At 64.8% G+C, this 55142-nt stretch carries 62 protein-coding genes (2 of these 62 cut by a window edge); 4 read left to right on the top strand and 58 right to left on the bottom strand.

Annotated elements, in window-relative coordinates; genetic code table 11:
- The 8 genes in view from NYR55_RS13780 to NYR55_RS13745 are tightly spaced (at most 56 nt apart) and all read right to left on the bottom strand, a layout consistent with a single transcriptional unit that may run on beyond the window.
- Positions 1–785 carry the 5' portion of an aldo/keto reductase gene (locus NYR55_RS13780; RefSeq protein WP_260022117.1) on the bottom strand. 238 nt of this gene lie to the left of the window's left edge, so only the first 785 of its 1023 coding nucleotides appear in the window; it begins with the start codon at positions 783–785; its stop codon lies off the left edge, out of view.
- Positions 786–804: 19 nt separating this feature from the next.
- Complete coding sequence (locus NYR55_RS13775; protein WP_260022115.1) at positions 805–1752, bottom strand: Gfo/Idh/MocA family oxidoreductase; 948 nt, start codon at positions 1750–1752, stop codon at positions 805–807.
- 51 nt (positions 1753–1803) lie between these two features.
- Positions 1804–2697, bottom strand: coding sequence for a class III extradiol dioxygenase subunit beta (locus NYR55_RS13770; protein ID WP_260022113.1), 894 nt, complete (start codon positions 2695–2697; stop codon positions 1804–1806).
- Positions 2698–3108, bottom strand: a complete 411-nt coding sequence (ligA, locus tag NYR55_RS13765) for a protocatechuate 4,5-dioxygenase subunit alpha (protein ID WP_260022111.1) — start codon at positions 3106–3108, stop codon at positions 2698–2700. It abuts the gene before it with no gap.
- Positions 3105–4136 (bottom strand): aromatic ring-hydroxylating dioxygenase subunit alpha, encoded by a 1032-nt coding sequence (locus NYR55_RS13760; protein ID WP_260022110.1) that lies wholly within the window; start codon positions 4134–4136, stop codon positions 3105–3107. Before NYR55_RS13760 ends, ligA begins: the two co-directional genes overlap by 4 nt.
- The gene (locus NYR55_RS13755) at positions 4133–5158 is read right to left on the bottom strand and encodes an amidohydrolase family protein (RefSeq protein WP_260022109.1); all 1026 of its coding nucleotides are present in this window, start codon (positions 5156–5158) and stop codon (positions 4133–4135) included. The genes NYR55_RS13760 and NYR55_RS13755 overlap by 4 nt, the downstream gene beginning before the upstream one ends.
- Positions 5155–6018, bottom strand: coding sequence for an NAD(P)-dependent oxidoreductase (locus tag NYR55_RS13750; protein WP_260022108.1), 864 nt, complete (start codon positions 6016–6018; stop codon positions 5155–5157). The genes NYR55_RS13755 and NYR55_RS13750 overlap by 4 nt, the downstream gene beginning before the upstream one ends.
- 56 nt (positions 6019–6074) lie before the next feature.
- On the bottom strand, positions 6075–7280 hold the full coding sequence (locus tag NYR55_RS13745) for a LysR family transcriptional regulator (RefSeq protein ID WP_260022107.1): 1206 nt from the start codon (positions 7278–7280) through the stop codon (positions 6075–6077).
- Positions 7281–7386: 106 nt separating this feature from the next.
- Here NYR55_RS13745 and ligK point away from each other — a divergent pair, with 106 nt between their 5' ends.
- From ligK to NYR55_RS13730, 3 genes are read left to right on the top strand one after another with little or no spacing between them, the layout of a single operon-like run.
- Positions 7387–8058 carry a 4-carboxy-4-hydroxy-2-oxoadipate aldolase/oxaloacetate decarboxylase gene (gene ligK / locus NYR55_RS13740; RefSeq protein WP_260022106.1) on the top strand — a complete coding sequence of 224 codons (672 nt, stop codon included), beginning with the start codon at positions 7387–7389 and terminating at the stop codon, positions 8056–8058.
- Positions 8051–9115, top strand: a complete 1065-nt coding sequence (locus NYR55_RS13735) for a 4-oxalomesaconate tautomerase (protein ID WP_260022105.1) — start codon at positions 8051–8053, stop codon at positions 9113–9115. The genes ligK and NYR55_RS13735 overlap by 8 nt, the downstream gene beginning before the upstream one ends.
- Positions 9112–10005 (top strand): amidohydrolase family protein, encoded by an 894-nt coding sequence (locus NYR55_RS13730; protein ID WP_260022104.1) that lies wholly within the window; start codon positions 9112–9114, stop codon positions 10003–10005. The genes NYR55_RS13735 and NYR55_RS13730 overlap by 4 nt, the downstream gene beginning before the upstream one ends.
- Before the next feature lie 91 nt (positions 10006–10096).
- Here the strand turns inward: NYR55_RS13730 and NYR55_RS13725 are convergent, their stop codons facing one another.
- The 12 genes from NYR55_RS13725 to NYR55_RS13670 form a co-directional block, all read right to left on the bottom strand.
- Positions 10097–10972: a shikimate dehydrogenase gene (locus tag NYR55_RS13725; RefSeq protein ID WP_260022103.1), complete on the bottom strand. Its 876-nt coding sequence runs from the start codon at positions 10970–10972 to the stop codon at positions 10097–10099.
- Positions 10973–11051: 79 nt separating this feature from the next.
- A complete protein-coding gene (locus NYR55_RS13720) occupies positions 11052–13979 on the bottom strand; it encodes a TonB-dependent receptor (RefSeq protein WP_260022101.1) in 2928 nt (975 codons plus the stop codon).
- An 81-nt stretch (positions 13980–14060) separates the two neighbouring features.
- The gene (locus tag NYR55_RS13715; RefSeq protein ID WP_260022099.1) at positions 14061–15350 is read right to left on the bottom strand and encodes an MFS transporter; all 1290 of its coding nucleotides are present in this window, start codon (positions 15348–15350) and stop codon (positions 14061–14063) included.
- A gap of 141 nt (positions 15351–15491) precedes the next feature.
- The gene (locus NYR55_RS13710; protein WP_260022097.1) at positions 15492–16604 is read right to left on the bottom strand and encodes a hypothetical protein; all 1113 of its coding nucleotides are present in this window, start codon (positions 16602–16604) and stop codon (positions 15492–15494) included.
- The gene (locus NYR55_RS13705; protein ID WP_260022096.1) at positions 16604–17146 is read right to left on the bottom strand and encodes a DUF3237 domain-containing protein; all 543 of its coding nucleotides are present in this window, start codon (positions 17144–17146) and stop codon (positions 16604–16606) included. The genes NYR55_RS13710 and NYR55_RS13705 overlap by 1 nt, the downstream gene beginning before the upstream one ends.
- Positions 17147–17148: 2 nt before the next feature.
- Positions 17149–18756, bottom strand: a complete 1608-nt coding sequence (locus NYR55_RS13700; RefSeq protein ID WP_260022095.1) for a carboxylesterase family protein — start codon at positions 18754–18756, stop codon at positions 17149–17151.
- Positions 18756–19757 carry an alpha/beta hydrolase gene (locus NYR55_RS13695; protein WP_260022094.1) on the bottom strand — a complete coding sequence of 334 codons (1002 nt, stop codon included), beginning with the start codon at positions 19755–19757 and terminating at the stop codon, positions 18756–18758. Before NYR55_RS13695 ends, NYR55_RS13700 begins: the two co-directional genes overlap by 1 nt.
- A gap of 123 nt (positions 19758–19880) precedes the next feature.
- Entirely contained in the window at positions 19881–20543 is a 663-nt protein-coding gene (locus NYR55_RS13690) for a TetR/AcrR family transcriptional regulator (protein ID WP_260022093.1), read from the bottom strand.
- An 18-nt stretch (positions 20544–20561) separates the two neighbouring features.
- Positions 20562–22412 (bottom strand): sugar phosphate isomerase/epimerase and 4-hydroxyphenylpyruvate domain-containing protein, encoded by a 1851-nt coding sequence (locus NYR55_RS13685; RefSeq protein ID WP_279338866.1) that lies wholly within the window; start codon positions 22410–22412, stop codon positions 20562–20564.
- Between the two features lie 147 nt (positions 22413–22559).
- A complete protein-coding gene (gene fucP / locus NYR55_RS13680) occupies positions 22560–23879 on the bottom strand; it encodes an L-fucose:H+ symporter permease (protein WP_260022091.1) in 1320 nt (439 codons plus the stop codon).
- Positions 23876–24652: an SDR family oxidoreductase gene (locus NYR55_RS13675; RefSeq protein ID WP_260022090.1), complete on the bottom strand. Its 777-nt coding sequence runs from the start codon at positions 24650–24652 to the stop codon at positions 23876–23878. The genes fucP and NYR55_RS13675 overlap by 4 nt, the downstream gene beginning before the upstream one ends.
- A gap of 4 nt (positions 24653–24656) precedes the next feature.
- A complete protein-coding gene (locus NYR55_RS13670) occupies positions 24657–25031 on the bottom strand; it encodes an L-rhamnose mutarotase (RefSeq protein ID WP_260022089.1) in 375 nt (124 codons plus the stop codon).
- 234 nt (positions 25032–25265) lie between these two features.
- On the opposite strand from NYR55_RS13670, the gene NYR55_RS13665 reads away from it, so the two are divergent.
- Positions 25266–26045, top strand: a complete 780-nt coding sequence (locus NYR55_RS13665; RefSeq protein ID WP_260022088.1) for an IclR family transcriptional regulator — start codon at positions 25266–25268, stop codon at positions 26043–26045.
- Positions 26046–26087: 42 nt separating this feature from the next.
- Here the strand turns inward: NYR55_RS13665 and NYR55_RS13660 are convergent, their stop codons facing one another.
- The 38 genes from NYR55_RS13660 to rpsL form a co-directional block, all read right to left on the bottom strand.
- Entirely contained in the window at positions 26088–26831 is a 744-nt protein-coding gene (locus tag NYR55_RS13660) for an SDR family oxidoreductase (RefSeq protein WP_260022087.1), read from the bottom strand.
- Positions 26828–28024, bottom strand: coding sequence for a UxaA family hydrolase (locus NYR55_RS13655; RefSeq protein WP_260022086.1), 1197 nt, complete (start codon positions 28022–28024; stop codon positions 26828–26830). Before NYR55_RS13655 ends, NYR55_RS13660 begins: the two co-directional genes overlap by 4 nt.
- Complete coding sequence (locus NYR55_RS13650) at positions 28021–29115, bottom strand: amidohydrolase family protein (protein ID WP_260022084.1); 1095 nt, start codon at positions 29113–29115, stop codon at positions 28021–28023. The genes NYR55_RS13655 and NYR55_RS13650 overlap by 4 nt, the downstream gene beginning before the upstream one ends.
- 93 nt (positions 29116–29208) lie before the next feature.
- Positions 29209–30495, bottom strand: coding sequence for a YceI family protein (locus tag NYR55_RS13645; RefSeq protein WP_260022082.1), 1287 nt, complete (start codon positions 30493–30495; stop codon positions 29209–29211).
- Positions 30496–30680: 185 nt separating this feature from the next.
- Positions 30681–32237 (bottom strand): glutamine-hydrolyzing GMP synthase, encoded by a 1557-nt coding sequence (guaA, locus tag NYR55_RS13640; RefSeq protein ID WP_260022081.1) that lies wholly within the window; start codon positions 32235–32237, stop codon positions 30681–30683.
- Positions 32238–32287: 50 nt separating this feature from the next.
- A complete protein-coding gene (locus tag NYR55_RS13635) occupies positions 32288–32890 on the bottom strand; it encodes a hypothetical protein (protein WP_260022080.1) in 603 nt (200 codons plus the stop codon).
- Positions 32891–32984: 94 nt separating this feature from the next.
- A complete protein-coding gene (locus NYR55_RS13630) occupies positions 32985–35144 on the bottom strand; it encodes a prolyl oligopeptidase family serine peptidase (protein ID WP_260022079.1) in 2160 nt (719 codons plus the stop codon).
- A gap of 388 nt (positions 35145–35532) precedes the next feature.
- Positions 35533–35955: a 50S ribosomal protein L17 gene (rplQ, locus tag NYR55_RS13625; protein WP_260022078.1), complete on the bottom strand. Its 423-nt coding sequence runs from the start codon at positions 35953–35955 to the stop codon at positions 35533–35535.
- 193 nt (positions 35956–36148) lie between these two features.
- Positions 36149–37213, bottom strand: coding sequence for a DNA-directed RNA polymerase subunit alpha (locus NYR55_RS13620; protein WP_260022077.1), 1065 nt, complete (start codon positions 37211–37213; stop codon positions 36149–36151).
- 106 nt (positions 37214–37319) lie between these two features.
- Complete coding sequence (rpsK, locus tag NYR55_RS13615) at positions 37320–37709, bottom strand: 30S ribosomal protein S11 (protein WP_260022076.1); 390 nt, start codon at positions 37707–37709, stop codon at positions 37320–37322.
- Positions 37710–37767: 58 nt separating this feature from the next.
- A complete protein-coding gene (gene rpsM, locus NYR55_RS13610) occupies positions 37768–38136 on the bottom strand; it encodes a 30S ribosomal protein S13 (protein WP_260022074.1) in 369 nt (122 codons plus the stop codon).
- Between the two features lie 324 nt (positions 38137–38460).
- Positions 38461–39117 carry an adenylate kinase gene (locus tag NYR55_RS13605; protein ID WP_260022072.1) on the bottom strand — a complete coding sequence of 219 codons (657 nt, stop codon included), beginning with the start codon at positions 39115–39117 and terminating at the stop codon, positions 38461–38463.
- A 46-nt stretch (positions 39118–39163) separates the two neighbouring features.
- The gene (gene secY, locus NYR55_RS13600; RefSeq protein WP_260022069.1) at positions 39164–40510 is read right to left on the bottom strand and encodes a preprotein translocase subunit SecY; all 1347 of its coding nucleotides are present in this window, start codon (positions 40508–40510) and stop codon (positions 39164–39166) included.
- Positions 40511–40676: 166 nt separating this feature from the next.
- On the bottom strand, positions 40677–41222 hold the full coding sequence (gene rplO, locus NYR55_RS13595; protein ID WP_260022390.1) for a 50S ribosomal protein L15: 546 nt from the start codon (positions 41220–41222) through the stop codon (positions 40677–40679).
- 115 nt (positions 41223–41337) lie between these two features.
- Positions 41338–41517 carry a 50S ribosomal protein L30 gene (gene rpmD / locus NYR55_RS13590; RefSeq protein ID WP_260022067.1) on the bottom strand — a complete coding sequence of 60 codons (180 nt, stop codon included), beginning with the start codon at positions 41515–41517 and terminating at the stop codon, positions 41338–41340.
- 5 nt (positions 41518–41522) lie between these two features.
- The gene (gene rpsE, locus NYR55_RS13585) at positions 41523–42227 is read right to left on the bottom strand and encodes a 30S ribosomal protein S5 (RefSeq protein WP_260022066.1); all 705 of its coding nucleotides are present in this window, start codon (positions 42225–42227) and stop codon (positions 41523–41525) included.
- 1 nt (position 42228) lies between these two features.
- Positions 42229–42585 (bottom strand): 50S ribosomal protein L18, encoded by a 357-nt coding sequence (gene rplR, locus NYR55_RS13580; RefSeq protein ID WP_260022064.1) that lies wholly within the window; start codon positions 42583–42585, stop codon positions 42229–42231.
- Positions 42585–43118 carry a 50S ribosomal protein L6 gene (gene rplF, locus NYR55_RS13575; protein ID WP_260022062.1) on the bottom strand — a complete coding sequence of 178 codons (534 nt, stop codon included), beginning with the start codon at positions 43116–43118 and terminating at the stop codon, positions 42585–42587. Before rplF ends, rplR begins: the two co-directional genes overlap by 1 nt.
- Entirely contained in the window at positions 43118–43513 is a 396-nt protein-coding gene (rpsH, locus tag NYR55_RS13570) for a 30S ribosomal protein S8 (RefSeq protein ID WP_260022060.1), read from the bottom strand. The genes rplF and rpsH overlap by 1 nt, the downstream gene beginning before the upstream one ends.
- Positions 43514–43524: 11 nt before the next feature.
- Positions 43525–43830, bottom strand: a complete 306-nt coding sequence (gene rpsN, locus NYR55_RS13565) for a 30S ribosomal protein S14 (RefSeq protein ID WP_260022059.1) — start codon at positions 43828–43830, stop codon at positions 43525–43527.
- A gap of 25 nt (positions 43831–43855) precedes the next feature.
- Positions 43856–44437 carry a 50S ribosomal protein L5 gene (gene rplE / locus NYR55_RS13560; protein WP_260022058.1) on the bottom strand — a complete coding sequence of 194 codons (582 nt, stop codon included), beginning with the start codon at positions 44435–44437 and terminating at the stop codon, positions 43856–43858.
- On the bottom strand, positions 44430–44747 hold the full coding sequence (gene rplX, locus NYR55_RS13555) for a 50S ribosomal protein L24 (protein ID WP_260022057.1): 318 nt from the start codon (positions 44745–44747) through the stop codon (positions 44430–44432). Before rplX ends, rplE begins: the two co-directional genes overlap by 8 nt.
- Positions 44747–45115 carry a 50S ribosomal protein L14 gene (gene rplN, locus NYR55_RS13550; protein ID WP_260022056.1) on the bottom strand — a complete coding sequence of 123 codons (369 nt, stop codon included), beginning with the start codon at positions 45113–45115 and terminating at the stop codon, positions 44747–44749. The genes rplX and rplN overlap by 1 nt, the downstream gene beginning before the upstream one ends.
- Before the next feature lie 56 nt (positions 45116–45171).
- Positions 45172–45426, bottom strand: a complete 255-nt coding sequence (gene rpsQ, locus NYR55_RS13545; protein ID WP_260022055.1) for a 30S ribosomal protein S17 — start codon at positions 45424–45426, stop codon at positions 45172–45174.
- An 11-nt stretch (positions 45427–45437) separates the two neighbouring features.
- A complete protein-coding gene (gene rpmC, locus NYR55_RS13540; RefSeq protein WP_260022054.1) occupies positions 45438–45641 on the bottom strand; it encodes a 50S ribosomal protein L29 in 204 nt (67 codons plus the stop codon).
- Positions 45642–45646: 5 nt separating this feature from the next.
- The gene (gene rplP, locus NYR55_RS13535) at positions 45647–46078 is read right to left on the bottom strand and encodes a 50S ribosomal protein L16 (protein ID WP_260022053.1); all 432 of its coding nucleotides are present in this window, start codon (positions 46076–46078) and stop codon (positions 45647–45649) included.
- A gap of 15 nt (positions 46079–46093) precedes the next feature.
- On the bottom strand, positions 46094–46801 hold the full coding sequence (rpsC, locus tag NYR55_RS13530; protein ID WP_260022051.1) for a 30S ribosomal protein S3: 708 nt from the start codon (positions 46799–46801) through the stop codon (positions 46094–46096).
- The gene (rplV, locus tag NYR55_RS13525; RefSeq protein WP_260022050.1) at positions 46801–47178 is read right to left on the bottom strand and encodes a 50S ribosomal protein L22; all 378 of its coding nucleotides are present in this window, start codon (positions 47176–47178) and stop codon (positions 46801–46803) included. Before rplV ends, rpsC begins: the two co-directional genes overlap by 1 nt.
- Positions 47178–47456: a 30S ribosomal protein S19 gene (gene rpsS / locus NYR55_RS13520; RefSeq protein ID WP_260022049.1), complete on the bottom strand. Its 279-nt coding sequence runs from the start codon at positions 47454–47456 to the stop codon at positions 47178–47180. The genes rplV and rpsS overlap by 1 nt, the downstream gene beginning before the upstream one ends.
- 5 nt (positions 47457–47461) lie before the next feature.
- The gene (rplB, locus tag NYR55_RS13515; RefSeq protein WP_260022048.1) at positions 47462–48313 is read right to left on the bottom strand and encodes a 50S ribosomal protein L2; all 852 of its coding nucleotides are present in this window, start codon (positions 48311–48313) and stop codon (positions 47462–47464) included.
- A 5-nt stretch (positions 48314–48318) separates the two neighbouring features.
- Entirely contained in the window at positions 48319–48636 is a 318-nt protein-coding gene (locus tag NYR55_RS13510) for a 50S ribosomal protein L23 (RefSeq protein ID WP_260022047.1), read from the bottom strand.
- Positions 48629–49252, bottom strand: a complete 624-nt coding sequence (rplD, locus tag NYR55_RS13505; RefSeq protein WP_260022046.1) for a 50S ribosomal protein L4 — start codon at positions 49250–49252, stop codon at positions 48629–48631. Before rplD ends, NYR55_RS13510 begins: the two co-directional genes overlap by 8 nt.
- A 3-nt stretch (positions 49253–49255) precedes the next feature.
- The gene (rplC, locus tag NYR55_RS13500) at positions 49256–50011 is read right to left on the bottom strand and encodes a 50S ribosomal protein L3 (protein ID WP_260022045.1); all 756 of its coding nucleotides are present in this window, start codon (positions 50009–50011) and stop codon (positions 49256–49258) included.
- 289 nt (positions 50012–50300) lie between these two features.
- Positions 50301–50612, bottom strand: coding sequence for a 30S ribosomal protein S10 (rpsJ, locus tag NYR55_RS13495; protein ID WP_260022044.1), 312 nt, complete (start codon positions 50610–50612; stop codon positions 50301–50303).
- A 321-nt stretch (positions 50613–50933) separates the two neighbouring features.
- Positions 50934–52130 carry an elongation factor Tu gene (gene tuf, locus NYR55_RS13490; protein WP_260022043.1) on the bottom strand — a complete coding sequence of 399 codons (1197 nt, stop codon included), beginning with the start codon at positions 52128–52130 and terminating at the stop codon, positions 50934–50936.
- Between the two features lie 101 nt (positions 52131–52231).
- Positions 52232–54325, bottom strand: a complete 2094-nt coding sequence (gene fusA / locus NYR55_RS13485) for an elongation factor G (protein ID WP_260022042.1) — start codon at positions 54323–54325, stop codon at positions 52232–52234.
- A gap of 95 nt (positions 54326–54420) precedes the next feature.
- Positions 54421–54891: a 30S ribosomal protein S7 gene (gene rpsG, locus NYR55_RS13480; RefSeq protein ID WP_260022040.1), complete on the bottom strand. Its 471-nt coding sequence runs from the start codon at positions 54889–54891 to the stop codon at positions 54421–54423.
- A 62-nt stretch (positions 54892–54953) separates the two neighbouring features.
- On the bottom strand, positions 54954–55142 hold the 3' portion of the coding sequence (gene rpsL / locus NYR55_RS13475) for a 30S ribosomal protein S12 (protein ID WP_133496204.1). Its footprint extends 183 nt past the window's final position; the window shows 189 of its 372 coding nt (coding positions 184–372); its start codon lies off the right edge, out of view; it ends in the stop codon at positions 54954–54956.

Below are 55142 nucleotides of genomic sequence, written 5' to 3'. Positions count from 1 at the left end.
TGACCCGGCGTGCAGTCGTGTTCGGCCGCCAGCCGGTCCCATGCCGCCACGGCCGCCAGGTTGTGACGCAGATTGTCGCCGGTAAAGCGCGGCAATGTCAGGCGAAGGTCGCCCGGCGCATAATCGTCGGAACGGACGGCCCCGGCCAGCAAGCCCCGGCACACCGGCGAAAAGGCGACGAAGCCGATGCCGAGTTCGGCACAGGCATCCAGGACCGCGACGTCGGGATTGCGGACGATGGGCGAATATTCGCTCTGAACAGCCGCGACTGGATGCACGGCATGAGCGCGGCGGATCGTCGCGGCGCTCATTTCGGAGAGGCCGATGCTGCCGATCTTGCCCGCCTCTACCGCCCGGACGAGCGCGCCTACCGAATCCTCGATCGGCACGCGCGCATCGAGGCGGTGGAGGTAATATAGGTCGATATGATCGGTGTTCAGCCGCCCGAGCGCCCGGTCCAGACAGGCGGTGATCGCCGCCGGCGAACCGTCCAGCCCCCGTTTGCCATCCACGCTGTCGAGCACGCATTTGCTGGCGAGCACATAGTCGGCCCGGCGGTGCCCGACCGCGCGGCCGATCAGTTCCTCATTCGCGCCAAAGCCGTACAGCGCGGCAGTATCCAGCAGGGTGATACCGCGATCCAGCGCATGGTTGAGCAGGCGCACCGCCGCCGCCTCGTCCGGTTTTTCGCCATAGGCGTGGCTGAGGTTCATGCAGCCAAGGCCGATTGCCGAAACGGCAAGCGGACCGAGGGCGCGGGCGGGCAGCGGGGGTGCGGGGATCATGACGACCTGATGCCCCGATTCAGCGCATCGCCTCAAGCTGTTGTTCCAGCTGATGCAGCACGCGGTAACAGGGCATGACCTGCGCCACGCTGGCATTGGGTTCGCGCCCCTCGCGGATCGCGGCGACGAATTCGCGGTCCTGAAGCTCGATCCCGTTGGTCGAAACCGTGACGCCGGTCAGGTCGATCGGCTCTTCCTTGCCGGTGACCAGATCGTCGTAGCGGGCGATATAGGTGCCGGTATCGCCGATATAGCGGAAGAAGGTGCCGAGCGGCCCGTCATTGTTGAAGCTGAGCGACAGGGTGCAGATCGCACCGCTTTCGCTTTTCAGCTGGATCGACATGTCCATGGCGATGCCCAGTTCGGGATGATGCGGCCCTTCAATCGCGTTGGCCGCCACGATCGGCCCGGCCTGATAGGCGAACAGATCCACGGTATGCGCGGCATGATGCCACAGCAGATGGTCGGTCCAGCTGCGCGGTTCCCCCTTGGCATTCATGTTCTTGCGGCGGAAGAAATAGGTCTGCACGTCCATCTGCTGGATGTTCAGTTCGCCCGCGACGATCCGGTTGTGCACATATTGGTGGCTGGGGTTGAAGCGGCGGGTGTGGCCGACCATCGCGACCAGCCCGGTTTCCTGCGCCTTGGCCAGCACCGCCTCGCCATCCGCCAGGCTGTCGCACAACGGGATTTCCACCTGCACATGCTTGCCGGCATCCAGGCATTGCAGCGCCTGTTCGGCGTGCATCTGTGTCGGGGTACACAGGATCACCGCATCCAGTCCCGGCTGTTCCAGCGCATCGGCCAGATCGGTACAGGCATGGGGGATGCCATATTTGTCGGCCACGGCCCGGGTCGGCTCCAGCCGCCGGCCGACGACGGAGATGACCTCTACCCCGTCGATCAGTTTCAGCCCATCCAGATGCTTTTCGCCGAACGCGCCGGCACCCGCGAGTGCGATCTTCATGTCATTCTCCCAATCATTCAGGGGCAGCACCGGGTGCGGTGCGTGCGTCCTTTATTCGGCGGCCAGGCTCTGCCAGTTGCTGCCGGTCATGTCGTACCCCTCGCCATTGTCGGGGCGCAGCACGACATGGCCGATGGCGGTATTGCTGCACGGCACATGATAATGGCGGTGCAGCAAGGCGGTGCGCCGGCCCAGCGCGCCGCGCATGATCAGCCACATCACCATCTCGATCCCCTCACTGCCCGTTTCGCGCAGATATTCGATATGCGGGATGCGGCGCAGATGGTCGCTGTCGCCGATCAGGCCGTCGATGAACCGGTTGTCCCATTCGGCGTTGATCAGGCCGGCGCGCGGGCCCTGAAGCTGGTGGCTCATGCCGCCGGTGCCCCACAGCTGCACGTTCAGATCCTCAGGAAAGCTGGCCACCGCACGGGCGATCGCCTCACCCAGCGCCCAGCAGCGGTTGCCCGACGGCGGCGGATAGGTGACGACGTTGACGGCCAGCGGAATGACCTTGCACGGCCATTCGGGCACATCGCCGAACATCATCGACAGGGGGACGGTCAGCCCGTGATCGACGTCCATCTCGTTGATGATGGTCATGTCGAATTCGTCGAGGATCAGGCTTTGCGCGATATGCCATGCAAGGTCGGGATGGCCGTGCACATCGGGCACCTTGCGCGGCCCCCACCCCTCGTCCGCGGGCGCGTACCGTTCGCCGCAGCCGATGGCGAAGGTCGGGATGATCTTCATGTCGAAGGCGCTGGCATGATCGTTATAGACGAGGATCACGACATCGGGCTTTTCCGCCCGTTCCCATTGCCGGGTCCAGTCATAGCCCGAAAAGATCGGCGTGAAATACTCGTCGCGGTCCTTGCCGAAATCATGGGCGACGCCCAGCAGCGGCACATGGCTGGTCGCGACGCCGGCGGTAATGCGGGCCATTTACCTGCCCTCCTTTTTTGAACGCAGACCGTCGGGCGATCGGCCGCCGGCCATCATCATCGCCTGATATTCCTCAACCGACACGCCGGTCATGGTGCTGACCGCCTGAACGAAGCTGAGGCCGTCGGTCGAGAAGATTTTGGACAGGAAATAGATGTTGCCGCCCAGATCGAGCAGACGGTTGTAATCGCGCGCCAGCACCGCTTCGCGCTGTTCGTCGGTCAGCGGCCATTCGGCGAGATAGGCGGCTTCATCCGCCTTCCACCGTTCGCGGTTTTCCGGCTTCATCAGGCTCATTGCGAACTGGTTGAGATGATACCCCTTTCGCGCCCGCGCCGCGGTGAACACGCGCGTGCCGGGAATATCCTCGAACTCGTCGAGATAGGCGTGGATGTCTGACGCGTCGGTCATGCCGCTCCCTCCTGCTCGCGGATCAGGCGGGCGATGATCTGCCGCGCGCGCACGCCGCCCTGGTCGATGTTGTAGGCCATGACCTTGAGGTCGGGATTGGCGGCGATCGACCGCTGCTGCGCCTCCAGCACCTCGCGGTCCTCGGCGAACACCCCGCCCTGCTGCTGCTTGAAGCGGGCGGTGAAGCCGGGATCGTCGATGTCGAAGCTGCGCGCCATGCCCCAGAAATAGTGCATGGTGGTTTCGGTTTCGGGCGTCATGCAATCGACGACCATGCCGCGCACCCCCTGATCATGCCGTTCCAGCGTCGCGCCCGCGCCGACCGGGGCCACGCCGACGTCGATCATCACGCTGGACGGGGGCACGAATTCGCAGATCTGCCAGCGGTCGACCGGCCCGTCCTGCTTCAGCGCATTGCGCCAGAAGGGCGGCGCATCGATGCCGGGCATCCACCGCGCGACATAGGCCCGGTTGCCCTCGACATAGGCGTTGATCGGCGCCTCCATCAATTCGGGCTGGCCGATCGATCCGGCATGGACATGGGTTTCGTGCGTCAGGTCCATCAGATTGTCGATCATCAGCCGGTAATCGGCCGCGACAGGATAATAGCCGCCGTCGAACGTCCATCCCGGCGTCGAACAGGGCCACAGGTCGGGGATCAGCGCCGGATCAGCCTTTTCCCGATCGCCGATCCAGACCCAGACGAACCGGTGCCGTTCGGCAACGACATAGGATTCGGCGCAGATGCGTTTGTTCACCGGATCGTTCCGCATCGGCATTTCCTGCGCCACGCCGTCGGGACCGAGTTTCAGCCCGTGATAGCGGCAGCGGATCGAATCCCCCTCGCGCAGGCCCATCGACAGCGGGAGCAGCCGGTGCGGACACGCATCGCGCAGGGCGACGACGCTGCGGTCAAGCTTGCGATACAGCGCCATGGGGATGCCGCAGATGGTGCGGGCAAGCGGCTGCCGGTCGATTTCATAATCCCAGCCCGCGACATACCAGGCATTGGTGATCCAGCTGGTCACAGCCCGCGCTCCTTCAGCAGCGTATCGAGCCGGGGAAAGACGCGCCGGGCATTGCCTTCAAAAATCGCGTGGCGTTCCGCATCGCTGATGTCGAGCGCGTCGACATAGCGTTTGGTGTCGTCGAAATAATGGCCTGTGGTCGGATCGATACCCCGCACCGCGCCCACCATCTCGCTGCCGAACAGGATGTTCTTGTTGTCGATCACATCGGCCAGCAGGTTGATGCCCGGCTGATGATAGACACAGGTGTCGAAGAAGATGTTGTTCATCAGATGCGTGTCGAGGGCCGGCTTTTTCAGCATGTCGGCAAGGCCGCGATAGCGCCCCCAATGATAGGGCACCGCGCCGCCGCCATGCGGGATGATGAAGCGCAGCGTGGGGAAATCGGCGAACAGGTCGCCCTCCAGCAGCTGCATGAAGGCAATCGTATCCGCCGCGATGTAATAGCCGCCGGTGGCGTGCATCGCCGGATTGCAGCTGCCCGACACATGGATCATCGCCGGGACGTCCAGCTCGACCATCTTTTCATAGAACGGGTACCAGTACCGGTCGGTCAGCGGCGGATGGGTGAAGTGACCGCCGCCCGGATCGGGATTGAGGTTGCAGCCGATAAAGCCAAGCTGCGTCACGCAGCGTTCCAGCTCGGCAATGCTGCCCGCCATATCGGCCTTTGGCGACTGGGGCAGCATGCACACCCCGGCAAAGGTTTCGGGGAACAGGCCGACCACGCGCGCGATCAGATCGTTGCAGCGCCGCGCCCATTCGACGGCCACGCCCTCATCCCCCACATGCGGCGCCATGGCGGAGGCGCGCGGGGAAAAGATGGTGAGGTCCGCCCCGCGTTCCTTGATCAGGCGCAGCTGGTTCGCCTCGATCGTCTGAACAATTTCGTCGTCGGAAATGTCGGGATAGGGGGGGCATGGCGTTCCGGCCTTGAACGCGGCCTTTTGTTCCTCGCGCCAGGCGTCATGCGCCTTGGGCAGGACGGTATAATGGCCATGGCAATCGATGATCAGCGTCATGCCGCTTCCCTTGTTGATGCGTTTCGGATCGCCGCCAGCTTGGCCGACAGGCCGTCGGGCGGCGTCAGCCCGAGCGATCCCAGTTCGCGTTGCCGCGCAATCGTGCCGCGCGTCATCGCCGGGTCCACGCCCAGCGATTCAAGCGTCAGCACCACTTCCTCCATCTCGGCCGCACGGCGCAGGCCATGGGCGAGCATCCGGTCGAGATTATAGTCGAACCGGTCGGCCCAGGACTGTTCGCGCCAGCTTGCGTCGAGCGAGGCGATGACCGCATCGGCCACCCCGGCCGCGGCCGCCGCGCGGATACATTCGGCGGACAGCGCCTCAATCCCCTTGACCATGACGGACCGGATCATCTTGATCGCGGATGCGTCACCGATCGCCGGTCCGGCCACGCTGACATGGGTGAACCCCGCATCCGTCATCAGCCGCGCCGCATCCGCCGCATGAGCGCCGGCCAGCAGCAGCGGCACCCCATGCCGCGCGGGATACACCGGCGACATGACGGCAACATCGACATAGCGTCCACCCGCTCCGTCGATGATCGCCCCCGCCGCACGCTTTGTGTCGGGGGCAACGCTGTTCATGTCGAGCCAGAGCGTGCCGGGCGGCAATAGCGGCGCAAAGGCGCGGGCCGCAGCCACCGCCTGATCCGCGGTGACCAGCGACAGGACGGCCGATGCCCCGGTCGACAGATCGGCGCGCGCCGCCACGCCGGTGACCTGAGCGGCGGCATAGGCGGCATGCTGCGCATCCCGGGTGGCGGCACTTTCCGTCCGGATATCGAACGCGCGATCGCCCGGCCGGGAAAAGGCTAGCCCGGCTTCACCAAAACCGACAAAGGCAAGGGGACCAGTCATGCGGCCACGGGGTATCGCCGGGCACGACCCCGCCGCCAATCCAATTGGCTCAACCCCTATCCAATATGCTGAACCATTGTCGATTTCGCTGCCTGATGCAGGGCGTCGACGAACCGTGCCTGGGTTCGGCTGGGCTGCCATCCGGCGCGCATCGTGATGCCGATGGTGCGGCGCGTGCCGGTCAGTTCCGGCCCGATACGGGCAAGCACCCCGGCCCCCACCTCCAGCGCGACCTGATCGGGCGACAACAGGGTCAGGAAATCGCTGCGGGTCAACAGGCCGCGAATGACCATCACCGATCCACATTCGACCGGCACGGCGGGTTCGGCGCCGTTGAACAGCGCCCGCCAATGCGCGCGCAGCGGGGTGCCCGGCGGCCCGACGATCCATTGCTGGCCGGCCAGCGTCGCCAGCGTTGCCGCCTGACCCTGTAACGGGTGCCCGGCACGGCCGAAAATCGCCAGCTGATCGGTGGCAAGGGCCACCTGTACCACGCCGGGCGGCGGCGGATCGCGCAGCGCCCCGACCATCAGGTCGATTACCCCGTCGAGCAACGGATCGATCAGGTCGCGCCACGACCCCTCTGTCACATCGACCACGGATCGGGGATCGGCGGCAAGAAACCGGGCGAGCGCATCGGGCAGCAATTGCGCGCGGGACAGCGGCATGGCCCCCACCGCGACGCGGCCGCCATCGCTGTCGTCGCCCCGCGCCTCTGCAATGCCGGCAGCGATTTCGGCCGCCGCCAGCCGGACGCCGCGGCCCAGCGCCCGCCCGGCGGCGGTCAGGACGACGCCCCTACCCCGCCGTTCGACCAGAGGCTTTCCGCAAATCTGCTCAAGCTCACGCACCGCGCGGTGGATGCCCGGCTGTGACAGGCCGGATGCGGCGGCCGCCCCGGCAAAGCTTTGCGCATCGGCAAAGTGGCGAAAGGCATCGAGCTGAGTCGCGGTCATCAGCCATTCGGGCCGGGCAAAGCCGCGCTGCCCCGCCCGCCCCGGTCGCGGCGAACTGGCCGACAGACAGTCGAACGCCCGTGCCGCACGCCCGGCCAGCACCCGGCCCGCATCGGTTGGCGTCATGCCGCCGGAATGGCGTTCGAACAGCGCGACGCCCAGCAACCGTTCCATCTTGCCCAGCCCCTGGGTCAGGGCGGGTTGCGAGATGCCCGCCGCCTCTGCCGCGCGATTGAGGCTGCCCAGCCGGACGACATGTTCAAGCGCGCGCAGGTGACGCAGATTGAGGGCGAACGGGCTGATCATTGCAGCGCGAATATCAAAAACTTATCACTCGTGCGCAAGTATGGATTTGCCAGTCGAGCCGAACCCGCGCGAACGCAGGGGGATCGGATACCGGAGAGCAGCGCCCATGAACGTCGTCGTCCAGAATATCGAACGTGCAGACCAAGCCGTGATCGACGGGCTGGCCCATGCCGGCGTTGCGACGGTGCATGAGGCGCAGGGCCGGATCGGACTGCTGGCCCATTACATGCGCCCCATCTATCCCGGCGCGCGGATCGCGGGCAGCGCGGTCACCATCTCCTCCCCCCCCGGAGACAACTGGATGGTGCATGTCGCCATCGAACAGTTGAAGGCGGGCGACATCCTGGTGCTGGCGCCGACCAGTCCGTGCGTCGATGGCTATTTCGGCGACCTGCTGGCGACCAGCGCGATGGCGCGGGGCTGTCGCGGGCTGGTGATCGACGCTGGCGTGCGCGACGTGCGCGACCTGACCCAGATGGGCTTTCCCGTCTGGTCCAGGGCGGTGTTCGCGCAAGGGACGGTCAAGAATACGCTGGGCAGCGTCAATGTGCCGATCGTATGCGCCGGGGCGGCGATCCAGCCGGGCGATGTGATCGTTGCCGATGACGACGGGGTCTGCGTGGTCAAGCGGGCCGATGCGGCCGATGTGCTGGCCAAGGCGCAGGCGCGCGAGGCGGCAGAGGAAGCCAAGCGGGTGCGGCTGGCGGCGGGCGAGCTGGGCCTCGACATCTATGACATGCGGCCCCGGCTGGAGCAGATGGGCCTTACCTATGTCTGACGCGATGATCGGCGTGCCGTGCATGTGGATGCGCGGCGGATCGTCCAAGGGCGGCTATTTCCTGAAGGACGACCTGCCCGCCGATACCGCCGCGCGCGACGCGTTCCTGCTGCGCGTCATGGGATCGCCCGATCCGCGCCAGATCGACGGCATGGGCGGGGCCGACCCGCTGACCAGCAAGGTCGCCGTGGTCAGCAAATCCGCGCGGCCCGGGGTCGATGTCGATTACCTGTTCCTGCAGGTGTTCGTCGATCAGGCCATCGTGACCGACGCGCAGAATTGCGGCAATATCCTGGCCGGGATCGGCCCGTTCGCCATCGAGCGCGGGCTGGTGGAGGCCAGGGACGGGGAAACCCGCGTCGCCATCCATATGGAGAATACGGGCCAGGTTGCGGTGGCGACGGTGCAGACGCCCGGCGGTACGGTCACCTATACCGGCGATGCCGCGATCAGCGGCGTGCCGGGGACTGCCGCGCCAGTGCCGCTGGCGTTCCGCGATACGGCGGGGTCATCGTGCGGCGCGCTGCTGCCCACGGGCAATGGCGTCGACACCATCGACGGCGTTGCGGTGACGATGATCGACAATGGCATGCCGTGCGTCGTCATTGCCGCCGCCGATATGGGCATCACCGGGTATGAGGACCGCGAGACGCTGGACGCCGATGCCGCGATGAAGGCGCGGGTGGAGGCGATCCGGCTGAAGGCCGGGCCGATGATGAACCTGGGCGATGTTGCGGAGAAATCGGTGCCCAAGATGATGCTGGTCGCACCGCCGCGCGATGGCGGGGCGATTGCCGTCCGATCGCTGATCCCGCACCGGGTCCATGCGTCCATCGGCGTGCTGGGCGCGGTCAGTGTGGCAACGGCGTGCCTGATCCCCGGATCGCCGGCGGCGGCGGCGGCCAATGTGCCGCAGGGTCGCCAGCTGACACTGGGCGTCGAACACCCCACGGGCGTGACGGAATGTGTTGTTACGCTGGATGAAGCGGGCCAGCCGGTCGAGGCGGGCATGTTGCGCACCGCGCGCAAATTGATGGACGGAGTGGTATTCGGATGAGCACGACCGACGAACAGGGCCGCGTCCGCAGCTGGACGCTGGAGCCGTCCCGCCCCCGCTTTACCCCGCCGCCAGGCGCGGTCGATGCGCATTGCCATGTGTTCGGCCCGATGGCCCAGTTCCCGTTCAGTGCCAAGGCGAAGTATCTGCCGCAGGATGCCGGGCCGGACATGCTGTTCGCGCTGCGTGAGCGGCTGGGCTTTGCCCGCAACGTCATCGTGCAGGCGAGCTGTCACGGGACGGACAATCGCGCGACGCTGAACGGCATCGCCGTGTCGGGCGGCACCTGTCGCGGCGTGGCGGTGGTCGATCCGGCGATCAGCGATGCGGAGCTGGATGCCCTGCACGACGGGGGCATCCGGGGCGTGCGCTTCAATTTCCTGAAACGGCTGGTCGATGACGCGCCCAAGGACAAGTTCCTGGATGTGGCGCACCGGATCGCCCGGCTGGGCTGGCACGTCGTCGTGTATTTCGAGGCGGACATATTGGAGGAAATGAAGCCGTTCCTTGCCGCCATCCCCGTGCCCATCGTCATCGACCATATGGGGCGGCCGGACGTGCGGCAGGGGCCGGACGGACCGGACATGACGGCGTTTCGCGCGCTGCTCGACAGCCGCGAAGATATCTGGACGAAAGTGACCTGCCCCGACCGGCTGGATCCGGCCGGCCCGCCCTATACCGATTTCGTGGCGGCCGTGCGGCCATTGGTGGAACGCTATCCCGACCGGGTGTTATGGGGCACCGACTGGCCGCACCCCAATATGGAGACGGTGCTGCCCGACGACGGCGCGCTGGTGGAGGTAATCCCGCAGATCGCGCCGACGGCAGAGCTGCAGCACAAGCTGCTCGTCGCCAATCCGATGCGGCTGTACTGGCCGGAGGAAGCGTAACGCACCCCGCCGCCGCGGTCATCCTCGACGATCGGCCGTTATCCGATCCTAGGTGATCCGGGGGCGGTCGACCCCCGGATCGGTGCAGCGATCAGGGCTGGCCGGGAACGGCGTTGACCGTGAAGGAACGCTGCATCCGTTCGACATCCGCCTGCAGGCCGGTGAAATGTTCGAACGCGCGCGCAGCCTGGCGAACGACCATGCCGCTGCCATCCAGCGTGGCGCAGCCCCGCGCCCGCGCCGCGCCCAGAAGTTCCGTTTCCAGGGGGACGTAGACGACGTCCGCAACCCAGTGGTGCGGTTGCAACAGATCGGTGTCGAGTGCGCTGCCCGGATGACCGGTCATGCCGATCGGGGTCGCGTTGACCACGCCGTCCGCCCTGGCAATCGCGTCGGTCAATTCCGTGCCGACATGGGCACGATCCGCGCCAAAGCTGTCGTTCAGGCGGACGACCAGTTCGCTGGCGCGGGATTGGTCGACGTCGAAGATCGCAAGGCGTTTGATGCCAAGCCCCAGCAGCGCATTGCCGGTTGCCGCGCCGGCGCCCCCTGCCCCGAACTGCAGGGCGAAATCGCGCGGGGCGTCGGGGAGTTTCGTCCGGAAGCTGTCGGCAAAGCCGGTGGCATCGGTGTTGTAGCCGGTTCGGCGACCGTCATGGAAGGTGACGGTGTTGACCGCGCCGATGGCTCTGGCTTCGTCCGATAGCTCATCGAGCAGCGGGATCACCGCCTGTTTATAGGGAAAGGTGACATTGACTCCGGCAAAACCGGCACGCTGCAGGGAATCGAGCAGCGCAGGCAGATCAGCCTCTGTCCATCCGGCGCTGGCAAAATCGAACAGCTGATAGACCAGCCGCACGCCGTGCGCGTCGCCTTCCTGTTCGTGCAGCCATGGGGAACGCGACTTCTGGATGTTGCGCCCCACAAGACCGGTCAGAAAACGCTGCGAACTGTGTGTGCGCGCCATGTACACTCAATCATCCTTTGGTCCGTCGATCATTGCCAGTCCGGGCCGGACGTGATGCCGGCCCGGATCGTTCATTCGTTCAGAAGTTAAGCCGCACGCCGACATAGAAGGACCGGCCGACGACATCGTACGTCCCCGGATCGGTGCCGTTCTGCGAACTGGCCACGAACGGGATGTCGCGATCGAACAGGTTGGTCACGCCCCAGCGGAACTGGGCCGTTTCCGTCACGTCGATCGTCCCGAACAGGTCGAACAGGTGATAGGCCGGCACGCCCACCTGCGCCGCATTGGGCGTGGTGACCGAGCTGATATCCTCCTGCGACCCCTGATAGCGCCAGCGCACGCCAACGCCCATCACGTCGGAATCATACCCGACGGTCGTCAGCGCCTTCCATGTCGGCAACGGCCGTCCGGGCGTGCTGGTCCCCGCGAAATCCTGCGCCGCCTGCCCGGCCAGCGTCTGGACGAGATAGCGGTTGAGCCAGCTGACCGCCGTATTCGCATAGATGCGGCCCGACCCGGAGGCGATGCCCGCATCCGCCAGTTTCAGCGACCAGCCCAGCTGAACGTCGATGCCGTCGGTGTCCAGCGCACCAAGGTTCAGATAGGGCTGCGAAATCGCGATCAGCGACCCGGTGGGGTCACGCTGGATCAACTGGCAGAATTCGTTGCTGTTCGCATAGCTGGGGTTCGAACCGTCGAGATTGTAGCATTTCGACAGGACGGTCAGCCCGTTGATGGTCGAGATCACGTTGCGGATCTTGATGTTGTAATAATCGACCGACAGCGACAGGCCGGACAGCCAGGGCGACGAAAAGCCCGGATTGAACACCGCACCGACATTGTAGGTATCGGCATTTTCGGGGGTCAGATTGGGGTTGCCCTCAATATTCCCGCCCGTGGCGGTCGTTGCGAACTGATAGGCATCGACGGCCGCAGCCGGGATCCCCTGCGCCAGACACAGCGCGCGCACCTGCGTTCCGTTGGGGCCGGTGCGGGCCGTCGACCGGACGTCGCAGGGATCGCCGATCGCAACCGGCGGCGTGCCGATCGCCAGCTGAGTACCGGTGACCGGAGCGAACAATTCGCCGATGTTCGGGGCGCGAACGGCCCGCTGATAGCTGCCGCGGATGAGCAGCGGATCGAACGGACGCCAGCGGGCATCGAATTCATAGCTGCTGACGCCGCCCGACGGATCGTAGTCCGAATAGCGATAGGCCGCACCGACGCCGAGTTCCTGGAAGAACGGCGTATCCTTGAGCAACGGCACGTCGATCTGGGCGGCGAATTCCCGGACGCTGATGTCGCCCCGCGCCGGGTTTGCGCCGACCACGGATTCGATGTTGTTGGACACCAGATCGGGGCTGGGATCGTAGCGATACGTGTTCTTGCGATACCCGCCGAGCAGCGCGAGCTGAACCGGGCCGGCGGGCAGATTGAACAGCGGGCCGTTCAACTGTGCCTGGGCCTGGGTCTGGGTCAGCCGTTCGGTATTGGTGATCGTGGCCGTGATATAGCTGCGGCACGCATCCGACAGGCTGAGCGCATTGTTGATACCGAACGGATTGAAGCCGCCGGCGCAGATCGAATTGCCGCCATCGGCCGCGTTCAGCAGCGTTTGGACGCGGCTTTTCAGAACGGCATTGAAGTTCTGCTGATCGTGGACGCTTTCGTCATAGGCGACGAAGGCGTCGAATTTCCAGTCGCCGGTGATCGTGCCCTTCAGGCCGCCGACATATTGCTGGACATTGTAGTTTTCGAACCAGCCCTTGTCCGGCACGCCGATGTAGCGCGCGCTCCAGCGGAACGGCGCGGCGGCGTTGGTGCGCGATGCGAGCAGCGTCCTGAGGTCGGCGGGAATGAACGGGTTGGTGACGGGGATGGTCGTGAACGGCGCGAACTGCGTCAGGCTGCCGCCGCTTTCGGTCGTCACGGTCGTGTCGACATACAGGAACTGCAGATAGCCGGTGATATCGCCGGTCAGGTCATATTCCGCCTTGGCATAGGCGGACTTGCGTTCGAACCCGTTCAGGATCTGAAGCTGCGGGCCGACCGGCATGCGGACATTGCCGCCGACCACCGCATAGGCGCCGGAGGTCGGCCCCTTGTAATTCAGTGCGCCCGTCTGAACGAACAGCGTTCCGTCATTGTTGAACCCCAGGTTCAGCGTCCGGTTGATCGTGTTGTTGATGCCGTAGCGGGTGAAAATGCCGCTGAGCGCCGCCTGGGACGGCAGGTTCAGCGCATCCGGCACAAAGGCGCCGGTGCCGATGAACGACGACGGCACCTTGTCAGCGAACACATCGCGATCGGCGCCCGACAGGGGATCGCGCGTGGCATAGCTGAATGCCGCCATGAACCGGCCGCGGTCGCCGCCAAACTTGCCGCCCAGCGCCAGCGAGGCGTTGAACGTCAGATAATCGCCGCGGAAGCTGTTGCCGATCTGCATATCGGCGCGAACGCCATCGAAATAGCGATCCGTCTTGAAATTGACGACACCCGACATGGCGTCGGAACCATAGATGGCAGATGCGCCGCCGGTGATGACGTCGATATTGCCGACGATCGATTCCGGGATGATGTTGATGTCGACATTGCCGCTGATGTCCGAAATCGGCAGGCGACGCCCGTCGAGCAGCACGAGGTTGCGGTTCGACCCCAGGCCGCGCAGGTTCAGCGTCGCGCGGCCGCCGCCGCCCTGACCGCCGGTCCCGGCGTTACCCGCCGGGGTGAAGCCGGGCAGCTGGCTGAGCGCGGATTCCAGGTTGATCTGGCCGCTTTGCTGAACCAGTTCCTCGGAAACCGACAGGATCGGGCTGACCGACACATTGTTGGGGCGCGCGACGAGCGAACCGGTGACGACGATATCGTCATCCCGGTCGTCCTCCGCGCTGGCGGCGTCCTGCGCTTCGGGTGCAGCCGCATCCTGCGCGAATGCCGGCATCGCGATGACCGACGCCAGCGTCAGGATCGACCCGCCGATCAATCTGGAAATCTTGACCTTCATTTTCCTCATCCTCCCATTATCTGATTTATCACTAACCAGTTCGTACATTTTTTATCATTCTTGTGCCCGGGGGCGTTTGGCTTAGTCGAGTTCGACCCGCTTCACGTCCCCGACCACGAAAACATAGGCAAACGCCCCGATCAGCGCCAACACGCCGATCAACGCGAGTGCGCCATAGAAACTGCCCGTCTGATCCACGATGATGCCCACCGCGATCGGCGTGACGATCCCCGCCAGATTGGCGCACAGATTGAACAGCCCGCCGGTCAGCCCGACAAACTGGCGCGGCGCGACGTCCGAAATCAGCGTCCAGCCCAGATTGACCATGCCCTGCCCGAAAAAGGCGATCGACATGATCGCGATGACGGCGGTGTTCGATTCCACGAAGTTCGCCCCGATGATGGTCGACGCCAGCAACAGGCCGCCCACGATGGGCAGCTTTCGTCCGATATTCGCGGAACCGGTGATGCGAATGAGCCGATCCGAAATCTGCCCGCCGAGCAGCACCCCGACGGAAGCCGCGATATAGGGCAGGACGGCGAATGTGCCGGATTTCAGCCAGTCCATGCCCCGTTCGGTTGCAAGATAGGTCGGAAACCATGTCAGAAAGAACACGAGGGTCGCGTTGCCGCAGAACTGGCCGATCGATGCACCAAGGATCTGCCGACGCGACAGCAGGCGACGGACATTGGCCCAGGTGAACGGAGCAGCGGGGCCGGCCGGAACCGCCAGGCCGCCGCCTTCGCGGATCAGGTCCAGTTCCGCCTGGTTCACCCGGTCGCTATCCTGTGGATCGCGATACCGGGCGTACATGAACAGGCCGAAAAACACGCCGATCGCCCCGGCGGCGATGAACAGGGCGCGCCAGCCAAAGCTGCCCACCACCCAGAACAGCACGGGGCTGAAAAAGGCGAGGCCCGCATATTGGCCGACGGCATAGACGGAATTGGCCCGGGCGCGCTCCGATTGGGGGAACCAGGACGACAGGATCCGGCTATTGCACGGGAAACAGGGCGCTTCGGCAACGCCAAGCGCGAGCCGGAAGCCGAAGAGCATGGCGATATTGCCGGCAATGCCATGGAGGATGGTGAACACGCTCCACAAGATCAGCGATCCGGCATAGGTGATCCGCGTGCCCAGCCGATCCAGCGCGATCCCGCCCGGAATCTGCGCCGCCGCATAAGTCCATGAAAATGCGGAGAAGATGAACCCCATCATCGCGGGCGAGATCTGGAGTTCCTGAGTCATCGCCGGGGCCGCGACGCCCATCACCGCGCGGTCGAGATAGTTGAGCAACGTCGCCACGCTGATCAGGCCGAGCACGCCCAGTCGGACACGAGTTGACTTCATCGCCGGGACCGTTGCGTCCATCAGCGCCGCCCCATCGACAGGACAGAACAACATGCGCGGCATGGTGCCATCAGCAGCAAACCCCTCCCAATATCGCCGGCATTGATCCGATCATCGCCGGACTAGCATCAGCTATCCGGCATAGCAACAGAAATGTACTAACTAGTTCATACCATCCATCGCCCGAACGGCGATGCGGTCGGATTGATAGGATCCCAGCCACAGCTGCCCATCGGCAATCCATGCGGCCGAAACGCCGTTGAACACCGGATCCGGCTCGCCATAGGCCACAAGCGTGAATTGCCGCGTGGCGGGGTCAAGGGCAGCCACGGTCCAGCCGCGATGGCACACCATGCCGTCCGCCATCCCGTCGACGATCCGGCGCGGCCCGCCACAGGCCGGCTCGTCACGCACCATGCCCGCCGCGATCAGCCGGCCGCCCTGCATCCGGATATTGTCCGGCATGAATTCCGGCGCGGTGACCCGCCACAGCGGCTGGCGCGTGTCGCTGCGGTCAAAAGCGACGATTTCGCGCGTGCCGAAGGACACGACATAGAAACTGCGGCCATCGAGCGATGTTTCGATGCCGTTATTGCCCTGTAACGCGGTGCCGGGCAGTTCGCGAAACTGCTGGTCCCCCGGCCGCCGTTCCAGCACGATCCCGGTCGTCTGGCCGCGGACAAAATCGGTGATCGTCGTGCCCGGCCGGGTCAGCACAGTGACCAACAGCGTGCCGTCCGGGGCCGTCGCCACACTGTTGCCGACATGATCCGCGGGCAGCCTCATGCATCCGCGCCAGACGATGCGCGGCCACGCGGTGACCGATCCGTACAGGATGTCGAACCGCTCGATCGCCTCTCGCTGACCATGGGCGACGACGTGCAGCACCGCCCTGCCCGGCCCGGCGGCACGGATGGACAGGCCGCGGGTGGTGAAGGTCGCCGCATCCGGCGGCGTGGTACAATCGGTGAGCTGGGGATCGCGGTCCACCTGATCCGCCGCGCCGGTGAACCATGGCCGCGCCACCGGATCGCGCCGATCGATCAGTTTAAGCCCGGCGCCTTCGCTGAAGCCGCTGGCCACCAGCCATGGCGAACCCGGTATGCCGACCAGATCCTCTGGCTTGGCAGCATCACAGACGAACCGGAAACTGCGCGTCGGGGGACAGGCGACCGCCGCTTCGCCGGATGCCCGGGTGACCGGCGGTACCGGATCGGCGGCCACGCAGCCGCCCAGGGTGACGAGGAGAAGGGAAAGCCGGGCCGCGACCTGCATCATGTCACGCGATAGACGCGGATGCGGACCGATGGTTTTGGCGCGTCGTCCGGTGCGGGGCCGAGCGTGGAGATGAAAAGCGCCTGATTCAGCCATTCATGCGGGCCTTCCGGCACTTCGAATACCGGTGCGGCGCGAAGATAGCGGGTCGAAACACCGGGCACGCGGCTGTTGGTCAGGCCGACGTTGCGCACATGAATGTACGTGCCGTCGTCGGCCCGCATCATGTAATCCGCCTCGATAACCGTCCAGTTGTCCCCCCGCTGCAACTGCCAGTCGGCACCGCCGGCAAGCACGGTGCCACGGATGCGCGGCCCGGCAAAGGTGCCCCCGGTAATGTCGATGCGGCGGCGAATGCCGCGCGGACTGCGCCCGATTTCGACCGTCGGCTTCAGCGTGACGATCGCTTCATATTCGAATGTCAGGCCCGGGAGATCTTCGGCCATTGCCAGTGTCCTTCCGTTCGACGGGCCATGCGCCGCCAGCAGCGCCGCGCCGCCAGCGGTCATCGCGGCCCGGCGGGTGAGTTCGCGCCCAGCCACGGTCAGTCCCTGACGCGGCCGGGGCCGGACGGCGGCGGCGGCGTTTCGTTGAGCCGGGGCAGGACGGCATGGTTGGGCCAGGCGACGACCCTCCGCTCAAGATCGAGCTGCATCATCCGAGGCCGGGCGGGGTCGAAGGCGGGCCATGCCGGACCCGGATTGCCCGTGGCGGCAAAGCGGACGACGGCATCCATCATCGCATCGCTCAACGCACGGTCAGCGGCGGTCCAGTTCCGGGTCGTCCGAAAACGGTTGAGGCTGTCCAGCGTGCCCAGCCAATAGGGGACGTCGCCGGTGTGATAGGCGCCGACCGTTGCCGGATCATGATCGGCAAAGGTCACGCCGGGCGTGTACGGATGCGTGCGGGTGAAGAAATAGGCATAGGCAGGCGAGCGCCCGTTCGCCGCCTGAGCCGCGGCCCATCCGGCCATTTGCCGTCCGACGCTGGCGTCACGTTCGATATCGCGGGCCGCGCGTCGCACCTGTGCGTCGGTGCCGGCGGGATAGGCGGCGAGGATGGCGTCCGCATTCACCGGAAACTGCGTCCGAACCGCCTGCCGATAGCTGGCGACGCCGGACAGGGAGCCGAGCGAGCGGAAGCTTTCATCGCGGGTGAAGCCAACCATCACCGGCACATCGTTGAACCGTTTGCCGGCAAAGCTGGCTGCGGGCGCTTCGCGGACCACCTGCCCGTCCACCGTCACCGCCCGGCGGCGCAGCGTTGCCGCAACATCGATCAGCCGGTCGGCTGTCAGGTCGCGCAGCGCGGTCAGCGAGGATGCGCCGGCCGCGCGTTGCAGGGCCACGCCCTCCGCCTCCGCCTCGGCAAGCGGGATCGGGGCCATCGCAGCGTCGAACGCGCCGCCGCTCATGCCGATGACGCGATGGAACAGGCCCTTTGCCGCCGGGCTGGCCTGAAGCAGCGAGACGGACATGGAGCCGGCGGACTGGCCAGCGATGGTGACCCGTTCCGGATCGCCGCCAAAGGCCGCGATGTTGGCGCGGACCCATTTCAGCGCCGCGACCTGATCCTTCAGGCCGTAATTGCCCGACGCCCCGCCCTGTTCGGCGCTGAGGTCGGGATGCGCAAAGAAGCCCAGCGGCCCGACGCGATAGCCGATGCTGACATAGACGACGCCCTTTTTCGCCAGCGGTTCGCCGGCATAGTTCGCCATGGCAGCCGAACCGATGTTGAAGCCGCCGCCATAAATCCACACCATAACGGGGTATCGGGTGCCCTGGGGCGGCGGGGCTGGCGGTGCCCAGATGTTGAGGTACAGGCAGTCCTCGCTGGTCGCCTCTTCCCCGAAATAATGGTTGATGGCGCGCGATCGAAGCGGCTGGATACATTCCGGGGCGAACCGGTCGGCGATCCACACGCCCTGCCACGGCCGATGCGGCTGCGGATCGCGCCAGCGCAGATCGCGGACCGGCGGTTCGGCAAACGGCACGCCCAGCCAGGCGCGCACGCCATCGGACAGCATCTTGCCCTGCACCAGCCCCTCGGCCACCCGGACCGGCGGACCGGATGGCTGTTCCATCACCTGTGCATCAAGGGCGGCCGGACAGGCGATCAGGCCAGCGCACAAGGCCGCGAACAGGGCGCGCATCACTTTTTGCCCCGCAGCTTCCGGTCGAAAAAGTCGAAGGTGAGATTGACCGCCTTGATCGAGGCATCGCGCGTTTCGGCAGGGCCGGCGCCAAGCCAGCTGTGACCGATACCGGGGAACAGCGTGATTTCATACGGCGCACCGGCCGCCTTCATCTTTGCGGCCAATTCCTCGCTCTGCGTTACCGGCACCGTCTTGTCGGCCGTGCCGTGCAGGATCAGCATCGGCGGATCCTTTGCATCGACATGCGCCGCCGCGCTTGCCGCCCAGATCCGGTCCGGCGGACACTGGTTGGGCAGACAATCGAGATAGCGGTTTTCCGCCCGCGGGATCGCGTCCCTTGGCATGGTGGCAAAATCATGCACGCCGTACCAGCTGACCCCGGCCTGGACACATTCGGACTGATCGGCATTGGCCTTGTCATCCCCGCGGGGCGAATGGGCGCAATCGAGCGCGGCGAGCGCCGCCAGCTGGCCGCCCGCAGACCCGCCCCACACTGCGACGCGGGTGGGATCGATGCCGTATTTCGCCGCATTGGCGCGCAGGAACCGGATCGCGGCGCGCACATCGTCGATGGCGGCGGGGAACGGCGCTTCACGCGACAGGCGATATTCGAGGGACGCCACAACGTAGCCGCGCGCCGACAGTTCGGCGAGGACGCCGGGGAAATTGCTGAACGCGCCCGACTGGCGCGTATGGCCCGCCATCCAGCCGCCGCCATGGATGTACACGACCAGTGGTCGCGCCTCCCGCACGGTGGGGACCCGGTACAGATCCAGGGTCAAGGGGCGGAAACCGGGAATGACCGAGAAGACGACGTCGTTATAGGCGCTGACCCCGCCGGGAAAGCCGACGATCCGGTCCGGCATCGGATCGCCAAGCGCAGGTTCCGGCGAGGTCGGCGGGGCGACCTGTTGCGCCAGGGCCGGGGTCGACACCCATGCCGCGGCCGTCAGGCCAAGGGCCGACAGCCCTGCGATCCTCAAAGCAGTTGCGCCCATGCCCGGCATCCCATCCTCCCTGATCAATTTTATTTACGAACCAGTCCGTACACCAACCGATATGCGACGCTTATTCGATTCTGTTATGCGTCATCATGATCCTGAATTACCGTGCGAGCCGGATCAACGGCGGCACCAGCTTTCGATGATATCGACCACTGACATCCGCCGCCGGGCAATCGCCTTTGCCGATGTCATGTCGCGTTCGAACCCGAACGAGAACGTGTAGCGGTTCGACACGTTGTAGAAACACAGCGCGCTGATCGTCATGTGCAGTTCGACAGGGTCGATCCCCTCGCGGAACAGGCCCTCTGCACATCCGCGGACCAGGATGTTGCGCAGATTGTCGACGACCGACCGGTTGCGTTCGCGGATGCCGGGAATGTCGCAGATATGCACACCCCGCAGGATATTCTCGTTCATCACCAGCCGGACGAATTCAGGATGCTGGTTGTGATAGTCGAAGGTCGCTTCCACGACATCGCGCAGCGCAGCATCGGGGGTCAGGCTGTCGCGCTGATGGCTGGTGTCGACGTCGCGGACGGCGTGATAGGCGCGTTCGAGGACCGCGCGATACAGCTCTTCCTTGCCGCCGAAATAATAATAGATCATCCGCTTGGACGCGTTGGTCTTTTCGGCGATTTCGTCGATGCGGGCGCCGCTCAGGCCCTTGTCGGCGAATTCGGCGGTGGCGACATCGAGGATATTCAGCCGGGTCTGTTCCGCATCGGACAGCGCGGCGCCATCCGCTGCATCATTGGCTGCCTGAATCGACGCCTTTACCACCTTAATTCCTTTCTGCGTTCACGCCGGGATATCGATCCGGTAGCGCGACTGCGCTGCCAGCCGGACCGTCGCATTCGTTGCCCCATAGCCGGAATAATCGCGGCGCTCGACAATCTCGAAGAAAAATCGGCGGGCAAAGGCGCGGCTGTACAGCTGAAAATACTCGGCATCGCCCGACCGGTCATAGAGGATGCTGCTGGCCCGCAAGCGTTCAACCAGCGTATGGTCCAGCCCAAATCGAGAGGCGAGATCGTCATAATAGTTCGCCGGGATTTCAAGCCGCTCCATGCCCAGCGCGGCAAGGCGATCGCTGGCGGCGAAGATATCGTCACAGGACAGCGCGATATGCTGAACGCCGGCCCCCATGTAATTCTGAAGAAAGCGGGACGACAGCGTCTGCGCCGCCGCCGAACCGTTGAGCGTGATGCGCAGACCGCCGCCCGACGATTCGACCGCCTGGCTGTGCACGATGCCTAGCGGATCGGCGATTTCCAGCTGCGGCGTTTTCTGCACGTCGAACAGCGCGCAGTAATAGAGCAGCCAGGACAGAAATTCCTCGAACCCCATGGCCTGGGCAAGATGGTCGAAGCGGATCAGACCGGCCCCGGCAGCATCGGCGTCGGCCCCGCCATCGGCATCGCCGGCGGCTTCCGCCGGGGTAAACTCCCGGCTCCAGATTTCCGCCTCCTGCGCCGGATCGACGAAATAGATCAGACTGCCCCCGACGCCGCGCACACTGGGGATTTCGAACTCGTCCGGCGCAACCGCCTGAACAAAGCGGGGGATTCGCAGCGCGTCGGCCCGTGCGAGCACCACCGGCACATCCGGCACGCGGAGGCCGATGGCGCAGACGGCGGGGCCGTGAACCACCTCGTGACTGTGGGCGAACCCCTCATTCTCGCAATTCAGGACGAGGTTGATGTCGCCCTGTTGCCAGCGGGTTACCGCCTTGCGCAGATGGCGGCCCGTGCAGCGAAAGCCGAGCGTCCGCAGCATCGCGCCAAGGGCAAGCCCGTCCCCCTCGCTGGCCGCGAATTCGATGAACGCCACGCCATCGACCGGCGCACGCGCGGGCAGCGACGGGGCGACGGACAGGCGGCGGCGCGCCTCATCCTCGGCATAGCGGAGCGAGCGATAGCCGTCGGCCGCGATGCCCGATGCCGATCCGGCGCGGAACCGATCGTTGAAGATTTCCAGCGACAGCGGCCCGTCATAGCCGATGGCGATCAGCGCCGCGACGTAATCCGCAATCGGCAGGTCCCCCTGCCCCGGCATGCAGCGGAAATGGCGGCTCCAGTAAAGATAATCCATCTCCATGCGCGGCGCATCGGCAACCTGCACAATGAACAGCTTTTCGGGATCGATGGCGGCGATGCTGTCGATGGGCACGTTGCGCGCCAGCGAGTGGAAGCTGTCTAGGATCAGCCCTACCGAGGGATGATTGACCGATTTGACCACCGACCAGGCATCGCGGTGATCGAAGATATGGCGACCCCATGCCAGCGCCTCGTAACCGATGCGCAGCCCGCGGGCGGCCGCCCGTTCGCCCAGTTCGTAAAAGTCGTCGACGATCCGTTGCCGGTCGCCCAGCGACTGGGGCGACACATTGGAACAGACCAGCACCAGATCGGTGCCGAGTTCCTGCATCACGTCGAATTTGCGTTCGAACCGGTCGAACGCCTGCTGCCGCAGATCGCCGGGCATCCCTTCAAAATCGCGGAACGGTTGAAACAGCACACATTCGAGGCCGAGATCGGCCATCATCTGTCGCACGGCGCGCGGCGCATGCGGGCTGGCAATCAGGTCGTTTTCAAAGATTTCGACGGCATCATAGCCCGCAGCGGCAATGGCCGCGAGCTTTCCTTCCAATATTCCGCTGATTGAAACGGTCGCGATCGACGTCCGCACCTGGCACTCTCCCGATCTATGTACCAGATGGTACACGGATCAGTCCGCCATGGCGACCCCCCTTTTCACGGCATCGGATCGGCAAGGATTACGCCAGCCATTGGCGGGTCAGTGCCCGCCCACCGCAACGGTGACGCCGCCCGCCCCGCGCGCTGCGCCAGCGCGGCCGAACAGGCCGACGACGATGAAGCAGACCAGCGGGACCAGCATGGCAAGCTGGATGTTCGCGGCGCTGGAAATGGCGCCCATCACCGGGGTCAGGATCGCGCCGCCGATGATCGCCATCACGATCAGCGACGACCCCGTCTGGGTATATTCCCCCAGATCCTTGACCGACATGGCAAAGATGGTCGGGAACATGACCGACATAAAGAAGCTGACCGCCGTCAGTGCGATCAGCCCGGCCGTGCCGCCGACAAAGATCGCGACGAGCAGTAGGGCGATGGAGGCCGCAGCGTACAGCGCCATCAACCGGCCGGGATTGATCCGCGCCATCAGCGCGACGCCGGCAAAGCGGCCGATCAGGAACAGGATGATTGCCGCAATCACCCAGTCGGTTGCCGCCCGCTCGCCAAGGCCCGCCGTCACCTGCGCATAGCGGATCGTGTAGCTCCAGATCCCGACCTGCGCGCCGACATAGAAGAACTGCGCAGCGACGCCGGACATGAAAAAGGGTTTGCGGAACAGGCCGGCAATCGCCTGCGTCCAGCCGATTGAAGGCGTGTCGCTAGCGGCCTCCACCGGCTTTTCAGCCACGGCCGGGAAGCGGGTGAGCGCGACCAGCGCCGCCCAGACGAGGACAAAGATGCCGATGCCGATATAGGGCGCCTGCACCGCCTGCGTCTCCCGCGCGTAAAAGGCGGTCCGTTCCGCCGCGGACATTGCGGCCAGCGTCGCTTCGGAATGTTCGATGCCCGACAGGATCAGATATTTGCCGATCAACAGGCCGGTGATCGAACCGGCCGGATTGAATGCCTGAGCCAGATTGAGCCGCCGTTCGCTGTCCGCCGGATCGCCCAGCACGGTGATCAGCGGATTGGCCGACGTTTCCAGAAAGGCGAGGCCCGCCGCGATGACGAACAGCGCCAGCAGGAACAGCGAATAGGTCTGCACCTGTGCCGCGGGATAAAAGAGCAGCGCACCGATGCCATAGAGGCAGAGGCCCACGACAACCGCCGTCTTGTACCCCTGTTTCCGCATGAACAGGCCCGCGGGAATGGCGAGCAGGAAATAGCCCATGTAAAAGGCGGACTGAACGAAGCCCGTTTCCAGATCGGTCAGCGTGAACGCCTTTTTGAACTGCTGGATCAGCACGTCGTTCAGGTTGTTCGCCATGCCCCACAGAAAGAACAGGCTGGTGATCAGGATGACGGGAACCAGCGTCGCGGATGCGCCGCGCGATGCCTTTCCGGGTGCGCTCATGCTCATGTCAGTGCCCTGTCGAGATGGGTGTAGCCGCCATCGGGGATGATCCATTGGCCCGTGGTGTGCGACGAGCGCGGCGACAGCAGGAACACCACACTGTCGGCAATTTCGCGGTCGGTCGTCATCCGCTGACCCAGCGGGATGCGGCGGACGATTTCGGCAAGCTGACCCTCCGGATCATCCGTCCGGTCGAGCCATTTGCGGTAGAGCGGCGTCATCACCTCGGCCGGAAGGACCGCGTTGACGCGGATGCCATCGCCAAGCAGCGAGGCCGCCCATTCCCGCGTCAGGCCAAGCTGTGCCGCCTTTGCCGCGACATAGCCGCTGGTGCTGCCCTGACCGGTCAGCGCGGTCTTTGACGAGATGTTGACGATCGCCCCCTTGCTCTGGCGCAGGGCATCCAGGCACAGATGCGCCATGCCGTAATAATGGCCGAGATTGAGGGTCAGCGATTTCTCGAACGCGGCCAGCCCGGCCTCCAGCGACACGCCGTCATTGACCCCGGCATTGTTGACCAGGCCGTCGATGCGGCCGAACCGGGCGATCACATCCTGAACGCCCGCCCGGCACGCCTCATGATCGGTCAGTTCGGCGCGGACGACCATCACATCCGGCTGAAGCGCGCGCAGTCCGGATTCATACTCCGGGTCGAGCGGACTGCGGGCAAAGATGACCGGCACCGCGCCTTCCTCGGCAAGGACGGTCGATATCGCGCCGCCGATCCCGGCCCCGCCCCCGGTGACAATCACCACCTTGTCGCGCAGCTGCAAATCCATTGGTTCAATCGACCCCTTGTTGACCGTCCGGCTGATCGGTCAGCCGGAATATGCTGTGCGCCGCCACCCATTTTTCGCCATCCGCCGCCCATGGCACTGGCCGCTGAAACCCGTCCATCAGCCGTTCCCAGGCCAGCACATCGGGATTGCCGGCATCGGCGGCGGAACGGGTGGCCGGATCGAATTCCGGCCCGGCGTCGATAATCATGACGAGCCGGTTGCCGGAAAGGAATATCTCCATCTGAAGAATGCCGGATCGCCGGATCGCCGCCATCACCGCCGCTGGCGGACCGCCCGGCCGATGCCAGTCGACATAGGCGGCGATGAGATCGGGATCATCGGCAAGGTCCAGGATGTTGACGAAACGCCGGGCGGTCACAGCTTGGCCCCTTGCCGCCGCCACAGCCCGTCGATCCGGAGGGCAGGCAACCCCAGCCCCGTCATCAATGCTGCCCGTCGCACGCACGCCTCTCCCGCACCGGGCCGTCCTTTCCGGCCGTTCGCGGCACCATAATTGCCCATATCATACCGGCAAGTGATTTCCACTGGTGACAGCCGGGCCGGGCAATCGATCGGACTGGCACAATTACGGCATGACCGGTAATGAACGTCCATGGGATTGGGACAGGACGATGCCGGCGATGACGTTCCGGTCGAACGGTATCGCGCACCGGCGCTGGAAAAGGGGCTGGACATCATCGAGGCGCTGGCCGACCGGCCGGACGGCCTGACCGCGACCGAGCTGGCCGCCGCGATCGACCGGTCGCTGGGCGAGATTTTCCGCATTCTTCAGGTGCTGGAGCGGCGCGGCTATCTGTCCAAGAACCCCTGGACGGACCAATACCGGGCGACGTCCCGGCTGCTGGAGGTCGGGTTCCGGGCGACACCGGCCCAGAACATCGTTTATGCGGCGGGGCCGGTCATGCTGACGCTGTCGCAGACGATCCGGCAAAGCTGTCACCTGGTGCTGGCGGCGCCCGGCAAGGCATTGGTCATCGCGCAACAGGATGGCCCGACGCCGACCAATTTTTCGGTCCGGCTGGGGTCCGTTCTGGATTATCTGCAAAGCGCATCGGGCCTGGTCCTGCTGGCGCTGAGCAGCGAGGAACGCCGTCAGCGGTTGCTGCAGGGACAGGACATTCCCGATCATCTGCGCGAGCGCATGGCCCATGTCGCGGCGCAGGGATATGAGCATCGGGCGAGCATCCGGACACAGGGGGTGCGCGACATCAGTTATCCGGTCCGCGATTTCAACAACGAGGTCATCTGTGCGCTGACGGTGCCCTATCTTCGCCTGATCGACGGGAGCCAGGCCGTGGACGAAGATGCGGCGCGGGTCATTCTGGGCCAGGCTGCCAGCCAGCTGAGCATGTTGCTTGGCGCGAGCAGCTGACCACCGCAGCTACGCCGCGCCCAGGGTCGGGCAGCCCGGCCTTCAGATCGTCCAGCCCCCGTCGATGGCAAAGGCCTGACCCGTGGTGAAGCGGGATTCGTCGGATGCCAGATAGACGGCCAGTGCGGCGATTTCCGCCGGATCGCCCAGCCGGCCCATCGGCTGACGGGCGACAAAGGCATCGATATTGGCATCGAACCCGCCGGGCAGGCTGCCGATCCGCTGCCGCAGCGACGGCGTCATCACCGTCCCCGGACAGATGGCGTTGCAGCGGATACCCCGTGCCACGAAATCGATGGCGACATGCTTGGTCAGGCCGATGACCGCCGCCTTGCTGGCGCCATAGGCAAACCGGTTGGGCACACCGGTGATGCTGGAAGAAACCGAGGCGACATTGACGATTGAGCCCTGGCCACGGTTCAGCATTCCGGGCAGCAGCGCACGGATCAGGTGATAGGCGCCATCGACATTGATGCGGAACGAGCGTGACCAGTCATCCGGTTCGCAATCGAGGATGGTCCCCGCCGCGACATAGCCCGCGCAGTTGAACAGCACGTCATAGGGCGCTTCGTCCGCCAGCGCGGCGACTGCCGCCGGGTCGGTCACGTCCAGCGTGCGCGTTTCGATGCCCGGCGCATCGGCCTTGAGCTGAGCCAGCGCGTCTGCATCCACATCGGTGGCAACCACCTCTGCCCCTTCCCGGGCAAAGGCGAGCGCGGTTTCGCGGCCGATGCCGTTGCCGGCCGCCGTCAGCAGGGAACGCTTACCCGACAGGCGGCCGGTCATGCCGCCCTCGCCGGCAGACAGGCGGGGCCGATCGGTTCGAACTGTTTGTAGGTCAAGATAAACTCCTGATGACCCATGGCTTCGGACTTGGTCTTTTCCCCCGCGGCGACGCGCTGGATCAGGTCGAATACCTCCTGCCCCACGGTGTCCAGCGTGCCGCGCCCTTCCAGGATGCGGCCGGCATCGACGTCCATGTCGTCGGGCATGCGGCGATAGGTTTCGGGATTGGCGCACACCTTGATTACCGGCGCGATGGCCGATCCGACGACCGAACCCCGGCCGGTCGAAAACAGGGTCACGTGCGCGCCGCAGGAGATCAGTTCGACAATCTCTGCATTGTCCGAGATATTGGGAAAGCCGAAGCGGACGTCGCCATCGGGCACGACATCCAGCAGATAGAGGCCGCCGGTCGGCGGGACGTCGCCCGGCTTGATCAGGCCGACAATGGGTGAGGCGCCCGATTTGGCATAGGCGCCCATCGATTTTTCCTCGATCGTGGTCAGCCCGCCATCGGCGTTGCCGGGCGCGAAGCTGCCATAGCCGAGGGTCGCGTAATAACGCGCGGCCTTGGCCACGCTTTCCTCGATCGCACGGCCGAGTTCGGGCGTCGCTGCGCGCTCCGCCATTGCGACTTCGCAGCCGATGAGTTCGCCCGTTTCCTCGAAGATGCAGGTCGCACCCGCCGCGACCAGATGGTCGAACGCGCGGCCCATCGCCGGGTTGGCGGTCAGGCCGCTGGTCGCATCCGACCCGCCGCAGATGGTCGCCACCACCAGTTCGTCCAGCGCCATCGGCACCGGCTGTTGCCGGTCCAGTTCGGCGCGCATTTCGGCGACCATGGCCCGGCCGCGTTCGATCGTCGCGCGCGTGCCGCCCGATTTCTGAATGACCAGCGTGTGGCAGGGCCGACCGCTGGCCCGCACCGCAGCCTCCAGCCGGTCGCGATTGAAACTTTCGCAGCCGAGCGAGATCAGCAGCACCGCCCCGACATTGGGATGCGTGCCGATGCGTTCCATCACCGTCGCGGCATAGGGGTTCGGAAAGCACCCCGGAAAGCCGATCAGGTGCACATCCTGTTCGCGCATAGGCCACACGATTTCGCGCGCGACATGATGGGCACATTCAACCAGATAGGCGACGGCAACGACGTTGCGGATCCCCTTGCGCCCATCGGCGCGCAGCCAGCCTCTCACGCTTCTTGCTCCATTTCGCGGGTGTGCGAGCGGGTATAGTCGCTCTGCATATTGTGCAGATGCACGGTTTCGCCGGGGGCGATGTCGCGCGTGGCCGACCCGATCGGCGTTCCGTATTTCATCACCTTTGCCCCCGCCGGGATGGCGCGAACCGCAACCTTGAACCCGAAGGGCGCAGGTTCGATCAGCGCCGCACCGCCGGGCACAGGCTCACCCGCCGTCAGATCGGCCAGCGCAACCGCGACATTATCGTCAGCGCTGAGCAGCAACAGCCGCTCCCGCATGTCCAGGCGATAGAAACGCGCGGCATTGGCCCCGAAAATCTGGGGATAAGGGGCCAGCCGCCGCGCCTGACCGAGCCAGCTGCCATAATCCCCGGCCAGCAGCAGCACCGGATAATCGCTGCCCCAGATCAGCCGGTCCGGCCCGAACAGGTCGATAAGGGTGGCGATATAGGGCTCCAGCACTTCGGCAGGCCGTCCGCCCGCTTCGGTGAGCAGGCCCGACAGCTTGCAATGGACGTGCGGCATGGCAGCAAGCGGCGCGATGGCGCTGGCCCAGGCGGCGTGGCCATCGCCCGCAATATCGGGCTTTCCGGCATGATCGATGACGATGCGCAGATCCGGCGAGCGTTCGGCCCGGCGGACCAGCGGCGCGAACTGATCGACCCGCACCAGCGCGTCGAGCGCAAGGTCGCTGGCGATCATCGCGTCGATGCCCGCGTCGATTGCGGCCCCGGCGATCCAGTCGCGGTCCGCCATGTCCTGCAGCATCGGGCGCAGGCCAAGCAACGCATTGCCGCACCGCCGGGCAAGGGCGGCAACGCGATCGGCGGCATCCGGCGCGGCCAGATCGGTCCACCCCACGACACCGCGCACCCAGCTGTGCTGACGCGCCAGATCACACAGAAACTCCGTCTCCGCCTCGGTCTCTGCCGCCTGGACGGCGATGACCCCCGTGACGCCGGATCCCGACACCATCGCCGCAGCATCCGGCGGCAGAAAGTCGCGAAACAGCGCGGGCAGTTCAGCCGTCGGCCATGGATAATCGCCACGGTCCAGCCGCCAGAAATGCATATGTGCGTCGATCATCGGCCGGGTTCACCAAAAGGCTGCTAGCATTGGTGAAGCCGGATATCCCATGTGAAATTGCGGCACAAGCGGTTGCCAGATCGGGCGACCCGCTCAACGGGCGTCGGCGCGCGCTTCGAACCGAAAAGTGACGGCCACCGCATCCGGGATCGTTGCGGGATCGGCCCACTGCCCCTGCCCCACGCCATGCGCCAGCCGCAGCACGCTGGCGCTGCCCGACGTTTTTGCCCGGTCGCCGTCAATCGTCAGGCTGAAGCGAAGCGGCACCGGGCGGGACACGCCGTTCAGGGTCAGCGTGCCGTCCGCGACATAGCCATCGCCGGACCGACGAATGCGGGTGGCGCGCCACGTCGCGGTCGGTCGAGCGGCAACGGCGAAGAAATCATCGCCGGTCAGGGTGCCGTCGCGCTGATCGTCGCCAGTCGAAACGGATGCGAGGTCGATGGTGACGCTGATCGACGATCCGGCCAGATCATCGGGACTGAACCGGATATCCGCGGTCCACCGGGAAAAGCGGCCCTTGATCGCTTCCCCGGAATATTCGGTGGCAAAGCCGATGGTACCGCCCGGCTGAACCCGCCAGTGCCGCATCGGCTGTTCACTGTCGGGCGCGTCAGCATCAGGAGTCGGGGTCGGCGTCGCGGCGGTTTCAGGCGCGGGTGCTGGGATTGGTGCGGGGGCTGGTTTCGAGGTTTGAATTGGCGCGACCGCGGAAGGCGCAGCGGGCGCGCCCGCCTTTGCCACCGGGGCGGCTGCCGGTCCCCAGCGGCCGGCCGCAAAGGCAAGGGCAGCGGCAAGCAGGATCGCGACCAGCGCCGGGGTCAGCACCGCGCGCCGCGCAAGCCCCGCCGGCAGCATCCGCGCCACGATGTCATCCCGCCTCAGATGATGATGAAGCGCCCCGGCGACGTGCAGCACAACCAGGCCCGCGAGCAGCCAGGCAAGCATCCCGTGCAGCCATTCGGCCGGTTCATGCCATGCCGGACCCAATGGCAAGTGCGGCAGGGGGATGATGCCGAACAGCAGCGTAGGCAGCTTCATCTTCGCGGTGGAAACCAGCGCCCAGCCGGTGAGCGGGCCGCCAAGCATGACGCCATACAGGCCAGCATGGACCAGCGTGGCCAGGGCGTTGGCGGGCTTGCTTTGGCTGGCCGGACCCGGCCGGGCCAGCGTGATCCGGGTAATGATCCGGGCAAGCGTCAGGACGAGGATCAGGATCCCGATGGACTTGTGCAACTGATAGGCGGCGAACCGCGACGCGGGCGGAAGGCCGTCCAGCGCCCAGCCAAAGCCGAGCTGCCCCAACAACAGGATCGCCAGCGCCCAGTGCAGCAGAATGGCGATCCCGGCATAGCGGACCGTGGCGGATGCACCGGACATTGCAGTTCCCCGTTATCGACGCCGCAATATGTCGAGGCCGACGCCGAAACGGTTATCCGCATCGCAATCGATCGCCAAGTCACCTGCCGCGCGGCGATGATCGTCGCCATTCCAGCGTCATCCAGTGGCGCAGTGATTATGCGACGGCCCCGGTGTTCGGCTGGATCACCGGCCGTCGGAGCCGGTCATTCCCATTCGATCGTGCCGGGCGGCTTGCTGGTATAGTCATAGGTGACGCGATTGATGCCGCGCACTTCGTTGATGATGCGGGTGGCGACGCGGGGCAGGAAATCGCCGGGGAAGCTGAACGCTTCGGCAGTCATGCCGTCCGTGCTGGTAACCGCCCGCAGCGCCAGGACATTGTCATAGGTGCGGCCATCCCCCATCACGCCGACGGAGCGGACGGGCAGCAACACGGCAAATGCCTGCCAAATGGTGTCGTACAGGCCCGCAGTGCGGATTTCCTCAAGATAGATCGCATCCGCCTTGCGCAGGATATCGCAGCGTTCCTTGGTCACCTCACCGGGGATGCGGATGGCCAGGCCCGGTCCGGGGAACGGGTGGCGGCCGACAAAGATGTCGGGCAGGCCAAGTTCGCGGCCCAGTGCGCGGACCTCGTCCTTGAACAGTTCGCGGAGCGGCTCGACCAGCTGCATGTTCATGCGTTCGGGCAGGCCGCCGACATTGTGGTGGCTTTTGATCGTGACGCTCGGCCCGCCGGTGAAGCTGACGCTTTCGATAACGTCGGGGTACAGCGTGCCCTGAGCCAGAAAGTCCGCACCGCCGATCTTGCGCGCCTCGTCCTCGAACACGTCGATGAACGTCTTGCCAATGAACTTGCGCTTGGCCTCCGGGTCGGTGACGCCGGCCAGACCGGACAGGAACAGCGTTTCGGCGTTCACATGGACCAGGGGGATATTGTACGCGCCGCGGAACAGCGAGACGACCTGATCCGCCTCACCCGCCCGCATCAGGCCATGATCGACGAACACGCAGGTCAGCTGTTCGCCGATCGCCTCATGGATCAGCACTGCCGCCACGGCCGAATCGACCCCGCCGGACAGCCCGCAGATCACGCGGCCGCTGCCGACCTGCGCGCGGATTTCGGCAATCTTGGTCGCGCGAAACTCCGCCATCGACCAGTCGCCCGAACAGCCGCAGACATGGCGGACGAAATTGGCGAGCAGCTTTGCACCATCCGGGGTGTGCACCACCTCCGGGTGGAACTGCATCGCGTAATAGCGGCGGTCGTCATTGGCGATGACGGCATAGGGCGCGCCGGGCGAGGTGGCGACCACGCGGAAACCATCGGCCAGCGCCGTCACCTTGTCGCCATGGCTCATCCACACCTGATGCGTTTCGCCCGGCGCCCACAGGCCGTCGAACAGCGCGCAATCGTCGTGGATTTCGATGAACGCCCGACCAAACTCGCCGCTGTCGCCCAGCACCACCTGGCCGCCGAGCTGGTGCATCATCGTCTGCTGGCCATAGCAGATGCCGAGCACCGGCACGCCGCTGGCAAAAATCGCATCGGGGGCGCGCGGGCTGCCCGTATCCAGCACCGAAGCCGGAGAGCCGGAGAGAATGACGCCGGCCGGCTTCATCCGTTCGAAAGCCTCGGCGGCGCTGCTGAACGGAGCGATTTCGGAATAGACCCCGGCTTCCCGCACGCGGCGTGCGATCAGCTGGGTTACCTGGCTGCCGAAATCGACGATGAGGATGGTCTGGCTGGGCTGGCTCATGGCGGGGCGATAATCACCCCGTTCCAACCTGTCCAGCCAGTGAACCGATATCAAATCCCGTCGATCCGCACATTGGGCTGGCCATCGCCCGGCATCATGCAGCGGAAGCGATAGCTGCGCGTCGATCCGCCCTGATAGCCGTCGCGCAGGCCCAGCGTCCCGGCGACGTACCAGCCGCCGCGATCGTCGGGGTCGACCGCGTCGATCGACTGGACCTGTGCCACGCGGGCAAAGCCCCTGCCCTCTGCCTCTGCCGCAGTGGCGCAGGCGTCGGTTGCGGCATCGGCCGCGCCGCTGGCGATCCTGCCCGATGCCGGTCGGCCATAGCGGTCATCCGGCGCATCGGCATAGCCATCGTCCGTGTAGCGGCCATCGTCATAGTCCGCCTGCGGCTGCGGCGGCGGCGGGGGAGCGTCGCGATAGACGTCGCGATCGCGATTGGTGCGCGATGCGGCTGATGCGATGGCGATGACGCCGCCCGCCAGCAGCGCGCCCAGCAGGACGTCGCCGCCATCGATCCGGTCGCCGCGGTGGCGGTCATGGCCCCAGCCGCCGCGCCCGCGCCAGTCGCGCGCCTCGGCCGGGGCGGCCATGCTGGCCACCGCCAGCGCCGCTGCCATCCCGCCGCCAAACCGCATCATGCCGTTCGCCATCACCATCGTCCTTGTCCCGCCCGGCCATGACCGGCCGGGCTTGTTCCGATGGCGGAATGGACGATTCGTGCTGTCGCAGGGCTGAACGGCAGCGTTATTGCGCCTTCACCTCCAGCCCTGTCCATTTCGCGGCAAAGGCCCAGAGGTCGGCATATTCCTCGATCACCTTGTCCGTCGGCTTGCCCGAACCGTGGCCGGCGCGGGTTTCGATGCGGATGAGGTGCGGCTTTGCCCCGATCTCCGCCGCCTGAAGCGCGGCGGCATATTTGAAGCTGTGGCCCGGCACCACGCGGTCGTCGGTATCGGCGGTGGTCACCAGGATCGCGGGATAATCCTTGCCCGCGGCGATGTTGTGATAGGGCGAATAGGCGCGCAGCACCTTCCAGTCCGCTTCCTTCGACGGATAGCCATAGTCATCGACCCAGTAGCGCCCGGCGGTGAACCGGTCGAAGCGGAGCATGTCCATCACGCCCACAGCGGGCAGTGCCGCGGCGAACAGGTCCGGCCGCTGATTGGTGACGGCACCGACCAGCAGGCCGCCATTGGATCCGCCCTGAATGACCAGCCCGTCCTTGCCGGTGATCCCTTCCTTCTTCAGATATTCGCCCGCCGCGATGAAATCGTCGAAGACGTTCTGCTTGTTGGCGAGCCGTCCGCCATCGTGCCACGCCTTGCCATATTCGCCGCCGCCGCGGATGTTGGCGACCGCCAGCACCCCGCCCTGTTCCAGCCAGGCGATGCGGGCCGAGGAGAAGCTGGGCAGCACGGGCACGTTGAACCCGCCATAGGCATAGAGCAGAGTCGGTGCGGGGCCGGTCACGTCTTTTTTGCGGACGACGAACATCGGCACCTTTGTCCCGTCCTTCGACGCATAGAAACGCTGTTCGACCGAATATTGCGCGGGGTCGAACTCGACCTTGGGCTGGGCCCAGGGCGTCGCCTTTCCGGTTGTCACGTCATAGCGGAAGACGGTGGTCGGATAATTGAAGCTGGTAAAGGCGAAGAACGTTTCCCCATCCTTTGGATCGCCGCCAAAGCCGGAGGCAGTGCCGATGCCGGGCAATGCGACGGTGCCATCCGGCTTTCCGTCGAGCAGATACCGACGAACCTCTGTCTTGGCATCCACCAGATAGCTGAGCATCAGCCGCTGGCCGACGATGCTGGCACCGCCCAATGTCGCTTCCTGCTGGCCCACCACTTCACGCGGCTTCAGATCGGCAGAGGCGATGTCGATGGCCATGATCCGGCTGCGCGGGGCACCGAAATCGGTGGAGAAATAGAAAGTGGTGCCGACATTGCCGATTGCGGACCAATCGTTCTTCAGTTCGGCGACGATCGGCTTGGCCGTCCAGTCGCTGGCCTGAAGATCGACGATGTGCACCATGTTCTTGTTGTCGGTACCCTCGGTCGTGCTGATCACCAGATAGCGGCCATCATCGGTGATGCCGGAATAATGGCTGAGCTTTGGCGCATCGGGGGTCGAATAGACCAGCCGGTCGGCGCTTTGCGGCGTGCCAAGCTTATGGAAATAGACCTTGTGGTTTTCATTCAGCGCCTGAAACTGGGCGTCCGCAGGCGGTTCGGGGTAGCGGGAATAGAAAAAGCCGCTGCCATCCTTGGCCCAGGATGCGCCCATGGTGAACTTGGCCCATTTCACCTCGTCGTCCAGCACCTTGCCGGTGGCGACGTCGAGCACCTTGACCGTGCGCCAGTCGCTGCCGCCATCCTGGATGGAGTAGGCGAGCAGCTTGCCATCCTCTGACGGCAGCCATTCGGCCAGCGCGGTGGCGCCATCGGACGACCAGCCATTGGGATCGATCAGCACCCGGCCCTGCCCGTCCAGGCTGTCGCGGACATAAAGCACCGACTGGTTCTGAAGCCCGGAGTTGCGGGAATAGAAATAACGGCCGCCCTTTTTCTCCGGCAGGCCGAACCGTTCATAGTCGAACAACGCCTTGAGCCGGCCAGCGAAGACGTCGCGGCCGGGCAGCGTGGCGAGATAGGCGTCCGTCACCTTGTTCTGGGCCGCGACCCAGGCGGCGACATCCTTGTCCGTGCGGACGTCGTTTTCCAGCCAGCGATAGGGATCGGCGACCTTTTGCCCGAACGCCTCATCGACAACATCCGTGGCGCGGGTTTCGGGATAGGCGATGGGGGCGGTCATGGTCGGGGCAGGTTCCTTGGACGGGTCGGCAGCAGACGCAATCGGGGCAGCGAACAGCAGCGGCAGGGCGAGGATCGACGAACGGCGCATGGGAAACTCCGGTTTCGGGATGGCGACACCCTATTGGCATCGGAACGAGCGTCAAGCGGAGCGCAGGAGCGGCTGACAGTTTTGACAGAATGGAGGGGTTTTCTGGCGGGTGACAGGCGCGTGCATGGAGCGTCGCCGCGGCGTTGCTGTCGATCGTCGGGGCAGGACGCCTGCGGCAGGAAGGGTTGAGGGGACATCGCCGAGGTTAGATCACGCCAAATCCTACATTGGAAGCGCAGGTGCTCAGGCGGACGCAGCCTTGCCGCTCTGGGCTTCCGCTTTCGCGGGAGCGCGGCCCGCCATTGCACCGTGCGGCGACCGTCCAACGAAAAAGGGCGGCTGCATCGCTGCAACCGCCCCCTTTTCAATCGGTTGGATCAGACGCCGATCAGGCGGCTTCTTCCAGACCCTCATCGGTCATCACCGGGCCGGAATCCTGACCCTTGGCCGACACGTCGCGGTCGACGAATTCGATGATTGCAATGGGGCTGGCGTCCGAGGCGCGGATGCCCGCCTTGATGATGCGGGTATAGCCGCCGGCGCGGTCCGCATAACGCGGGGCCAGCACGTCGAACAGCTTGACCAGCTGCGCATCGTCGAGCAGGCGCGCATGGGCCAGACGACGGTTGGACAGGCCACCGCGCTTGGCCAGCGTCACCAGACGCTCGACATAGGGGCGCAGTTCCTTGGCCTTGGCGACCGTGGTCGTGATCTGCTCATGCTTGATGAGCGCGGCCGCCATGTTGCGGAACAGGGCGGCGCGATGGGCCGAAGTACGCTGCAGCTTACGGCCGCCGACACGATGACGCATGGGTATTTCCTTCTTCGTTCGTCAGGGGGCCGTCTTACGGGACCCCAAGCCTGGTGCTGTTAAAGGCCAGCACCCTTTGCCTATCTTTTGACTCGGCCCGCCGCGGCGAAGCCGCGTCGTCAGACGGGGCCTTTCGGCCCCGCTGGCCGGGCTGATCGACCGTTGCGGAATAGCTCGCGCCATTCCGCAGCGATCAGCCGAGGATCTCCTGTTCCAGCTTCTTGGCCATTTCCTCGATATTCTCGGGCGGCCAGCCGGGGATTTCCATACCGAGACGAAGGCCCATGCTGGACAGCACTTCCTTGATCTCGTTGAGCGACTTGCGGCCGAAATTCGGCGTGCGCAGCATCTCCGCCTCGGTCTTCTGAACCAGATCGCCGATATAGATGATGTTGTCGTTCTTGAGGCAGTTGGCGCTGCGAACCGACAGTTCCAGCTCGTCCACCTTCTTGAGCAGATAGCGGTTGATCGTCGCGGTGTCGCCAGCGGCTTCCGGAGCAGCCGCCGCCATGCCCGTCACCGGGGCAGCAGCGCGGGTCATCGCCGAATCGTCGAAGTGGACGAACAGCGCCAGCTGGTCCTGAAGGATCCGCGCGGCATAGGCGAGCGCATCTTCCGGCGTGACGGTGCCATCGGTTTCGATGGTCAGCGTCAGCTTGTCATAGTCCAGTTCCTGGCCGACGCGGGTGTTTTCCACCTTGTAGCTAACCTGACGGACCGGCGAATACAGCGCATCGACGGGGATCAGACCGATCGGCGCATCGGCCGGACGGTTCGACGCGGCGGGGACATAGCCCTTGCCCGTGTCGGCGGTCAGTTCCATGTTCAGCGTGGCGCCATCGTCGAGATTGCAGATGACCAGATCGGGGTTCATCACCTCGATATCGCCGGTCACCGCAATGTCGCCCGCCCTCACTTCGGCAGGACCGGTGGCCGACAGCTGGAGCCGCTTGGCCCCTTCGCCCTGCATCTTGAGCGCGATCTGCTTCACGTTCAGCACGATGTCGGTCACGTCTTCACGAACACCGGCCAGCGACGAGAATTCGTGCAGCACGTTCTCGATCTTGATCGAGGTGACGGCCGCGCCCTGCAGCGACGACAGAAGGACGCGACGCAGCGCATTGCCCAGCGTCAGGCCGAACCCGCGCTCAAGCGGCTCCGCGACGAAAGTGGACTTGCGCTTGGGATCGCCACCGGCCTTTTTTTCAAGGCCGTTGGGCTTTTTCAGTTCCTGCCAGTTCTTAGCGTTGACAGACACGGGCTTCCCCTAGGTTGGGCGGGATTGGGCGGCTCCCGCCAATAATCCGAAACGGACCGGTCGCGCGGGCCAATCCGCGCCGACCGATCCGACGGCAATCAAGCAATCAGACGCGGCGGCGCTTGGACGGGCGAACGCCATTGTGCGGGATCGGGGTCACGTCGCGGATCGACGTGATCTGGAAACCGACCGCCTGCAGCGCGCGAAGCGCCGATTCGCGGCCCGAACCCGGACCCTTAACTTCCACTTCCAGCGTACGCACGCCGTGTTCGGCGGCCTTTTTGCCGGCGTCTTCGGCCGCGACCTGCGCGGCATAGGGCGTCGACTTGCGCGAGCCCTTGAACCCCATCATGCCGGCGGACGACCAGCTGATCGCATTGCCCTGAGCATCGGTGATGGTGATCATGGTGTTGTTGAAGCTGGCGTTCACGTGCGCGACGCCAGAGGTGATGTTCTTGCGCTCGCGACGGCGAATGCGCTGCGGTTCACGTGCCATGGTGTATCCTGACCCTAATCCGTTCGATCAAGGGGCGACGGTCGCGCCCCTGCGCGATTTACTTCTTCTTGCCGGCGATCGGCTTGGCCTTGCCCTTGCGGGTGCGCGCATTGGTGTGCGTGCGCTGGCCACGGACCGGCAGGCCCTTGCGATGACGCAGGCCGCGATAGCAGGCCAGGTCCATCAGGCGCTTGATGTTCATCGCGGTTTCACGGCGCAGATCGCCTTCAACCGTGTGATCGGCGTCGATGGTTTCGCGGATCTGCAGCACTTCCTGATCGGTCAGATCCTGGACGCGGCGCTCGGCAGCGATGCCCAGCTTGTCCGTGATCTGCTTGGCCTTTGCCGGGCCGATGCCGTGAATATACTGCAGCGCGATGACCACGCGCTTGTTGGTCGGGATGTTAACACCCGCAATACGTGCCATGAATCTGTTTCTCCCAGCTCCACAGGGCATCGCATGGCTAGACGGATACCCTATCTCTCAGCATTGCTTTCCGGAACGCACGACATGGACGGACACGCAAACTACGCGCCGTCGGCACTGCCGCTGAACCGGAAGTGCGCTCAACTAGAGCGAGACCGCCCGGCTGTCAAGCGACGCATCGCCTGTCAAGCCACTTTGCAGGGGGCATGCCCCGGCGGCCAATCGTTCTGTCCCGGCACGGCTTTCCCGGCACCCATGGCATGGGCCATCGGGCGGGGCATAGAGACACCAGAGGGCGCTGCCGGACCCGTCCAGCGGCGCGGATCAGGCCGACTTGCCGTCCAGGATCGCCTCGATCGCATCGGTGACCTCTGCGATCGGAGCCATGCCATCGACGCGCTGGACGATGCCGCGCGCGTCATAGATGGGCAGGATCGGTGCGGTCTTGGCGCGATATTCGGCCATGCGCGTGCGCACGGTTTCCTCGTTATCGTCGGCGCGGCGCTTGAATTCGGTGCCGCCGCAGCTGTCGCACACGCCGTCCACCTTGGGCCGGTTGAACGTGTCGTGATAGCCCGCGCCGCAGTTCGCGCAGGTGAAGCGGCCGACGATGCGTTCGACCAGCGCATCCTCATCCACCACCAGCTCGATCACATGGTCGAGCTTGCGGGCGCGGTCGGACAGCAGGGTTTCGAGGGATTCGGCCTGGGCCGCGGTGCGGGGATAGCCATCGAAGATGACCCCCTGCCCCGCCGACAGCGCGTCCAGCGCCTCTCCAATGATGCCGGACACGATTTCGTCGGAAACCAGCGCGCCGGATTCCATCACTGCCTTTGCCTTCAGCCCGGTCGGGGTGCCGGCCTTGACCGCGGCGCGCAGCATGTCGCCGGTCGACAGCTGAACCATGCCGCGTTCGGCAACCAGGCGCGCAGCCTGAGTGCCCTTGCCCGCCCCCGGAGGCCCCAGCAGGATGATGTTCACGCCTTGCAATCCCCTCTTGCCGCCCTCTGCGCCCGGCTATCGCCGGTCAGCGCAGACGGCCCCCTTTCAGCTTCGCCTTCTTGATCAGGTCGCCATACTGGTGCGCCAGCAGGTGCGACTGGATCTGCGTTACCGTGTCCATGGTTACGTTGACCACGATCAGAAGGCTAGTCCCGCCCAGATAGAAGGGGATGCCAAGGCTGGCGATCAGATATTCCGGCACCAGGCAGAGCACGGTCAGATAGGCCGCACCGATCACCGTGATGCGCGTCAGCACGTAATCGAAATAGTTCTCGGTATTCTTGCCCGGACGGATGCCGGGGATGAACCCGCCATACCGCTTGAGGTTTTCCGCCGTCTCTTCCGGATTGAACACGATCGCGGTGTAGAAGAAGCAGAAGAAGATGATGCCGAGGCCATAGAGCGCCATGTACACCGGGCTGCCATGCGTCAGATACTGGTTCAGCGTGACGATGGCATTGCCCCACCAGGTGTCGCTGGTCGCCGAGGCGCCGGCAAACTGGCTGATCGTCAGCGGCATCAGCAGCAGCGACGAGGCGAAGATCGGCGGAATGACGCCGGCGGTATTGATCTTCAGCGGCAGGTGGCTGCGTTCCGCCTGCATCCCCCGCGCGGTCTGGCGCTTGGGGTACTGAATGAGGATGCGGCGCTGCGCCCGTTCCATGAAGCAGATGAACAGGACGAGCAGGACGACGGCCGCAACGGTCGACAGGATGACCAGCGGCGTCGTGGAGCCGGTCCGACCCCCTTCGAACAGCTGGGCCAGCGTGACCGGCAGGTTGGCGACGATGCCCGCCATGATGATCAGCGAAATGCCGTTGCCGATGCCGCGGCTGGTGATCTGTTCGCCCAGCCACATCAGGAACATGGTGCCGCCAACGAGGCTGATGACCGCGCCGACGCGGAACAGCATGCCGGGATCGACTACCGCGCCGCCCGCCTCAAGCCCGGTGGCGATGAACCAGCCCTGCACGATCGTCAGGCCGACGGTGCCGTAGCGGGTGTACTGATTGAGCTTCTTGCGCCCGCTTTCGCCCTCTTTCTTGAGCGCCGCGAGCTGCGGCGCCAGCGAGCTGGCCAGCTGAACGACGATGGAGGCGGTGATATAGGGCATGACGCCCAGCGCGATCAGGCTGGCCCGTTCAAGCGCACCGCCCGAAAAATTGTTGAAGAATTCAAGCACGCCGCCCGATGCGCGATCGGCCAGCCCCTGCAGACCGACCGGGTCGATGCCGGGCAGCGGCACATAGCTGAGCAGCCGGAACACGATCAGCGCGCCGATGGTGAACCAGAGGCGCTTTTTAAGGTCGGTCGCCTTCGAAAATTTCGACAGGCTCAGATTGGTGGCCAGTTGATCGGCTGCGGATGCCATATGAATGTTCGTCCCGGAAACACGTGCGGCGGATGTCCTGCCGCCCTCCCGCCGTCCATATAGGTGGTGATGCGGGGATGTCTAACGGGGATGCGACGGGCGCTGGCAGGCCCGAACCCCCGAATGGAGCGCGGGGAACCCCGAAGGATCCCCCGCCGCCCGCAAATCAGCCCTTCTTCTTCTCGGCCTTGGCAGCCAGGCGCGCCTCGCGGGTCTTGCCCTTCTTGGCAGCAGCCTTTTCGTTGGCCGGGACGACTTCGATCACCTGAACCGAACCGCCGGCCTTTTCGACGGCTTCGATCGCCGACTTGGAGGCACCGGCGACGACGAAGCTGAGCTTCGCGGTCAGTTCGCCCTTGCCGAGCAGACGGACGCCGTCCTTGCCGCCACGGGCCAGGTTCGCCGCCTTCAGCGCGGCGTGATCGAGCGATGCGCCCGCTTCCAGCTTGCCGGCATCGACCGCCTTCTGGATCGCGCCCAGGTTCACCTCGGCATAATCCTTGGCGAAGATGTTGTTGAAGCCACGCTTCGGCAACCGCATGTGGAGCGGCATCTGACCGCCCTCGAAGCCGTTGATGGAGACGCCCTCGCGGCTCTTCTGACCCTTTTGGCCGCGCCCGGCGGTCTTGCCCTTGCCGGAGCCGATGCCGCGGCCGACCCGCATCTTGCGGTGACGGGCGCCCTGATTGTCGGTGAGTTCGTTCAGCTTCATGATCTGCACTCGCTTTCGCTTTTGTCGCGCGTTGGAAAAAGTGGAAGGGGGGCCATTAGCCCCCCGTCCGGTATTTGTCACCCCGGAAATCGGGGATCGGGCCGTGCGAAGGGCCTTAGCCCTCCAGCACCTTCACCATGTGCGGCAGCTTGGCGATCATGCCCCGAACCTCGGGGGTATCTTCAAGCTCGCTGACCCGGTGCATCTTGTTGAGGCCCAGGCCGATCAGCGTCGCGCGCTGATCCTTGGTGCGGCGGATCGGCGAGCCGATCTGCTGAACTTTGATCTTCGCCATGATGATTACTCCGCGATCGCAGCGGCGTCGGCTTCCGCCTCGGCCTTGTCCGCGCCGCCACGGCCGAGCAGGTCAGCGACCTTCTTGCCGCGACGCTGCGCCACCGACTTGGGGCTGGTCTGTTCGACCAGCGCCTCAAAGGTCGCACGGATCATGTTGTAGGGGTTGGACGTGCCGATCGACTTGGTGACGACGTCGGCGACACCCAGCGATTCGAACACGGCGCGCATCGGACCGCCGGCAATGATGCCAGTACCGGCAGGCGCCGAACGGACATACACGCGGCCTGCGCCGAAGTGACCCGCACCGTCATGGTGCAGCGTCCGGCCTTCCTTCAGCGGAACGCGGACCATCTTCTTCTTTGCAGAAGCCGTCGCCTTCGAAATGGCTTCCGGCACTTCGCGCGCCTTGCCATGACCGAAGCCGACCCGGCCCTTGCCGTCGCCCACGACGACCAGCGCCGCAAAGCCGAAGCGCTTGCCGCCCTTCACCGTCTTGGACACGCGGTTGATGTGCACGAGCTTTTCGATCAGCTCTTCGCCACCGTCCTCGGCACCGCGGCCACCGCGTTCGTCGCGACGACCCCGGCCACCCTCGCGGCCACGACCGCCGCGGTCACCGCCGCCGCCGCCCCGGCCACCACGGCCGCGACGAGCGCCACCGGCGTTCTCGCCCTCGGCGGGCGCGCCCTGAATGATCTCGTCAGCCATGTTAGAACTCCAATCCGCCTTCGCGCGCAGCTTCCGCCAGCGCCTTTACCCGACCGTGGAACAGGAAGCCGCCACGATCGAACACCACCTGGGTGACGCCAGCGGCCTTCGCCGCTTCGGCCAGGCGCTTGCCGACTTCTGCCGCAGCAGAGGTGGTTGCGCCGGTCTGACCGCGCAGATCCTTGTCCAGCGACGAAGCAGCAGCCAGCGTGCGGCCAGCGGCGTCGTCGATCACCTGGGCATAGATGTGCTTGCCGGAACGATGCACCGACAGACGCGGACGGCCACCGGCACGTGCGCGCAGCGCAGTGCGGTTCCGGCGGCGCCGCTTTTCGAACAGAGAGAGACCCTTGGTCATTACTTCTTCTTCCCTTCCTTGCGGAAGATGAACTCGCCGTCATACTTGATGCCCTTGCCCTTATAGGGCTCCGGCTTGCGCCAACGACGGATCTCCGCGGCCACCTGGCCGACCTTCTGCTTGTCGATGCCCGAGATTTCGACCGTGGTCTGATCCGGGGTCTTGATTTCGATCCCTTCCGGGATGTCGAAATTCACATCGTGCGAATAGCCCAGCTGCAGCTTCAGCACTTTGCCCTGCGACGCGGCGCGATAACCGACGCCGGTGATCAGCAGCTTCTTGGTGAAACCCTCGGTCACGCCGGTGACGAGGTTCTGCACCATCGTGCGCTGCATGCCCCAGAAGGCGCGGGCCTGCTTGGTCCCGTTCGCGGGCTGGACGACAATGCCGCCATCCTCGACCGTGTAGCTGATTTCGTCCCGCAGCGGCAGCGTCAGGGTGCCCTTCGGCCCCTTGACCGACAGGATGCGCCCGTCGATGCTGGCGGTGACGTTGGCCGGCACGGAAACCGGCTTCTTGCCAATGCGGCTCATCAGAATACCTCCGCCAGCACTTCGCCGCCGACATTCTGTTCGCGCGCTTCGGCGTCGGACAGAACGCCCTTGGGCGTCGAGACGATGGTGATGCCAAGGCCGTTGCGCACGCGCGGCAACTCCTGCGCACCGGAATAGATCCGGCGGCCGGGCTTGGACACGCGGGCGACATGCTTGATCGCCGGCTGGCCTTCGAAATACTTCAGCTCGATGCGGATGCCGGCCGCGGGGCCCATCTGCTCTTCGCTGTAGCCACGGATGTATCCTTCACGCTGCAGCACGTCGAGCACGCGGACGCGCAGCTTCGACGCCGGCGTCAGGACACTGTCCTTGCGCGCGCGCTGGCCGTTGCGGATACGGGTGAGCATATCACCCAGGGGATCGGTCAATGCCATACCAGTGATCCTTACCAGCTCGACTTGGTGACGCCGGGAATCATGCCCTTATTGGCCAATTCACGCAGCATGACGCGGGCGAGACGGAACTTGCGATAATAGCCGCGCGGACGACCCGTCAGTTCGCAGCGGTTGCGGATGCGGGTCGGGTTCCCGTTGCGGGGTATCTCGGCCATCTTGAGCCGCGCGATCAGACGCTCGGTTTCATCGAGCGACTGGTCATTGGCCGTCGCCTTCAGCTTCGCATACTTGCCGGCATACTTCTTCACCAGCTGCTTGCGACGCTCGTTCTTGTTGATCGAACTCAGTTTCGCCATGGACTTAAGCTCTCTTTCCTAACTCTTATGCAGCCTGCTTCTCTTCACCGGTCATGCCGATGAAGGGGAAGCCGAACAGACGAAGCAGCTCGCGCGCTTCCTCATCGGTCTTTGCAGTGGTGGTCACGATCACATCCATACCGCGGACCTTGTCGATCCGGTCATAGTTGATTTCGGGGAACACCAGCTGTTCCTTGATGCCGCAGGCATAGTTGCCACGGCCGTCGAACGACTTGGGGTTCAGGCCACGGAAGTCGCGCACACGGGGCAGCGCGATCGTGACGAAGCGGTCGAGAAACTCGTACATCCGCTCGCGACGCAGCGTCACCTTGCAACCGATCGCCATGCCTTCACGCAGCTTGAACTGCGCGATCGACTTCTTGGCCTTGGTCACCACGGGCTTCTGGCCGGCGATCAGTTCCATTTCCTGAGCGGCCTGTTCGACGCGCTTCTTGTCCTGGGTCGCTTCGCCAACGCCCATGTTCAGCACGATCTTTTCGATCCGCGGAACTTCAAGCGCGTTCTTGTAGCCGAACTTCTCGGTCATCGCCTTGACGATCTTGTCGTCATACAGCTTGCGCAGGCGGGGGGTGTACTTGTCAGCCATTGATCACGTCTCCGGTCTTGACCGCCACGCGGACCTTCTTGCCGTCGCGCTCCTCGAAGCGGACGCGGGTCGGCTTGCCGTCAGCGGTCACATGCGCAACCTTCGAGACGTGCAGCGGGGCTTCGGTGCGCTCAAGGCCACCCTGCGGGTTTGCCTGGGTGGGCTTGCGGTGGCGCGTGGCGACATTGACGCCCGACACGACAACCTTGCCGTCCTTCGGCAACGACTTGACGACCTCACCGGTCTTGCCCTTGTCCTTGCCGGACAGGACGATGACCTGGTCACCCTTCTTGATGCGAGCGGCAGCCATTACAGCACCTCCGGCGCGAGCGAGATGATCTTCATGAACCCGCGCGAGCGCAGTTCGCGGACGACCGGGCCAAAGATACGGGTGCCGATCGGCTCCTCGTTCTTGTTGATCAGCACGGCGGCGTTGCCGTCGAAACGGATTACCGAGCCATCGGCGCGGCGCACGTCCTTGGCCGTGCGGACGATCACCGCGCGGTGAACGTCGCCCTTCTTAACCTTGCCACGGGGCTGTGCTTCCTTGATGCTGACGACGATGATGTCGCCCACGGACGCGAAGCGACGCTTCGATCCGCCCAGCACCTTGATGCACTGCACCCGCTTCGCGCCGCTGTTGTCAGCGACGTCGAGATTCGACTGCATCTGGATCATTGATCCGGTTCCTTCTCACTATAGGGCAGGATTCCGACCCTGCCCCGCCTTCGATATCAAGCGGCGGACGTATCGGCGCCGACGCGCCCAACGACCTTCCACGTCTTGAGCTTCGAGATCGGCGCAGTCTCTTCGATGCGCACGGTCTCGCCCTCGCGATACTCATTGCCCTCGTCATGGGCATGATACTTCTTCGAACGACGGATGATCTTGCCGTAGAGCGGGTGCTTCACCTTGCGCTCCACCAGCACGACCACGGTCTTGTCGCCCTTGTCGGAAACCACGTTCCCGGTCAGCACGCGCTTCGGCATGGTTCTTCCTCTTACTTCGCAGCCGAGCGCGAACGCTCGTTCTGAATGGTCTTGATGCGGGCGATGTCGCGGCGCACTTCGCGCACGCGGCTCGCCTTTTCAAGCTGCGCAGTGGCGGCCTGGAAGCGAAGGTTGAATGCCTCCCGCTTCAGCTGGCCCAGCGTCTCGACCAGCTGGTCGTCGCTCTGCGCGCGGATATCTGCAGGCTTGGTCATTGTCCTCAACCCTCCAGGTGCGACGTGTCGCCGAGACGCGCCACGACCTTGACCTTGATCGGCAGCTTCATCGCCGCACGCTCGAACGCTTCTGCCGCCAGCGGGCCGGCAACGCCGTCCAGCTCGAACAGGATACGGCCCGGCTTGACGCGGGCGACCCAGTATTCCGGCGAACCCTTACCCGAGCCCATGCGGACTTCGGCGGGCTTGGACGAAACCGGCACATCGGGGAAGATGCGGATCCAGAGACGGCCCTGACGCTTGATGTGACGCGTGATCGCGCGGCGGGCCGCTTCGATCTGGCGGGCGGTGATCCGCTCCGGCTCCATCGCCTTCAGGCCATAGGAACCGAAGTTCAGCGTGGTGCCACCCTTGGCATCGCCATGGATGCGGCCCTTGAACGCCTTGCGGAACTTGGTGCGCTTTGGTTGCAGCATTGTCCTCTAAGCCCCTTAGCGCCGGTCTTCGCGCGCCGGGCGGACGCCCGAGGTCTGCGATTCCAGCATCAGACGGTCCTGCGCCATCGGATCATGGCCCAGGATCTCGCCCTTGAAGATCCACACCTTCACGCCGCAGACACCATAAGCGGTGTGCGCCTGCGCTTCGGCATAATCGACGTTCGCGCGCAGCGTGTGCAGCGGCACCCGGCCCTCGCGATACCATTCGGTGCGGGCGATTTCAGCGCCGCCCAGACGGCCGCCGCAGTTGATGCGGATGCCCTCTGCGCCCAGACGCATCGCCGACTGAACGGCGCGCTTCATGGCGCGGCGAAACGCGATACGGCGCTCCAGCTGATCGGCAATGCCCTGCGCCACCAGCTTGGCGTCGATTTCCGGCTTGCGGATTTCGACGATGTTCAGGCTGACGTCGCTGGACGTGAAGCTGCCCAGCTTCTTGCGCAGCTTTTCGATGTCCGCGCCCTTCTTGCCGATGATCACGCCGGGGCGCGCAGCATAGATGGACACGCGGCACAGCTTGGCCGGACGCTCGATCACCACCTTGGAAATCGCGGCCTGGGGCAGCGTTTCCATGATGTACTTGCGGATCTTCAGATCCTCCAGCAGCAGCCGGCCATAGTCATGGCCTTCCGCGAACCAGCGGCTGTCCCAGGTGCGGTTGATCTGCAGGCGCAGACCGATGGGGTTCGATTTCTGACCCATTATGCTTCTTCCTGCTCGCGCACGACAATGCGAAGCCGCGAAAACGGCTTCAGGATGCGGGTGGACTTGCCGCGGCCGCGCGTGGCGAACCGCTTCATCGTGATCGACTTGCCAACCGACGCCTCGGCGACGACGAGCGCGTCGACATCGAGATTGTGGTTGTTTTCCGCATTGGCGATCGCCGAAGCCAGCACCTTGCGCGCATCGACGGCCATCGCCTTCTTGCTGAACGCAAGGATGTTCATCGCATCGCCAACCTTGCGGCCACGGATCAGGCCAGCAACCAGGTTCAGCTTCTGAGCCGAACCACGGATGGTGGTGCCGACGGCCAGCGCCTCATTGGCGGCGACCCGGCGGGGGGCTGCTTGCTTGCTCATCAGCGCTTACCCTTCTTGTCGGCGGCGTGACCCGGGAAATACCGGGTCGGCGCGAATTCACCCAGCTTCATGCCGACCATGTCCTCGTTGACCGAGACAGGCACGAACTTGCGGCCGTTATAGACGTTGAACGTCAGACCGACGAACTGCGGCAGGATCGTCGAGCGACGCGACCAGGTCTTGATCGGACCGGCGCGATTGCCCTGTTCCTGGGCGGTTTCCGCCTTTTTCAGCAGATGAAGGTCGACGAACGGACCCTTCCAAACCGAACGAGCCATGTCGATTAGCCCTTCTTCTTCGCGTGGCGCGAACGGATGATCATCTTGTCCGTCGCCTTGTTGTGGCGGGTGCGCGCACCCTTGGTCGGCTTGCCCCACGGGGTGACCGGATGACGGCCGCCCGAGGTCCGGCCTTCACCACCGCCATGGGGGTGATCGACCGGGTTCTTGGCAACGCCGCGGGTCAGCGGGCGCTTGCCCAGCCAGCGGTTGCGGCCAGCCTTGGCAAGGTTGGTGTTGGCGTTGTCCGGATTGGACACGGCACCGACCGTGGCCATGCAGTTCGCGTGGATATAGCGCTGTTCACCCGAATTCAGGCGGACAATGACCATGCCCTTGTCGCGGCCAACGACCTGCACATAGGTGCCGGCCGAACGGGCGATCTGACCGCCCTTGCCCGGCTTCATCTCCACATTGTGGACGATGGTGCCGACCGGCATCTGGCCCAGTTCCATGGCATTGCCCGGCTTCACGTCGGTCTTCTTGCCAGCGACCACCTTGTCGCCAACGCCAAGACGCTGCGGCGCGATGATATAGGCCAGACGATCCTTGCCAGCTTCGTCCGCGCCATAGTTGACCAGCGCGATGAAGGCGGTGCGGTTGGGATCATATTCGATCCGTTCCACGGTCCCTTCGACGTCCCACAGGCGGCGCTTGAAATCGATGATACGATAGCGCTGCTTGTGACCGCCGGCGATACCGCGCGACGTCACATGGCCCTTGTTGTTGCGGCCGCCGGTCTTGCGCTTGCCCTCGGTCAGCGCCTTGATCGGCGCGCCCTTGTGCAGGCCCGAACGGTCGACCAGGATCAGCCCGCGGCGGGCCGGCGAGGTCGGATTGTAATGCTTGAGTGCCATGTGCCTCAGATCCCCGTCGTGACGTCGATGGAATCGCCGTCCTTCAGCGTCACGATCGCCTTCTTCACGTCCGAACGGCGATAGGGAGCACCCTTCCACCGCTTGGTCTTGCCCTTCTGCACCAGCGTGTTCACGCCCGTGACGGTGACGTTGAACAGCGCCTCGACCGCAGCCTTGATCTCCGGCTTGGACGCATCGCCCGCCACCTTGAAGACCACTGCGTTATGCTCGGACACGAGCGTCGACTTTTCCGTGATGTGGGGAGCCACGATCACATCGTAATGGCGGGTGTCGACCGCCGCCTTGGTCGGCTTCTTAGCCATGGAAGCGGGCCTCCAGCTTTTCGACAGCCGCGCGGGTCAGCACCAGCGTGTCATGCTTCAGGATGTCGTACACATTCGCGCCGACGGCGGGCAGGACGTTGACGCCCGGCAGGTTGCGGCTGGCCAGAGCGAAGCCGTATTCGACCTGCTCGCCATCGATGACCAGCGCGGTCTTGCCAAAGCCGAGCTTGGCAAACTTGCCCTTCAGCTCCTTGGTCTTTTCCGCACCGCCCAGCGTTTCGACGATGACCAGCGAGCCCGCCTTGGCATGGCTCGACAGCGCCATCTTGAGGCCCAGCGCGCGGATCTTCTTGTTCAGCGACGGATCGAAGTCGCGAACACGGGCACCGTGCGCCTTACCACCGCCGACGAACACCGGAGCCCGGCGATCGCCGTGACGGGCGACGCCGCCGCCCTTTTGCCGGCCCAGCTTCTTGCCGGAACGGGCCACATCGCTGCGCTCACGCGTGCCGCGAGCGGTGCCGCGACGCTTTTCCAGCTGCCAGGTGACGACGCGGTGCAGGATGTCGGCACGCGGCTCGACGCCGAACACTTCGTCCTTCAGCTCGATATCGCCTGCCGCAGCAGCGTCGAGGGTCTGAACCTTGACCTTCATGGTTTAGCCCTCCTGGCCTTCGGTCGCCTCGACCGCAGCAACGTCCGTGGCGGGCGTGTCAGCGGGGGCATCATTGTTGTTGCTGGCGCTCTTGATCGCGGCAGGGAACGGCGCATCGGCATGGCGCGGCAGCTTCACCGCATCCTTGACGATCAGCCACGCACCCTTGTGACCGGGCACGGAGCCCTTCACGAAGATCAGGCCACGCTCGACATCGGTCGAAACGATTTCCAGGTTCTGCTGCGTGCGATTGCGGTCGCCCATGTGACCGGCCATCTTCTTGTTCTTGAAGACGCGGCCCGGATCCTGACGGTTACCGGTCGAACCGTGCGAACGGTGGCTGACCGACACGCCGTGCGTGGCGCGCAGACCGCCGAAGCCCCAGCGCTTCATGGCGCCGGCGAAACCCTTACCCTGGGTGCGGCCCGACACGTCGACATACTGACCGGCGACGAAGTGGTCGGCGGAGATTTCCGCGCCCACATCGACCAGACCGTCCTCGTCCACGCGGAACTCGCACAGCACCGCCTTCGGCTCCACTTCGGCCTTGCCGAAATGGCCGCGCTGCGGCTTGGCGACATTCTTGGCCTTGGCGCTGCCTGCGCCCAGCTGGATGGCGGTGTAGCCATCCCGATCGGCGGTGCGCTGTGCAACCACCTGAACCCCCTCCAGCGCCAGGACAGTGACGGGCACGTGACGGCCGTCATCCTGGAACAGGCGGGTCATCCCCAATTTCTTCGCGATCACGCCAGTGCGCATGACCCATGCTCCTATACAGAGGCCCGCAATGGCGAGATGCCATCACGGGCGTGACGTCCAACCCAAAATGCGATGCGAGCCCCCGTCCGGGCTGGGCTGCCCCGCACGAATGCGGGACAAGACGGGGGACGCAGTCCCGGGCCATTCTCTTGCGAGGCCGTCCCGGCGGTATCCCTAATTCGTGAGAGGGCGGACCCTCCGTGCCATCCTTGCCGCGGTACTGGACCGATCCGAGGATGAACCGCTCACCGACCAGCGGGAGCGCGAATCTCTTAATGGAAGCGGCGCATTACGCCAGCTTGATCTCCACGTCAACGCCAGCGGCCAGATCGAGCTTCATCAGCGCGTCGACCGTCTGCGGCGTCGGCTGAACGATGTCCAGCAGGCGCTTGTAGGTGCGCGTCTCGAACTGCTCGCGCGACTTCTTGTCGATGTGCGGGCCGCGGTTGACGGTGAACTTGTCGATGTGCGTGGGCAGCGGAATGGGACCACGGATCAGAGCGCCGGTGCGACGGGCAGTATCGGCGATATCGCCAGCTGCCTGATCGAGCACGCGATGGTCGAACGCCTTCAGGCGAATACGGATATTCTGAGCTTCCATGTCCCTACCGATGCGAAAGAGCGGACCCCGTGACCGGGGTTCATGCTGTTGCGTTAAACTGGAGGCGGGCCATTACAGGGGCGAGCCCGGATTGGCAAGGGGGTGCGGCCAGGATTCTGCGGCCTTTATGCAAAGATCCCCTGCCCCGCGCGATGCGCCGCTCTATCCAGGCAGATGAGCCACCGCTGACGGTTGTGCCTGGCCGCTGACGGGCGCCAATCCGGTGCCCGCCCGTCCCCCGCTGCGGCATAGAAAAAGCCCGGCCTCCCCCAAGGGAAGGCCGGGCCAATTCCGTTCCAAAGCCCCTGAAAGGGCGTCAGATCACTTGTCGATCGACGCAACCACGCCAGCGCCGACGGTGCGGCCGCCTTCACGGATGGTGAAACGCTGACCGATGTCCATGGCGATCGGGGCGATCAGCTTGACGCCGAGCGCGACGTTGTCGCCGGGCATGACCATTTCCGTACCCTCGGGCAGAACCACCGTGCCGGTGACGTCCGTGGTGCGGAAGTAGAACTGCGGACGATAGTTAGCGAAGAACGGCGTGTGACGGCCACCTTCGTCCTTCGACAGCACGTACACTTCCGACTGGAATTCGGTGTGCGGCTTGATCGAACCCGGCTTGGCCAGAACCTGACCACGCTCGACTTCTTCACGGCCGACGCCGCGGATCAGCGCACCGATGTTGTCGCCGGCCTGGCCCTGATCGAGCAGCTTGCGGAACATTTCGACGCCGGTCACGACGGTCTTGCGGACCGCTTCCTGGATGCCGATGATTTCGACTTCGTCGCCAACCTTGACGATGCCGGTTTCGACACGGCCGGTCACCACGGTGCCGCGACCCGAGATCGAGAACACGTCTTCGATCGGCATCATGAACGGCTTGTCCAGCGGACGCTCCGGCTGCGGGATCGATTCGTCGACGGCAGCCATCAGGGCCAGGATCGCGTCCTTGCCCAGCTTGTCGTCGGAACCCGACAGGGCGGCAGTGGCCGAACCGCGGATGATCGGAATGTTGTCGCCGTCGAACTCGCGCTTGGACAGTTCTTCACGGATTTCCATTTCGACCAGCTCGAGGATTTCCTCGTCGTCGACCAGGTCAACCTTGTTCAGGAACACGACCATGGTGGGCACGCCGACCTGACGGGCGAGCAGGATGTGCTCCTTGGTCTGCGGCATCGGGCCGTCGGTGGCGGCAACCACCAGGATGGCGCCGTCCATCTGCGCCGCGCCGGTGATCATGTTCTTCACATAGTCGGCGTGGCCGGGGCAGTCGACGTGCGCATAGTGGCGCGTGTTGGTTTCATACTCGACGTGCGCGGTCGAGATGGTGATGCCGCGCTCACGCTCTTCCGGCGCCTTGTCGATGTTGGCGAAATCGACGGCTGCGTTGCCGGCGACGTTTTCAGCCAGAACCTTGGTGATCGCGGCCGTCAGCGACGTCTTGCCATGGTCGACGTGACCGATGGTGCCGATGTTGAGGTGCGGTTTGTTCCGCTCAAACTTTGCCTTTGCCATTGTTTCCTACCTTCTGATCATATCCCGCGCCGCCAAGGGGAATCGCCGGAACGCGGCCCCATAGCGGCTGATTAACGTTTATGCCAGCACCAACCTGACGGTTAGGCGAGCTTCGCCTTCACTTCATCCGCCACATTCTGCGGCACTTCGTCGTAATGGCTGAACTGCATCGAATATTGCGCCCGGCCCTGGGTGAACGAGCGCAGCTGGTTCACATAGCCGAACATGTTGGCCAGCGGCACCATCGCCTCGACCACCTGGGCATTGCCCCGGCTGTCGGTGCCCTGGATCTGGCCACGACGCGAGTTCATGTCGCCGATGACGTCGCCCAGATAATCTTCCGGCGTCACCACCTCGACCTTCATGATCGGCTCGAGGAGCTTGATGCCCGACTTCTGGGCCGCTTCACGCATCGCGCCGCGGGCGCAGATTTCGAACGCCAGCGCCGAAGAGTCGACGTCGTGATACTTGCCGTCGATCAGGTGGACGGCGAAATCGATGATCGGGAAGCCGATCAGCGAGCCCGTCTCGGCCGTTTCGCGGAAGCCCTTTTCCACCGACGGGATATATTCGCGCGGGATGTTGCCGCCCTTGATCTCGTCATGGAACACGAAGCCCGAGCCGCGCTCGCCGGGGACGAGCTTGACCTTCACTTCGCCGAACTGGCCCGAACCACCCGACTGCTTCTTGTGGGTGTAGGTCAGCTCGACCGGCTTCGCCAGATATTCGCGATAGGCCACCTGCGGCGCACCGACATTCGCCTCGACCTTGAATTCGCGGCGCATGCGATCGACCAGGATTTCCAGGTGAAGTTCACCCATGCCCTTGATGATCGTCTGACCGCTTTCATGGTCGGTCGACACGCGGAACGAGGGATCCTCGGCAGCCAGGCGGTTGAGCGCGATGCCCATCTTTTCCTGGTCGGCCTTGGTCTTCGGTTCCACCGACAGCTCGATCACGGGATCGGGGAATTCCATCCGCTCAAGGATGATCGGCGCGGTCGGCGCGCACAGCGTGTCGCCCGTCGTCGTTTCCTTCAGGCCCGCGATGGCGACGATGTCACCGGCATAGGCGACGTCGATGTCTTCACGGTTGTTCGCATGCATCAGCAGCATGCGGCCGATCTTTTCCTTCTTGTCCTTCACCGTGTTCTGCACGGTGCCCTTCTCCAGCTTGCCGGAGTAGATGCGGGCAAAGGTCAGCGAGCCGACGAACGGGTCGTTCATGATCTTGAACGCCAGCGCCGAGAACGGCTCGCTGTCGTCAGCCTTGCGGCTGTCCTTGGTCTCGCCGTCCATCTTGACGCCTTCGACCGGCGGAATGTCCAGCGGGCTGGGCAGATAGTCGACCACGGCGTCGAGCAGGGGCTGCACGCCCTTGTTCTTGAACGCCGAGCCGCAGACGATCGGCACGAACGCCATTTCGAGCGTACCCTTGCGGATCAGCTTCTTGAGGTCGGCCACCGAAGGCTCGTTGCCCTCGAGATAAGCTTCCATCAGCGCGTCGTCCTGCTCGACGGCCATTTCGATCAGCTCGCTGCGATACTTCGCAGCCTTTTCGGCCATGTCGTCGGGGATCGGCTGATATTCGAACTTCGCACCCAGCGATTCTTCGAGCCAGATGATCGCGCGGTTCTCGACCAGATCGACCAGGCCCTTGAAGCCGCCTTCGATGCCGATCGGCAGATACAGGACCGCCGGACGTGCGCCCAGACGCTCGATGATCGAGTTCACGCAGTAATAGAAGTCGGCACCGGTCCGGTCGAGCTTGTTGACGAAGCACATGCGCGGCACGCCGTACTTGTCGGCCTGACGCCACACGGTTTCCGACTGCGGCTCAACGCCGGCAACGCCGTCGAAGCAGGCGACCGCGCCGTCGAGCACGCGCAGCGAACGTTCGACTTCAATGGTGAAGTCGACGTGGCCGGGGGTGTCGATGATGTTGATCCGGTGCTCTTCGCCCTGACCATCCTGCGCCTTCCAGAAACAGGTGGTGGCAGCAGACGTGATCGTGATCCCGCGCTCCTGCTCCTGCTCCATCCAGTCCATGGTGGCCGTGCCTTCGTGCACTTCGCCGATCTTGTACGACTTGCCGGTGTAATAAAGAATACGCTCGGTCGTCGTCGTCTTGCCGGCATCGATGTGCGCCATGATGCCGATGTTGCGATAGCGCTCGAGCGGATGGCTGCGGGCCATGGTCGTGGTTCCTTAAGGATGTGGGGAGCCGGACCGCCCGGCTCCCCAATATATAGGACAGTTTGTTACCAGCGAAAGGCTTCGCTGCCCCGCTGTTACCAGCGGTAGTGGCTGAACGCGCGGTTGGCTTCCGCCATCCGGTGCGTATCTTCCCGCTTCTTCACCGCGTTGCCGCGATTGTTGGCGGCATCCATCAGCTCACCCGACAGGCGGGCGGCCATGGTGTTTTCGCTGCGGTTACGGGCCGACGAGATCAGCCAGCGGATCGCCAGCGCCTGGGCACGTTCCGGACGCACTTCCACCGGCACCTGATAGGTCGCACCGCCGACGCGGCGACTGCGGACTTCGATGCCCGGCTTGATGTTGTTCAGCGCATCGTGGAACACGCCCAGCGGATCGCGCTTTGCACGCGTCTCGACGGTTTCCAGCGCACCATAGACGATGCTTTCGGCGACGGACTTCTTGCCGTCCAGCATCACGCTGTTCATGAACTTGGACAGAACCACATCCCCGAACTTGGGATCCGGCAGAATTTCCCGCTTTTCGGGACGACGACGACGAGCCATCTTAGATTTCCTTCTAGAACTTCGGCCGGTCCGGAACCCGTCCGGGGCCTACTCTGGCTGAATTACTTCGGACGCTTGGCGCCGTACTTCGAACGGGACTGCTTGCGGTCCTTCACGCCCTGCGTGTCGAGCACGCCGCGCAGCACGTGGTAGCGCACGCCCGGAAGGTCGCGCACACGGCCGCCGCGGATGAGCACCACCGAGTGCTCCTGCAGGTTGTGGCCTTCGCCCGGAATGTAGCTGATGACTTC

The sequence above is a fragment of the Sphingomonas sp. BGYR3 genome, from assembly GCF_025153455.1.
GTDB lineage: Bacteria > Pseudomonadota > Alphaproteobacteria > Sphingomonadales > Sphingomonadaceae > Sphingomonas.
The sequence above is the reverse complement of the archived record's forward strand: the minus strand, read 5'-3'. Positions and strand labels throughout refer to the sequence as shown.

What these genes read in the sequence shown, in the direction of transcription:
- NYR55_RS13660 (WP_260022087.1), bottom strand. Translation starts at nt 26,831, where the DNA reads ATGACCGGCCGCCTGTCGGGTAAGCGTTCCCTGCTGACGGCGGCCGGC.
- NYR55_RS13715 (WP_260022099.1), bottom strand. Translation starts at nt 15,350, where the DNA reads ATGGACGCAACGGTCCCGGCGATGAAGTCAACTCGTGTCCGACTGGGC.
- rplP (WP_260022053.1), bottom strand. Translation starts at nt 46,078, where the DNA reads ATGCTGCAACCAAAGCGCACCAAGTTCCGCAAGGCGTTCAAGGGCCGC.
- rpsQ (WP_260022055.1), bottom strand. Translation starts at nt 45,426, where the DNA reads ATGCCGAAGCGCGTGCTGACCGGGAACGTGGTTTCCGACAAGGGCGAC.
- NYR55_RS13710 (WP_260022097.1), bottom strand. Translation starts at nt 16,604, where the DNA reads ATGCAGGTCGCGGCCCGGCTTTCCCTTCTCCTCGTCACCCTGGGCGGC.
- rplN (WP_260022056.1), bottom strand. Translation starts at nt 45,115, where the DNA reads ATGATCCAGATGCAGTCGAATCTCGACGTCGCTGACAACAGCGGCGCG.
- NYR55_RS13720 (WP_260022101.1), bottom strand. Translation starts at nt 13,979, where the DNA reads ATGAAGGTCAAGATTTCCAGATTGATCGGCGGGTCGATCCTGACGCTG.
- rplC (WP_260022045.1), bottom strand. Translation starts at nt 50,011, where the DNA reads ATGCGCACTGGCGTGATCGCGAAGAAATTGGGGATGACCCGCCTGTTC.
- rpsM (WP_260022074.1), bottom strand. Translation starts at nt 38,136, where the DNA reads ATGGCACGTATTGCGGGTGTTAACATCCCGACCAACAAGCGCGTGGTC.
- rplO (WP_260022390.1), bottom strand. Translation starts at nt 41,222, where the DNA reads ATGAAGCTGAACGAACTCACCGACAATCAGGGCGCCCGTCACCGCAAG.
- rplB (WP_260022048.1), bottom strand. Translation starts at nt 48,313, where the DNA reads ATGGCACTCAAGCATTACAATCCGACCTCGCCGGCCCGCCGCGGGCTG.
- NYR55_RS13775 (WP_260022115.1), bottom strand. Translation starts at nt 1,752, where the DNA reads ATGAAGATCGCACTCGCGGGTGCCGGCGCGTTCGGCGAAAAGCATCTG.
- NYR55_RS13675 (WP_260022090.1), bottom strand. Translation starts at nt 24,652, where the DNA reads ATGGATTTGCAGCTGCGCGACAAGGTGGTGATTGTCACCGGGGGCGGG.
- rpsE (WP_260022066.1), bottom strand. Translation starts at nt 42,227, where the DNA reads ATGGCTGACGAGATCATTCAGGGCGCGCCCGCCGAGGGCGAGAACGCC.
- tuf (WP_260022043.1), bottom strand. Translation starts at nt 52,130, where the DNA reads ATGGCAAAGGCAAAGTTTGAGCGGAACAAACCGCACCTCAACATCGGC.
- rpsC (WP_260022051.1), bottom strand. Translation starts at nt 46,801, where the DNA reads ATGGGTCAGAAATCGAACCCCATCGGTCTGCGCCTGCAGATCAACCGC.
- NYR55_RS13630 (WP_260022079.1), bottom strand. Translation starts at nt 35,144, where the DNA reads ATGCGCCGTTCGTCGATCCTCGCCCTGCCGCTGCTGTTCGCTGCCCCG.
- rpmD (WP_260022067.1), bottom strand. Translation starts at nt 41,517, where the DNA reads ATGGCGAAGATCAAAGTTCAGCAGATCGGCTCGCCGATCCGCCGCACC.
- NYR55_RS13735 (WP_260022105.1), top strand. Translation starts at nt 8,051, where the DNA reads ATGTCTGACGCGATGATCGGCGTGCCGTGCATGTGGATGCGCGGCGGA.
- NYR55_RS13730 (WP_260022104.1), top strand. Translation starts at nt 9,112, where the DNA reads ATGAGCACGACCGACGAACAGGGCCGCGTCCGCAGCTGGACGCTGGAG.
- rpsN (WP_260022059.1), bottom strand. Translation starts at nt 43,830, where the DNA reads ATGGCGAAACTGAGTTCGATCAACAAGAACGAGCGTCGCAAGCAGCTG.
- NYR55_RS13695 (WP_260022094.1), bottom strand. Translation starts at nt 19,757, where the DNA reads ATGGGCGCAACTGCTTTGAGGATCGCAGGGCTGTCGGCCCTTGGCCTG.
- NYR55_RS13725 (WP_260022103.1), bottom strand. Translation starts at nt 10,972, where the DNA reads ATGGCGCGCACACACAGTTCGCAGCGTTTTCTGACCGGTCTTGTGGGG.
- secY (WP_260022069.1), bottom strand. Translation starts at nt 40,510, where the DNA reads ATGGCATCCGCAGCCGATCAACTGGCCACCAATCTGAGCCTGTCGAAA.
- rpsH (WP_260022060.1), bottom strand. Translation starts at nt 43,513, where the DNA reads ATGGCATTGACCGATCCCCTGGGTGATATGCTCACCCGTATCCGCAAC.
- rpsK (WP_260022076.1), bottom strand. Translation starts at nt 37,709, where the DNA reads ATGGCACGTGAACCGCAGCGCATTCGCCGTCGCGAGCGCAAGAACATC.
- fucP (WP_260022091.1), bottom strand. Translation starts at nt 23,879, where the DNA reads ATGAGCATGAGCGCACCCGGAAAGGCATCGCGCGGCGCATCCGCGACG.
- rplE (WP_260022058.1), bottom strand. Translation starts at nt 44,437, where the DNA reads ATGGCTGACAAGTACACCCCCCGCCTGCGCAAGCTGTATGACGACAAG.
- rplX (WP_260022057.1), bottom strand. Translation starts at nt 44,747, where the DNA reads ATGGCTGCCGCTCGCATCAAGAAGGGTGACCAGGTCATCGTCCTGTCC.
- fusA (WP_260022042.1), bottom strand. Translation starts at nt 54,325, where the DNA reads ATGGCCCGCAGCCATCCGCTCGAGCGCTATCGCAACATCGGCATCATG.
- ligK (WP_260022106.1), top strand. Translation starts at nt 7,387, where the DNA reads ATGAACGTCGTCGTCCAGAATATCGAACGTGCAGACCAAGCCGTGATC.
- rplV (WP_260022050.1), bottom strand. Translation starts at nt 47,178, where the DNA reads ATGAGCAAGCAAGCAGCCCCCCGCCGGGTCGCCGCCAATGAGGCGCTG.
- guaA (WP_260022081.1), bottom strand. Translation starts at nt 32,237, where the DNA reads ATGAGCCAGCCCAGCCAGACCATCCTCATCGTCGATTTCGGCAGCCAG.
- NYR55_RS13745 (WP_260022107.1), bottom strand. Translation starts at nt 7,280, where the DNA reads ATGATCAGCCCGTTCGCCCTCAATCTGCGTCACCTGCGCGCGCTTGAA.
- rpsS (WP_260022049.1), bottom strand. Translation starts at nt 47,456, where the DNA reads ATGGCTCGTTCGGTTTGGAAGGGTCCGTTCGTCGACCTTCATCTGCTG.
- NYR55_RS13665 (WP_260022088.1), top strand. Translation starts at nt 25,266, where the DNA reads ATGGGATTGGGACAGGACGATGCCGGCGATGACGTTCCGGTCGAACGG.
- ligA (WP_260022111.1), bottom strand. Translation starts at nt 3,108, where the DNA reads ATGACCGACGCGTCAGACATCCACGCCTATCTCGACGAGTTCGAGGAT.
- NYR55_RS13770 (WP_260022113.1), bottom strand. Translation starts at nt 2,697, where the DNA reads ATGGCCCGCATTACCGCCGGCGTCGCGACCAGCCATGTGCCGCTGCTG.
- NYR55_RS13650 (WP_260022084.1), bottom strand. Translation starts at nt 29,115, where the DNA reads ATGATCGACGCACATATGCATTTCTGGCGGCTGGACCGTGGCGATTAT.
- rplD (WP_260022046.1), bottom strand. Translation starts at nt 49,252, where the DNA reads ATGAAGGTCAAGGTTCAGACCCTCGACGCTGCTGCGGCAGGCGATATC.
- NYR55_RS13645 (WP_260022082.1), bottom strand. Translation starts at nt 30,495, where the DNA reads ATGTCCGGTGCATCCGCCACGGTCCGCTATGCCGGGATCGCCATTCTG.
- rplR (WP_260022064.1), bottom strand. Translation starts at nt 42,585, where the DNA reads ATGACCAAGGGTCTCTCTCTGTTCGAAAAGCGGCGCCGCCGGAACCGC.
- rplF (WP_260022062.1), bottom strand. Translation starts at nt 43,118, where the DNA reads ATGAGCCGCATTGGCAAGAAGCCGGTTTCCGTGCCGGCCAACGTCACC.
- NYR55_RS13635 (WP_260022080.1), bottom strand. Translation starts at nt 32,890, where the DNA reads ATGGCGAACGGCATGATGCGGTTTGGCGGCGGGATGGCAGCGGCGCTG.
- NYR55_RS13750 (WP_260022108.1), bottom strand. Translation starts at nt 6,018, where the DNA reads ATGACTGGTCCCCTTGCCTTTGTCGGTTTTGGTGAAGCCGGGCTAGCC.
- rpmC (WP_260022054.1), bottom strand. Translation starts at nt 45,641, where the DNA reads ATGACCAAGCCTGCAGATATCCGCGCGCAGAGCGACGACCAGCTGGTC.
- NYR55_RS13755 (WP_260022109.1), bottom strand. Translation starts at nt 5,158, where the DNA reads ATGACGCTGATCATCGATTGCCATGGCCATTATACCGTCCTGCCCAAG.
- NYR55_RS13510 (WP_260022047.1), bottom strand. Translation starts at nt 48,636, where the DNA reads ATGGCTAAGAAGCCGACCAAGGCGGCGGTCGACACCCGCCATTACGAT.
- rpsJ (WP_260022044.1), bottom strand. Translation starts at nt 50,612, where the DNA reads ATGGAAGCTCAGAATATCCGTATTCGCCTGAAGGCGTTCGACCATCGC.
- rplQ (WP_260022078.1), bottom strand. Translation starts at nt 35,955, where the DNA reads ATGCGTCATCGTGTCGGCGGCCGTAAGCTGCAGCGTACTTCGGCCCAT.
- rpsG (WP_260022040.1), bottom strand. Translation starts at nt 54,891, where the DNA reads ATGGCTCGTCGTCGTCGTCCCGAAAAGCGGGAAATTCTGCCGGATCCC.
- NYR55_RS13700 (WP_260022095.1), bottom strand. Translation starts at nt 18,756, where the DNA reads ATGCGCGCCCTGTTCGCGGCCTTGTGCGCTGGCCTGATCGCCTGTCCG.